The organism is Cellvibrio zantedeschiae (assembly GCF_014652535.1).
Classification (GTDB): Bacteria; Pseudomonadota; Gammaproteobacteria; order Pseudomonadales; family Cellvibrionaceae; genus Cellvibrio; species Cellvibrio zantedeschiae.
This window is the reverse complement of record NZ_BMYZ01000002.1, coordinates 57,672-115,342: the sequence shown is the minus strand read 5'-3', so window position 1 is coordinate 115,342 and position 57,671 is coordinate 57,672. Positions and strand designations below refer to the sequence as shown.

The following is a 57,671-nucleotide window of genomic DNA, read 5'->3' as shown; positions in this document are numbered from 1 at the left end:
GTTTTGCTTTTTATAGATTTCACTTAGTAGGCTCGCCAGCACAACATTTTTTGCGTTTTTAATACCTAAGCCTGAATTGATTTCCAGGGATATTTGGCCCTTATCCTCGCGATAAAATTCAGCATGCTGCAAAAATGCTTCTATTCCAGCAGAACTAACGACCTCGTGCGGCCTAAGATATTTGCTTTCTACAATAGGCGCAGGCTTGTCAGTAAACAAATTATTTAATGGTGGCAAATTAAACGTGTATTTTTTAGCGAGTACAGCCAGCTGGGCATATTTTTCCGGCGGTATATTTTGAATATCATAATTGCCATCAAAATAACTGATAGGCTTGCTCACTTTTTCTTGCTGGCTTACATGCCAGATGCGCACTTTTTGCGTATCCAACTGATCCAACACATCTTTAATTGCTTTTTCATCGTAGCGCTCATAAACAAAACCTGCGTTGAGCAAATTTTCAACCGGAATATCAAATTGCAAAGTGGTTAATTGAACAGCTTGCTGCAACGGATTTGGCTTTCCTGCATTCAAAAAATCTTTTGAACGCATAGCTTGTAGCTCACGGAAATAGTTTTCGTTTAAGCCTTCACGCTTTACCAAGTCGATATAAGAGAAAATAGCCGCTATAACTTCGTCCTGATGTTTAAGACCAAGATCACTCAGCTCAACCTGAACACGCATGTATCCATCTGCGCCATAGGCCTCAGATGCAAAGTAAGCAGTAGTATTTACAGCTAAACCTTTTTTACGCAGTTGCTCACACAGGGTGCCTGCTTCTTCCGTCGTCAACAAATTGCGTACATATTCGTTGGGCTTTAATCGCCATTGATCTTTATTGGACTTAACCGGAAAATCAACATAAAGCGCTTTAAAATCTTTATTGGGTTTGTAATAAATATTTTTCGATTTTTCCGCATCCGTTAACCCGGGAATGGTGACTTCTGGTCTCACCACGTTTTTATTGGGGATATCCGCAAAGTATTTTTCGGCGAGCATTTTTAACTCTGGAATTGATTGTTTACCTACCAAAGTCAAGCGCATAATATTGGATGAATAGTACTGTTGATAAAAATTCTTCATAGCCTCATTCAATTTTGAATTTGGCGCATCTACCAAAGTTTCTAAATTACCTATATTGAATTTAGCGCGCGGGCTTTGCGGGTTACCGGTTATTGCATCCACACGATTCATAATCCAGCCATCTTGCTGCTTTTGCATAGACCACTCATTGTTCACCGCTGCACGTTCCTTATCAGAGTAGTGCGGATCAAAAGTCGGCGATTTGAAATAATCGCTGAATCTATCTAAAGCCTCATCAAATTTATTGGAATTTACCTGGAATAAGAAATTTGTTTTATCAAATGCTGTAAACGCATTAGTCATACCACCATTAGCTTGCGTAAATTTCATAAAGCCATCAGGCTCAGGGAATTTTTTGGTGCCTAAAAAAAGCATATGCTCCAAGTAGTGCGCTAAACCCTGATGTTCTTGCGGATCTTGGGCGCTGCCCACGCCAACAGCCAAAGAAGCGGCAGAATTGACCAACCCGGGGTCAGATACCAATACCACTTGCAAATTGTTAGCTAAGACTACTGCGGCGTAGGTGCGGTCATCATTTGGGCTCTTCTGGATAACCGCATTGTTAATAGCCGCGGCAGCGGGACTCACTGTTGGAACAGCTTTCTTGGCAGGCTCATGCTGGCACGCTGTTAATAAGGCTCCGGAAAGAGCTAGGGCACTTAACCAATGCAATTTACTTATTTTCATTAAAGATTCCTTTTGGATAGTTTTAGCAGCGCAGAGAATTTATCGCTTGTGCTACAGACATGCAAATATTCTTTTGTGCACAGCAACAAAATAAAAAGCCCCGCGGTTTCCCTTGGGGCTTTGGTATAGCGACCTCATCTACTGCGGGTTAATGACACGCTCCTGGCGCGGAGGTGTATGTGCCGAGGGCATACATATCCATAAAATAATATAGGTAATTAACCCTAAGCCGCCAATAAAAAGCGATACAAGGAAAATCACTCGCCACATCCACGAAGGTAGTGGCGTATATTCACCAAAGCCGCCGCAAACACCTGCTACTTTTACATCAACAGACGATTTTTTCAGATCGCGAAATTTACGTTCGTCACTCATCATATTCACCTGCAAGTTGTTAATACTAATCTTTGGTGTTTATTCCTACTACCACTTCGTCACGCATCACCAGCCGCGTCACCTTACGATCAACTGTTTGGTCAGAATCTATATCAAACAAGAAAATGAAAGATTTATTGGATGATTTTGTATGCTCGTTAACATATTCAAAAACTTCCAAGCCATCTTTTTCAACCTGCGTGCGCTCAGGAATTCCAAAATTTGTAAGCACCCACTGCTTGCTTGTTTTTCCTACCTCAACAGACGCGAGTTGTTGAGAGCTAATTTCCGTGCCTTTGCGATGATCTTTGGTGTGTTGGTGATACACACAGGCCGACAACAAAAAGCATGGAAGCAATATTAATAAACGTTTCATTGGTTTCCCTATATAGATTCAATTAAATTTCGTAACGATTATTGCGCAACCATATAGCTCCAGCGATAAACAAAGCACCTATAGTTACGCAGATAAACAAGGGCAAGATCATGGCTTGCGTAAATGTAAAACTATGTTGAAGCAAAAATGCATCTCTCGTGAGAGCAATTGCCTGGCCGTATTCCAAGAAAAGTTTCACAACACCCAAGTTAATACCAAACAAGGAGTTCATAATTTTGTCCGCCAAGCAGAGGAGCAAAGGGCTTACAAAAATAAAAATGGGGGTTTTCTTTGCAAAGGCTGACGAAAATAATGCAAAGCCGATAACAGGTAACAGCATGAGCAAACTAAAAATAAGTTCATAAAAGATCTGCAAAGGAATGTAGTAAGCACCGCCTTCAATAACGGACGAGACCAATCCACCCATTGCAACGCCGTGCAAGCCCAAATAAATTACTCCGCAAATAAAAACAATCACGGTAACAATGTAATTCAACGCCAGCATGGTTACAGGTGCAATTAAAAATATCATGATCAATTTAGCCAGTACGTTAGTCGTCTCGCTAACCGGCATGGAACGCCAAAATAAAATATCTTTATTTTTCCTGTCATCAAACAAACACCGCAAGGCGTAAGCAGCAAGTACCACAGCAAAAACCAGATACAACATGGCGCAATTTGAATACATGATTCCCGTCACCATTCCGTTAAATACGGAGGTATCCTTCATAATCGCAGCCATTGAGACATGTTGTTGATGCTCTTTTTTGAGATCATCAGCTCCTTGGTTATCTGAAGATTTAATAACAGCTGTATCCTGATTTGGAACATGGATACCAAAATCGTCCGATGAGTTGCTGGATGAGTAATGGAACCCGACTCCGTTGTTATCGATCTTGCCGCCTGAATAAAACGCAGCACAAGCTACCAATAACACAATTAACAATGAAACAATTGCAGGGGTATAAACAAAGCTGACTTTGTTTTCCCAAAGCTCTCTTTTGATTTGTGTTTTATATAAACTCATATCAATCCCCATTACAAAGTTTTTACAGGTTGCATTTTTGCAACGAATAAATCAGCTACGCTTGGCGTGGTCAGCTTCCCTAAGGGCTCTAACAGCGTCGCATCTACATTTTCAAATACCATAACAAAACCACCCAGAGTTGCCCTGGAATGTATCGGCTTTAATGCCAAGGCAGCATCTTTGTTGTTAGCATCCACATGTAACTCGAAAAATTTTTCTGGCAATGTTTCCATGGATGTTTCCAGCAAAATCTTTCCATCGTTAATGAATAGTAAATCAGTGAGAATGCCTTCAATTTCTTCCACCTGATGGGTAGTGATGATGACAGTCTTCTCCGCATCGTAATAATCGTTAAGCAACGCCTCGTAAAATTGCTTGCGATAAATAATATCCAACCCCAGGGTCGGCTCATCCAACACGAGCAATTTGCTATCTATCGCCATAATTAACGCAAGGTGCAGCTGGGTAACCATTCCTTTGGAAAGGTCTTTCACTTTATTTGTTAGAGCTATATTCGTTTTGCTGAGAAAACCCATAGCTTTTTCACGGCTAAATTTAGGGTGTACGCCTTCAATATAATCAAGCGCTTCACTTACCCTTAACCAGCGCGGCAAAATTGCTGTATCGGCAATGAAAGAAACCTCTTCCAGAAGCTTTACGCGTTCAGTAAAAGGGTTTAGATCCAACACACGTAAATCGCCCTCGACTGTAGCCAATCCCAAAATGCCTTTAAGCAGCGTTGTTTTACCAGCACCATTAGGGCCGATTAAACCTACAATTCGACCCGCAGGAATTTGCAAATCAACATTGTTTAACGCAATTTTTTTTCCGTATGCTTTGTGAATTCCTTTAGCATGAATAATCGCGCTCATTTATTTTTCCCCGTCAGACTTAAGGATTGCGGCACAAAGTTCCTCTGTGCTAATACCCAAACTTTTTATACGCGCAAGTAGTGCCGGTAATTCAGTGGTGAGAAACTTTTCTTTTTCCACTCCATGTAATTTTTCTTGAGCACCAGGCATCACATACATTCCCATACCGCGCCGAGCTTCAACTAATTGCATATCCACCAGCTCCTGATAAGCCTTGCTTACCGTTAAATGATTAATTTGATAATCGCTTGCTACCTGCCTGACTGAGGGCAATGGGTCACCCTCCTTGAATACGCCAGTCAACATCAAGCTGACTATGCGCTCGCGCAGCTGGCGATAAATGGGTTGATCGTCATTCCACGAGTGGGTCATAAATTACCTTCTGGAAAATAAATGAACGATAAAAGTACACTTGATGAGTTCACTTACGCGACCTCGCCCCAGTGCACTAATAACTGTTGTAATTGCGCGCGACCGCGCGACACATGGGACTTTACCGTTCCCAATGGCAAATTCATGGCTTCGGCTGCATCAGCGTGGGTATAGCCTTCTTCCAAACATAAACGCACCGCAATTTTTTGCTGCTCGCTAATTTTATCCAACGCCTTCACCAAGTCACCACGCAAATCACTTTGACTTAAGAGCTTGCAGTTATCAGCAATACCCTGAATGGAATCGAGATCGCAATAATCAAGCGATTTACGTCTAAATTTATCGGCAACCAAATTGAACGCTATGCGATACAGCCAGGTTGAAAATTTTGCCTCACTCCTAAAGCTGGACAAGGATAAATAAGCGCGTAAAAAAGTTTCCTGAACCAGGTCATCAACCGCGTGTCGATCATTGCGGCAGCAGCGCGCTAACAGGCTACGCACCACTAACTGATGACGCAACATTAATCGCGCAAAAGCTTGCTGATCATTTAACTTCAAGGTACGTTCAACCAAAACAGCATCCGAATCTAACATTTCCATTACCTATTGCGTAAGTTTTCTACAGAGTTGTACAGAATTAAATCGACTTTGATGGAACACTTTTTAACTTGATTAAATTGAAAGAATCGATTTCTTTAATGGACTTTCTCATCTCTTCTTCTTTGCGATCCAGAGCTATAACCGATACGCAAATCTTATCGCTACGCTGGCTCAGCTTTTCAGATCTGCCTTTCATTTCGCGATCCATACGCTCGCCAAACTTTTTCATACGCGTTTCAAAATCACCTTTTGGGTTGTCATCTGAAAATAGCGATGACAGAAAATTTTTCACTGCACTCCAACTCAAATCCTTTGTTGATGTTTCTACAATCTTGCTAATGCGAGACTCAAAATCCATTCCCAAAAAATCCCTGTCTTTAAAACCTTTCTGATTAATATTTATTGCCCTGCCGTCAGAAAAGCCCTTTTCAACATCCCGTTTTAGCAACGCAAATTCTGCATTCACTTGCTGACGGGTTTGATCTCCCGGTTCCAATAGCTCTTGAAAGGCCAAATCCATAGCCTGCGCCGCGAGATCGACGCCCTCCAGGGTCAACACACGCACCTCAGGCACTAGCGCGCGAATGTCGTTGGCGTATTGCTTCACTAACAACTGTTGCTTTTCATCGAGCGCCACGGCTCGACCATTAACCAGCAATTGCTGATTGTTCAAAATGGTGAAGCGGGTTTTGTCGCCTTCAGTGAACGAAAGTGCGTCTTTAGTGATGTGTAAACCGCCCTCAAACTCGAGACTGCATCCGTCCTTGGCATAAGCCACAACAGAAAATAACCAAGCTAAGGCAACAACTAAGGCTTTCATCTGAATTCTCCCACCTGGGCAACAATGCCACTGAAATGCTGTTATACATAACTATAACACCAAAACAATAAAGTACAATAGTTGAACAATAATTTTTTGTTGCAGGGGCAAATGCAGATAATTTGGCCGTCTGGCCACCCTATGCGGGTATTACCGGGGTTATCTGAGATAGGATTTTGAGCTTGTTGAAGGTCTGATCCGGTACAGGAGATTCAAAGGCATTCAGCGATATCGATCAGACTCAACTTCTACCCGGTTAAAGGGATATTTGACTAGCTGCCGATGAATTCCTGGATTTTTATATTCTCACCCAGACTTTTCTCGTTTTGGCGAAACTCCGAGGGTGAAACACCTGTACTTTTTTTGAAAACACGGTTGAAGAAACTTGGCCAATTGTAGCCGCACGCATAGGCGATCTCATTGACTAACAAGCGAGTCGAAACCAGCAAGTATTTTGATTTCTCAAGACGTGCCGTCTGGATGTATTGAGCTGCTGAAACTCCGAAGCATTCTTTGAATTGTTCACAAAACCTGGAGCGTGAAAGCCCCGCACGCCGGTACAGTTCAGGCAGATCTATATCAGACGATAAATTCGCATGAATATAATCCAGGGTTTTGGAAAACTTTTTAATTAAGGTGTTCTTTTTTTGATTTAAGTGAGGGTATTGCAACCTAAGCTCTAATGCAAAATGCGACATTAATTGTAAAAAAATTCCCTGACACAATATATCCCTTCCCTCCTCTGCAGATTGGAGTAAACGCTCCAATTTTAATATCAGCCGAGCAGCGTCCAGATTCCCCTCAAGTTTTATCGCAGCTCCACGCGATGCTAATACGGCTTTCAAATCAAACCATGCAGGGGGAATTTGATCAATAAACCCTGAGGAAAAATATACGACTACCAACCCCTTGTTGCCTGAAGTATTGAAGACAGGGTGATGGTAAGTATTACCAGGAATTAAAAACATATCGCCTGGGCAAAACGATTGCTCCATTCCGTCCATCAACATAATTCCCGAATCCCAAGGCATAAAACACACTTCGGCCTCTGGATGCTGATGAATACACTCTGCAATATGCGTCCCTTTATCATACTTGCGAGCAACAAAAGGAGTGGGCTCATTACCTTTAAGAATGTTGACATCAACATGAGGCAACTTTCGATTAACAAATAATATTTCGCTGTTAGTCATGGCAGTAAATCAATTTGTGCAAACCCTAACATCCGATTGGGATGCCAGTGCAAGCCTTTGGGAAAAAGGTGAAAGTTTAAGGGGTCGGCTTTGAGTAAGATACTACTCATCTTTAGCAAGGGAGAAGAACGATGACGTTAAGAAATATTAAGTTAGTGTTTTTGTGTCTGGTTACACTAACTGCTCAGGCTGGAACTTCATTGGATGAAAATTTCATTCCATTTACCAAAGATTCCTGGAATCTTGAAAAAGCGAAAATAGTAAACATTGATGGACGTCAGGCTATCAGCGGTGTTGCTGTATTAACCGGGCAAACCTTTGAGAATGGCATTATTGAAATGGAGCTAAAGACTGATGGCTCACGCGGCTTTCCAGGTATAATTTTTCGCGAAGACGGCGCAGGCAACGGAGAAAACATTTATCTGCGCCCACATAACTCAGGCCGCCACGATGCTGCTCAATATGCCCCGGATTTTAATGATCAAACAGGCTGGCAGCTATATTATGGTGAGGGATTTACGGCTAGCCCGACTATAGCCTCCAATCAATGGCTGACACTACGTATTGAAGTCAAGGATTCTAAAGCGCGCGCGTTTCTCAACGACATGAGCTCCCCCATACTGGTAACTCCCACATTAAAAGGTAAGCCAGGGCCCGGAAGAATCTTAATTAGCGATGGAGGAAAAGGAACTTATCTGGCAAATTTTCGTATGAAGAAAACATCTGATTTAAATTTCCCGGAAATACCTCCTGCCCCAACAATCATTAGCGGATTGCCAAGCTGGAAAATATCCAAAGCCTTTCCTGCCGATGACCCGGGCATAAAAAACTTGTCATTCCTTGATGCAAAAAATATCGAATGGACCCAAATCGAGCTTGAACCATCGGGACTCGCGAACATATCGCGCTACCTACCGCTTGTAAAAGATAAACCCAGTGTAGTTTATGCAAAAACGGTTTTGAAATCCGACAAGCAAAAGCGCATTAAACTGGAGTTTGGTTACAGTGATGACGTGATCATTTTCCATAACAGACGTGCGGTTTATTCAGGGCAAGCCAGCTTCCGCTCACGCGAGCCTTCGTTTTACGGTTTAGTCGGCTACAACGATGCTATCTACCTTGATTTAAATAAAGGCGAAAATGAAATTCTTTTGCAACTGACTGAAAATTTTGGCGGTTGGGGATTCATGATGCGCAGCGTGCCCGCAGAGTGAATGATTGACGAAGTGTTACTGCGACACGAGGATAAAAAAATTTAATTTTTCTCGGCAATTGTTGCGATCATTATGCTCATCAATGCATAAGCATTGTTACGCGCTTTTTTCAAATCCTGTTCATAGGCCGCTGCGGAATCTTGGAGATTGGAGAAACTTTCTTGATTTGCATCCGCATAAAAGTAGGTTGTGCGCTTGCCAAATTCTTTATATGTTTCAGCAAATGCCAAGCTGTTTAAGATGCTGAATAGCGCAATACCTGCCAATACTTTTCCCAAAATACCTTTCATATAAATCTCCACTGTAATTTTTTACTGACGCGAAAAACAAATGGTAGGCTCTAATTTGATTTTTTAGCCATTGACTAACTCAGCCCCCATTGCTCCTCTCAACATAATAGTTTTGCGGGCAAGGCGTTTGCGAGCCCAAATAATAATTCCGGTCACCGATAAAGTGGTGACCATCAACCCCAGGAGAGTCACTAACACGCGGCCACCAACGCCCAGAATGCGGCCTGAATGCAAAGGAAATTGCAGCTGTACGAATATGTCGCCAGCGCTGCCTTCACCCGGTATTTCTGTGCCCAACAATTTGCCGGATGCGCCATCAAAATACAGGCTGGGGTTGCCCAAGCCCCAATCGCCGTGGGCATAGCCTGGCTGATAAAACATGACCTGGTAAATATTTTGTTGGGAACCGTAAAACAGCCCACCCAAGGGCTTATTGATACCTAACTTAAGAGCTTCTGCTTCAGCTAGTCGTGTAACGGCCTCTCGATTCAAGGTGGGACTTTTGGCTTCGCTCAGGGCTTGAGTTTCAAAAGGCGTGGGGGTTATGGGCGATAGAGCGTTTACCAAGGGGCGCATCACCTGATGCCCCAAATTCATGGAGATAGATGTTATCGCCATGACTAACAATAAGCCCCACACCCACACACCCCCAGACCTGTGTAAGTCGAAGGTGAGTTTGTGATTGCTGGCGCGCCAGCGAAAGGCAAAGGATTTACGCCATTGTGCTAGCGAAGGAAAGGAAATGCTCAGTGCGATAAAACAATCCAGAAACCAGACTATTCCGATGATCCCCATCAGCAGCATGCCCAGATCCGTGCCACCAACCGAAGGTATGTGTAACGAATAATGCAGCTTGTAGATAAACGGCATCAGGTGGTCTGCAGCGAGAACCGGCTCGCCCCATTGCCGTTTCGCCTGGATTTCACCGGTGTAAGGATTCATCGCCACTTGGTTGTAACCCAAGGAACCTTCAACACCATTGGTGGGCACTACAAACAAGTTGTGAGCTTCGCCGGGTTCTATAGCTGTGCCCATAAAGCTGACTTTCAGCTCCGGGTGCTCGGACTCCAGTTTATCGGCCAATTGCAGGCTGGTCATGGGTTGAACCTTGCCTTGGCTCACATCAACCGCGTGATAAAACTTGGGGCTGAGCATCGCATCCAGCTCGTGATCCCAAGCGATAAGAGCCCCGGTTGCGCCAGCAATCGCCAAAAACACCGCGATAAACAGGCCAAACCAACGGTGCAGCAAGGTCAAAAGTGCGCGCATGAGCTTTGCTCCAAGGGACAATTGACAGCAGTTTACCGGATTCATTCTCTAATGCAAATGAGAATTATTATTGACAATGAGCTTTTTGGGTTTATATTTGCGCAACCTAGCCTCTACCCAACCCGGAGTTCTCATGTCTCGTCCAGCCGCAAAATCTATCCTCGCTCTTGCCGTAGCTATGGCCACCCAATGGTCTTATGGTACTGAGGAAATCCTTAATGATCAGGGGTCTGGTGCAGGAAGTGAGATTGAGGAAGTTTATATTGTCGGCCTGCGGGATAACCGCGTCAGCAAGGGTGCTACCGGGTTGGCCATGTCGCTTTACGAGACGCCGCAATCAGTAACGGTAATGGATCAGGCGTTCATCGAAGGGTTTGGATTGGACGACGTAAACCACGCGCTCAAGTTCATTACGGGTGTAAACGTCGATGAAACGGAAACCGACCGTACGTACTACAACTCGCGCGGGTTCGATATTAAAAGCATGCAAGTGGATGGTATTGGTATGCCATTTAACTGGAACGTGGTGGGTGCGCTGGATACGGCTGTTTATGAAAAGATAGAAGTGATTCGCGGTGCTAACGGCTTGTTGACTGGTACAGGCAATCCTTCCGGCACTATTAACTATATTCGCAAACGCCCGACCAACGAGTTTAAGGCTAGTACCGAATTTACGTTAGGAGCTTGGGGCAAGCAGCGTGGGGAGCTTGATGTCTCAGCTCCCTTCACCGATTCAGGTACCTGGGCCGGTCGTATTGTAATTGCAAGTCAGGATGCAGATTCTTATCTGAAGCTATACAGCACCAACAGGGATATTTTTTACGGAGTCGTGGACGGCCAACTAGGTGAAAGTAGCACCATCACCTTTGGCTACACCGATCAAACCAACAAAGCACAATCGCCCCTTTGGGGAGCTTTACCACTGTTGTATACCAATGGTGAACAAACCAATTACCCGACTTCAACTACTACCAGCATGCCTTGGGCTTTTTACGATACATCTAACAAAACCGGTTTTGTGGAGTACACCCATAAACTGGGCGGTGGATGGGAATTTAAAACCGTTTATACCCACAGCGAATACGAAGAACCCTCTGAACTATTTTATGTATACGGAGAACCTGACAAAGACACAGGCTTGGGACTTTTTGGTTGGCCAGGTAAATATTTCAACGAATCCAAACGCGACCTGCTGGATGTAACCCTGTCTGGCAGTTTTGAATTCGGCGGACGCAGTCAGGATATTTTAATTGGCTTCAGCGGTTCAAAAGCTGACAGTGGATACCTGGAATACCATGCACCAAGCGACGATCCGGCTTGGGGTGCACTGCCAGCTTTCCCGGGTTGGAGCGGTCGCGAAATTGCCCGCCCTGATTTTGGTCCGGCGCAAGTTGCAGGTGATTGGAATGATGATCTGCGTCGCCTTTATATCATCACTCACCTCCGTGCCACTGACCGTCTTGACTTCGTTTTGGGTGCAAACAGCATTGATAACAGCACCCGCGGTTTCAACTTTGGCGACTCCATGGCTAAAGATGAGCAACAAACCAGCCCATACTTCGGTGTGAACTATCAGCTTGCCAGCAACATTAAGCTTTACGGCAGCTATAGCGATATTTTTGAACCTCAAGCCGACATAAATGAACAGCTCAAACCTTTGGGCGCTGCCCAAGGTAAAAGTTATGAGCTGGGCGTGAAGTCACAATGGTTTGACGAGCAGCTGCTCACATCCTTTGCCGTATTCAAGGCAGACCAAAGTAATTACGCCGAGTTTGCGGGTCATAACGACGAGCACAATGTGGATTACTCAAAAGGAATTGACGTTGTGTCTGAAGGCTACGAATTAGAGGCCTCAGGAAAAATAACTGATCACTGGCATCTGCTTGCGGGTTTCACCAAGGTAGATCTGGACGATGGTCATGGTAATCAGGTGCGTACGTTTGTGCCGGGTAAAACGTTTAATTTCGGTGCTCGATACACACCCACTGCTGCGTTGGAAATTGGCGCAAGCTGGCGCTGGCAAGATGACATTCACACCGGTGCCATCAAACAAGAGGCTTACGGAGTAGGTTCCGCCTACATCACTTATGCGGTGAGCAATCACATTAAACTGGCGCTCAACCTCAATAACGTCACCGACGAAAAATACCTTACCAGTTTGTACTGGTCACAATCCTTTTACGGCGCACCGCGAAATGCCAGCGCCAGTGTGAAAGTTTCCTTTTAACTTCTCCGTTATAGCCGCCTTTAGGCGGCTTGGTCACTCGCAAGGGATTATCAGATTGGCGATTCGCTAAATGTAGATACAGCCATCAATTATATGGATGAACGTACGGATGATACCGCAGCTTCATTCAAACGGCCGGATTATTGGAGAGTAGATGCTTTTGCCAACTACAGCATTAACACCCATGTTCAACTTCGCTTTTCGGTTGAGAATTTATTTAACGAAACTTACTACGAGCACACGTTTAGTCGGTTTGAAGTTTGGCCCGGTGCACCACGTATTTTCAGCGCTGCTGTAAAGGCAACATTTTGATATTGGTGGCAATGCATAACAAAAATTTGTTTGATCAATGAGTCATTGGATAAATCAGTTTTGGTTTGACTTATCCGACCATGGGGCGAGCACATTATGACTTAGGTGTGTCGCCATGATGCAATTGCGTCAGGCCGATCAAGCGGGCAACTACGCCAGCCAGATAGAGCAAGCCAACAAACATTTCGACGCTGGCCACCGCACGCGCGTGTGGGGTCAGCGGTATAACATCTCCAATCCCGGTACTCGATAGCAGCGCAAAGCTAAGATAGTTAAGCTCGGTCCAGGTGCGCATGTCCTGCGGATTAACGGCGGCGGCATAAGTGCCCGGCTCAAGTATTTGAATCAGCATGAACAAGTGGGTAAAGCCCCAGGCCAGCAAGGTAAAGGTCGCGCCGGCGGCAAACAGTTCGTCGGTTGTAGCACGCAGGTCTTCCATCATGTAGGCAATCAAACTGCCTGCAGCATAGAAATAAAAAATCGCTTCCAGACCAGAGCTCCAGGGCAGCAACTCAGTCATCGAAAAAAAAGTTTGCAGCACTAACAACACGATAATGGCCATTGCAAGGCTGCCGCTAATCCAGGTTAGTCCCGGGGTGCGCCGCACCATTCGCGTGGTGAGCGTTAGCACCGTCACTCCAAAGGCGTTGAAGGCAACAAGCCCCGCCTGAGTTCCTTCAAGGAAAGGATACAGCAGCATTCCCGTCAGCTGGACCAGTAAGAGAATTGCCGATGGATGGCGCGAAGTAAGGTGCAGAAAAGAAAGGTGTTTCATCGATAGCGCCATAAAAATTGGGGGGAATATTATGTCATTCTATTCGCAGAATCTGACCCGGTTAAATGACAAGATCCAGAGAACTCATTTTTAAGGCCAAGTTCAGTTGCTCAATCCAATCATAGGTTAGGTCCAATAAGACAATGACTCAAATTGCTATTCAGGCCGTTCCACCACATATCCTTTAGCGGCAAGGGCAGCCAGATAGCCATCTGACTTATAGAGTTCGGCCATAGGCAAGATGGCGAAGGTGGATTCATTAGTCGCAAGCGCAACTTCTGCTGCAGCAAGCCATTCATCTTTTAACAGCTGCTTAATATTTTGCACGCCTTGGTCTTGGGCAATTTCTGAATTGAGCACAGCTGATTCACAATCCTCACGTTCATTGTGATAAGGCAAATTACGCAAGGCATCCAAGTCACCTTTTGCCCAGGCATTGGCGCGTGTGCGCATTGCCCCTAAATCGGTTTCGAGGCGCTCAATCGTTCTCGCAAAACATGCAGTATCATCTAACGAAGATTTTTTAAATTTCTTAACCGTTGCACGTGCATTTTTCAGCTCGTGACCAACAATGGGTTTTGTCGTTTTGATTTTGTTATTGCGAACAATATTTTCAATCGCCCATCGCACACTGTCGTTCGGAGCCATGTCGGACTTATCAATTGATTTTTTAAATAATTCTGTCGCCGCAAAAATCGGGCGATTCTTTTCAATATCATTATCTTTGCCGATATATTTTTCTTTTAATATCGACCAGCGCGCATAGAGATCTGCAGGTAAAACATCGACGAGTTTTTTGCCATCGGGGTTGTGTTTAATACCAACCAGTGAAGGCAATAAACTGAGTTTACTCCAAAAACCAACCTCTACCTTTACACCTGGTTGGGTTAAAAACTCCTGCGAGCTCGCCACTACATTTTCAACTTGTTTTGAATGCCACTGCATATTTTTGGGTACGGGTGAAATTGTACCCATCACCCAAAGCACATGCTGATCTTTATAGACTTTCCACAAGCTTGGACCGGGCTGTTCACCCACCACCAGGACTTCTACCACATCATCCGCAGATGATTCCTGGATTGCGTGCTCTTCCGAAAGCTCTTGTGCTAACCCCCAACCGCTTGTGCAGAGGATTGTAGAAATAAAAATTAATTGTTTAACAAGTGACATTATTCAATCTTCGCAACAGGAGTTTTTTACGAGCTATAACATATAAAGATGACACTTAAAAAAAAAGCCGCTAATTATCTAACTAGCGGCTGTAGTAAATCATATCACTTAAGAAAAATCTAAATGAGCATTAATCAACTGGCAATAAATCGCGCGCTGGCATTGGCTCAAACGACATTTTTTGCATACTGCCTTCGCGGCTTGCAGCCGTCAAATTATTACACCAATCTACACCAAGCCGCATGCTGCGAGGAGCGGGCAAGGCTGCAAAATAAACAGCGGTGTCATTTACACCAAGCAATTTGTTCACAACTATTTGCGCGCGGGATTTCACTAAAGGCTCACCAATTCGATTTCTCACTCCCCAACGCACTACATAGTTGGCACAGCTAGCGCCTGTTGCGGGTGGTGCATCCGTAAATGCCAATTCCCGATCAACGTTGTAGTGGTATTTCATCATGACTTCTTCAAACAACATGGCGGCGTCTTCATATTGGCTTGAATAATTGTAAGAGTCGCTTGCGCCATCAATTGCGAAATCAAGCCCCACTTGTTCAGCAGACAATCTCTTTTGCGCATCGGTCGCGGTCACACCCCGATACATTACTCGCGCCAAGCTAAATTGCATCTCCGAATTGAGTGGGCTCTGTGCTGTCAATCCAGTGGAAATTCGCGCATTTCCCAACGCCTCAATTGCGCTGAGTGGCGTTACCTGGGGATTAACCTGCGCAACATAAGCCGGCGGCATAAAATCATTGGCGTGGGCTAATTCGTGAAACAACAGTGCTGCCATAGGGCGCACAATATCGCCAATGGTGCGCGAACTGATTGGGCCATCCAAGTCGTAGTATTCATAGGCATATTTGTTGCCCTGAACGTAGCGCCACAAACTGCGGAAGGCCAAACCATTAGAGAAGCCACTGCGAAAATCTTCTACTTTCGAAATAGTGGCACGCTCGCTAGCGTTGAGCCACAAATCTGCTGGATCTAAATAAATGGCACCGGAATCTGAACGATAATGCGATGGGCGAATGTCTGCACCTATGACCACCGCCGTAACGCCGCGAAACAGCAAGAAAATATCTTTTGGCATTTGGTCGAGCAGTTGCTCAAAACGCGTGGCCATCCAGGGATGTGAAACAACGGTTTGCGCCAATATATCGGCTTTGGTTGGTGAGCTGGTTTTTTGGCCAATAAATGGCAATGTACTTAATTTGCACTCGTTAACCGGATTGTCATTAACGATTTTTACACAATTAACAATCTGTGAGCTGTATGGCGAATTTGCAACCGCAGGGCGAAAGGTACCATCGGGAACATTGTTGCCCGTGTTATTAACAGAGATATTGCTGCCAAACGGACCTGAAGAGCTTCCATCGCTCCCGCCACCGCCGCCACAGGCAGCTAGCAGAACAACAACGGCAAATGATTGGCATGTTCGAATGATTGGAAATTGCATCCTGTATTCCCTAAATAGTTGAGGTGGTATTTCTTCGCAAGCCGAAAAAAATAAAGCGCGGCTAAACCGCGCTAAAACTATAGCAGCCGTGGCGAACCACGAACAAGCTAGTACCTCACATTAACATCCGATTTATTTAATCAACTAGATTCGACCTGGGTAGCGCCACGCGTTAATTTATTGAACTTACATGGCTCGCACCACTGGAATCGCTTTGCAGTTTTGGCTGCCCCAAATAGCGCACGTTGGACGCACCGCTTGCATTAGCTTTTAAAAATTCTGTCACGTTTAATTCGATGTTTGATGCGCCGCTCGCGCCTACATCGGCTTGGGTGACAGTTAACAATTTGCCGCGAAAGTTACTCGCACCACTCGCACCAACTTGCAGGAATTTAGTTTGGCTTTGCGCCTTAATATTTGCGTTGGCTGCGCCGGAGAGTTCGAATTTAATTTTATTTGCAGTAAGAGATTGTGTGTGGGCATTGCTTGCGCCGGTTAGTTCAACAAACAAATCATCCACGCTGAGATTGGCAAAATTAATTTCACCCGCACCGCTAACATTAACAGCCATATTCTTGCCCACCCAGTCACTCAAGGTCGCACGCGATGCACCAGATAACCCGAGATAGCTGAGGTTTTTCAGTTGCAATATATACAGCACCTCATCATTTTGGTGAGAGAAAAAATCAAACAAGCTAAAGCCTTTTCCTGAGCTTCTTTTCACATTCAGGCTAAGTTTATTTCCACTTAAATCCACACTGACGCGATTAATCACATCTGCCTCCGCTTCCACTCGCAAGGTCTCGGTATCGCCCTGGGTAATGCGAATACGTCCACCACCCCCAACCACAACCTCTGAGACATTTTTTATATCGTAAGAGCGAGCAAGGGTTTCATCGGCAACAGCAGCTTCAACGGAAAACAACAGCACGGCGAAAGCTAAAATCGAAAAAGGTGAAAATCGTAATATCTTCATAGGGGTACCCTTACACACAGTGATGGAATTGAATGAGTTACTACTAAGACACAGCTCCGGCTAATTTGGATTCACTTTTTATAAAAAACTCAACCTCAGAAAAAATGCAAAAGCAAGACTGGCAGCCCACAGCAATTTAGGGATAATGGCTCCCCTCAATATCCCTACCGCAATACGAGTTCGCTTTATGACCAGCATCGCTAGCCTACCTAGTATTTTCAAACGCATCGCCGACGAATTAACCGTTCAGGAACAACAAGTTAGCGCTGCCGTCGCGCTTTTGGATGAAGGTGCAACCGTACCCTTTATTTCCCGCTACCGTAAAGAAGTTACCGGTGGATTGGACGATGGGCAAATGCGTACATTAGAGGAACGCCTGCGTTATCTGCGCGAGCTGGAAGAGCGCCGTGCGAGCATTTTAAAATCTATTATCGAGCAGGAAAAACTTACTCCTGAGCTGGAGCGCGATATTAATTTGGCAGACACCAAAAATCGCCTGGAAGATTTATACCTGCCCTACAAACCCAAACGCCGCACCAAAGGCCAAATTGCCAAAGAAGCAGGCTTGGAGCCTTTGGCAGAAGCACTCATGGCAGATCCAACACTTAACCCAGAAGTTGAAGCTGCAAAATACTTGAATGCCGAGCACAAAATCGACGATACCAAAGCGGCACTCGATGGTGCTAAATATATTCTTATGGAAAAGTTCAGCGAAGACGCAGAGCTGCTTGGGCGATTACGTAATTTCCTAACCCAGGAAGGTACCTTGAGTGCGCGCGTTGTGGCTGGCAAAGAAACTGACAACTCCCAGGAAGTACAAAAATTCCGCGATTATTTTGAGCACGATGAACCGCTCAAATCCGTTCCGTCACATCGCGCTTTAGCTATGTTCCGTGGCCGCAATGAAGGCGCACTTACCTTAGCTATTAAAGTGGGTGATGAAACAGTACGAATCGGCCACCCCTGCGAAACCATGATTGCCGAACATTGGCAAGTTCAGGATAAAGGCCGAGCAGCTGATGCATGGTTAGCAGAAGTTGTACGCTGGACATGGCGCGTTAAATTATTAACCCATCTCGAAACAGATTTGTTAAGCGAATTGCGCGAAAAAGCCGAAGACGGCGCCATTAAAGTATTTGCATCCAACTTAAAAGATTTATTGCTCGCTGCGCCCGCCGGGCAAAAAGCGACTATCGGGTTGGACCCTGGTATGCGTACCGGCGTAAAAGTCGCGGTGGTAGATGCAACCGGCAAAGTGCTCGATCACACCGTAATGTACCCAACACCACCGCTTAACAAAATTGCAGAATCCGAAGCTATTTTGGTTCATCTCTGCAAAAAATATAACGTTGGTTTGATTGCCATTGGTAACGGCACCGCCTCACGCGAGACCGAAAAATTTGCGAAGGATGTTTTGAAAGCTCACAAAGATATTACGGCGAGTACAGTGATTGTGAGTGAGGCCGGCGCATCGGTTTATTCGGCATCAGAATTTGCAGCAAAAGAATTTCCGGATTTGGATGTGACCATTAGAGGTGCAATTTCGATTGCGCGTCGCTTGCAAGATCCGCTCGCAGAATTGGTAAAAATTGATCCTAAATCAATTGGTGTGGGTCAATACCAACATGACGTATCACAATCGCAATTAGCTCGCTCGCTGGATGCCGTGGTTGAGGATTGCGTAAACGCCGTTGGGGTAGAAGTAAATACCGCCTCGGCAGCATTGCTTGCACGCGTATCGGGTTTGAACACTACGCTCGCCAATAATATTGTTGAATTCCGCAATCAAAACGGTGCATTTGCATCACGTGCGGCATTAAAGAAAGTCCCACGCTTTGGCGAAAAAACTTTTGAACAGGCGGCGGGCTTTCTACGCGTTGCCGGTGGCAGTAATCCATTGGATGCGTCAGGCGTACACCCCGAAGCTTATTCGATTGTTGAAAAAATCGCCGAGAAACACACCCGTGAAATAAAAGGATTAATTGGCGACTCCGCTTTCTTGCGTGGTTTAAAAGCGGCTGATTACACCGATGAAAAATTTGGTGTGCCTACAGTGACCGACATCATTAAAGAATTGGATAAACCTGGCCGCGACCCGCGCCCTGAATTTAAAACCGCAACCTTCCAGGATGGTGTTAACGAAATTACCGATTTGGTTCCCGGTATGGTACTTGAAGGTACTGTAACCAACGTCACCAACTTTGGTGCCTTCGTGGATATTGGTGTGCATCAGGATGGTTTGGTACACATCTCTGCACTATCCCATACCTTTATTAAAGACCCGCGCGAAGCAGTGAAAGCTGGCGATATAGTGAAGGCAAAAGTGATGGAAGTTGATGTGCCTCGCAAGCGTATCGCACTTTCGTTACGCCTGGATGACACCCCCGGCGAAAAGGTTGAGGGGAAGAAGGGCGGCGAGCGTCCACAGTCGCAAAATCAACAGCGCAATGCACAACGCAACAACCCCGCTCCAGCAGCAATGGGCAGTATGGGTGCGTTATTGCAACAAGCCATGAAGAAGAAGTAAGCTTAGGCCGTATTATTTAACGATGACCAACTATGAGGTGTTTATGAAAAAGCTATTATTTGTTTTTATCTCAACCCTGTGTGCAATTACTTTTCAAGCTGAAGCGCGTGAATTGAAAAATATTTCAATTGCAGACGCTTTAGCATCAGACGATGCTAAATTGGGCTTACCTGACGATATTAAATTTTATTTTGGCGATGCAGTTCCCACTGGCAACATTACCAAAACCATCGGTCAGTACACCTTTGATCGTGAAATCAATGCCTCATTAAAATCACAAATTACTGCTTGCCATTCTGCCTTGGTTGTTGCCCTGAAAGAATTGCGTGAAGCGGCAAAAAAAGAAGGCGCAACGGCGGTGATTAACATTAAATCCAACGCAAAAGGCAAAGCCGTTTCCAGTAAAGAAATTTATGCTTGCGATTCTGGTATGCTGAAATCCGGCGTTTCTATTTCAGGTGATTTGGTCGTTACCGAATAAGCTACGCTTTTAGCATTTCTGGCGAGCCCCGAGCTTGCCAGAAATGATTCCACATAAATAAGAAAGTTTTTAAAACGTTTCAGTCTTCGTTCACCCCTCCCGCTTTACAAAAATTATCCTCACGATGAGCGCGACTGCTATAGTCTATTCACGGTTTTGATTTTCCATAAATATCAATAACGAGGTCGATTATGTTGAAACGAGTTCTATCCAAATTCTCGCTATGCGCCTGCTTACTCATGGTGAGCCTAAGCAGTTATGCCGAACAATTTAACGTTCTGCTCTTTACCATGACACAAGGTTTCCACCACCAATCCCAATTGGAAGGTGTGGCTGCAATGCGCCAACTGGCCGATAAACATTTTTTCAAAGTGGATTGGCAAGAAGACCCTGCGGTATTTAATGACAAAAATTTGGAAAAATTCCAAGTCATCGTATTCCTATCTACCACTGGCGATATTCTCAACCCTGAGCAAAAGGCAGCTATGGAACGCTTTATTAAATCCGGCAAGGGTTTTGTAGGTGTTCACAGCGCATCAGATACTGAATACCAATGGGAGTGGTACACCAAATTAGTGGGTCGCAGTTTCCATATTCATCCAACCATCCAAACAGCAGAACTGCAAGTTACTGATCGCAAATTTCCCGGGCTTGAACGCATGCCTGATCGTTTGTTGTGGACCGAAGAATGGTATGAGTTTGGCCCAGAACACACTAAAGGTTTGAATTACATTTTGGCCGTCAATGAAAAAACTTACGATCCAGTTACCGATTGGAAAGTTAAGAAAGGATCTGGCATGGGCAAGTTCCATCCCATCGCCTGGTATCACCAATACGATGGTGGCCGGTCTTTCTACACCGCACTCGGCCACACCGCTGCGGATTATTCAGATCCATTATTTTTGGAACACGTTTACGGTGGTATTTATTGGGCAGCCACTGGCAAAGGCTTGAAAGAGAAATAATTTTCTGTTGCCTACAAAACAAAAAGCCCGCAATTGCGGGCTTTTTGTTTTCAACCTTGTGAAACTTAAATTAATTTGGATTGCTTGGCAAACCACAAAGAAGCGCCAGAAACAGCAGTCACAGACATCATCAAACTAATAGTTAACAAACTCGTTACGTCTGCAGAAACCAACAGCGTCCAAACCTTTACTAATACCGCCACCACTGAAAACTGGCTGATCACCAATAAACTGATAATCAGGAAGGGCACCAAAATAATCAACCGCTCTTGCCAGGGCGATAGTTTTTTTGCTGCAGGCAATTTAGCCATGACTTGCGCAGTGAAATCTTCATCCGATAAATAAGGTTGCGCCTGCTTTAATTGCGCGCTTAAAAAATTATCGAAGCCGTCATCATCGAGCAACAGTGTGGGTTCTTGTTTGATCATGCTACCTGACTCCAGGACGCTAAAAGAGTTTGCAATTTTTGTTTACCGCGAGCGACATGGGTTTTTAAAGTGCCAAGAGGGACACCCATGATACTAGCCGCTTCATCGTGTGAAAACCCGTCTTCAAAGCATAGCCTGATTGCGAGCTGTTGCGCAGCAGAAAGTTGCTGCATAGCCGCCTCCACATCCCGCTTGGCGTCGAATTGTTTCAACTCACAATGTTCAGACTCCACGTCTTCGTTATCGTCTAACTCGCACCATTGAATTTTTTTACCGCGCCAACGATTGGCGGCGATATTAAAAGCAATACGGTACAGCCAAGTCGAAAACTTGGCTTCTGCACGGAATGCACCCAGCGCGGCGTAGGCCTTGATAAAGGTCTCTTGCGCGAGATCGTCTGCCAGGTGAGCATCGCCATCACAGAGACGGCGCGCCCAAACCCGCAGTTGCGACTGATAGCGCAAAACCAGCTGCGAGAACGCATGCTGGTCTTTTTTTGCGACTACGCGCGCAATCAATTCCTGATCGGGAACTGACATGCTACTTATTCCTGAACTCGTGCGATGTCAGTGCTTGGCGTAGGGCTCACGCTAGTGCCAGATAACTTCCAGATAATCACCTGGGAAAGCCCCAAGCCGATAAAGACGAACCCGAAGGCTCCGATTTTGATTCCAAACATGATGGTGAGGAAGATTAACCAGCCGATGCCCAAGCCAACATTGCGCACCCCTTTTTGCATGTTTTCGTCCGAATTGTGATAGACGGTGACCTCGCCGTTCACATTACGTTTTACCGCAGCAGGTTCTTCACCTAACAAGAGTTCAACAGGAATATCACGACCTGCGGCCAATAATTTGTCGATATTGGCGTTAATATTGTGTTGGCGACGCGATTTTGCCCGGTAGTGTAGAAAGGCCAAAATAATTAACAGGAGCACAGGTCCGCCAAACAAAAGCGACATGGCAACAATAGGAATGAGAAGATCAGGGCTCATATTAAATCCATCCATTTCATGTCCAAAATCCTGGTGAAAATCACGGCGCATATCTTCCATGGCTTGGCGCATATCGTCGTGAGCTGACTCTACGTCATCCGGTACTGGCGGTATAGGATCTACCGGTGCTGGCGGCACAACAGCCTCTACGGGCGGTACCGGTGCGGCGGCAGCAGAATGTGCAGCCGTGCTAGCGCCGGAGGCTCCTACAGGTACAGGTTTGCCTACCAATTCGGCGGCGTGGCTCAGGGAGAAAGGTGTTAACAAGAGGCCTATGAGCGCCAATTTGCGTAAAGCTTGATGGGCCAATGGGATGATTCGCATAATGATTACTCGTCAGGGTAAGGTGTTAATTCTGGTTTCTGCAAACTGTTGCAACAGTGATTACTGATATAGACACAGCTTGGGATATTTTGGATTCAGATCTGGTTTATTTTTATTCATTCGCCACGGAAGCCGCTTAGCGGTGCCCTGTCATGCCCGCAAATACAAAGTACGCAAGATGCTTCGTTGATGCGTAAGATGCTTCATTGACGCGATAGTACTGTGAAAACCCGCCATTAAATAGAGTGGTCAAGGCTAGGGAGTCTGGGCATACTGATCACCATTTTACTTGTCCAAAGTCGTTACATCAGTCAAGGAACCCTATGATCCTCTTGCGTCTACCGCTTCTACTAGCCTGTTTGTCGCTACCCGTCTTTGCTGCGTCCAGCTCCTCAGCACCCTCTAACGCAGAGAAAGAAGCAGAAGCTGCATCTACCCCACCATCTTCCACCGCCCAGGAACTTTACGCTGCCGCCCAAAGCGATTTGCTTCAAATACGTGTGCTACTTAAAAACGGCCACAGCCAATCAGCAGTGGGTTCAGGTTTTTTAATTGGTACCAGCAATCTGGTTATCACCAACTTTCACGTGGTCTCGCAAATTGCACTGGAACCTGAAACCTATTTAGGCGAGTTCAAAGATACCCAAGGCAAAAGCGGCGATATAGAACTGCTGGCCGTTGATGTACAACACGATTTAGCAGTAGTGCGGGTGAATCGCCAGGGGACAGGATTTTTTAACTTAATCGATCCACCTGCCCCGCTGGCCCAGGGTGAACATCTTTATTCCCTGGGCAACCCCCTGGATTTGGGATTCTTTATTTCCGAAGGCACTTACAACGGCCTGAGCCATCGCGGTTTTAGCGATCAAATTATGTTTACCGGCCCGGTTAACCCCGGCATGAGCGGCGGCCCCAACGTAAAAGCCAATGGACAAGTTGCGGGTGTGAACGTAGCCCATCGTCGCGACGGTGAATTGGTGAGTTTTTTAGTGCCCGCGATATTTGCGCAAAAATTGATTGCCAGCATCACCGAGGCAAGCAAACCACCGACAGATTTTAAACCGATCATTGGTGAACAATTGTTGGCTCACCAAACCATTATGATGAATACCTTGCTTGCCACACCGCTCACCGCAAAAAACCTTGGCCCCTACTCGGTTCCTGTGCGCGAATCGGAACAAGTGCGCTGCTGGGGTAACTCCGATTCAAAACGCGAGAAGACTTACAAAACCGATCAAATTAACTGCCGTATGGAATCTGAAATTTTTGTTTCCAACGATTTGCAAACGGGACAACTTTCTATCAACCACAAATTTGTACAAACCGACCAATTGAATTCGTTGCGGTTCGCCAGGCTAATTGGCAACTCCTTCAACAACCGGGTGAACAGCAATATCAAAGATGATGATGTCACCACACCCAAATGTACGGAGGAATTTATCGCAAACAATAATGTCAGCCATCGCGCAGTAGTATGTGTGCAGGCTTACAAAAAATTTGCAGGACTTTATGATTTCGTGCTCTTTACATCCAGCACCGATGAGCCGCTAATGAATTTACAAAGCCGTTTAGATATAGACGGGGTTTCTTTTGAGAACGGACAAAAGTTTGTGTCGCAATTTCTGGCAGGCTTTAACAAAACTGTAAATTCGGCAAATAAAAAAAATGCGTTGCCTAATACAAAGGAGGCCAAGTAATTATGAGCTTCTTTTATTTTGTTGAAATTCTTAACCACAATGGCGATGTACAAACCCGCTATAAATTTACCGAGTTACCGATCAGCTTGGGCCGTAGCTATCGCAACGATATTATTTTGGATGACCACCACGTTGCAGCGGAACACGCCCTGATCGAGATGGGTGAAAGCGGTATGCTTACCCTGCGTGATTTGGGCAGCCAAAATGGGATAAAAATTAAAGGCAAGCGTCATTCGCAGTTACACATTAACGGCGACACTGTTGTACATCTCGGCCAAACACAAATTCGTGTACGCGATAGTGATTATGCAGTCAGCGCAGAAGTTAGTGTTTCAACCCACCAACATTGGCAAGGTTGGCCGCTGCTCGCTGTTTCAATTCTTATTTTGTGCGCCTTGTCTTTATCAGAAGCCTGGATTAATGACATTAACGAAAATAAGGCCAGTGATTACATTATGGGAATTTTCCCATGGCTTATTTCGGGTGCCGTATGGGCGGGCATTTGGGCCTTGGCAAATCGCGTATTTGGTGGCACCGCCAATTTTAACCGGCATTTATTTACCTTATGTTGCGGCTTGTTAGCGGCGCAAATTTCAGAAATTATTTACACCATATTGGGCTTCTCTTTTTCATGGGAAGCACCGCTGCTTTACAAGGTTCACATAGCCATAGCTATAGCAACCACCACTATTTATTATCATTTGCGTCTGATTAATACCCGCAGGCGCAAACTGATCAAAATCTTATGCATAAGTGCCGCACTCACCATTTCCGGATTGAGATTGCTAAACAATTATCAAACCACTAATAAAGTAGCCGACGAACTTTATATGAGCGAGATATTACCTCCCGCTATGCGGGTTAGCCCTAATCATAGCCTTGCAGAGTTTGATCAATCTATTCAGGATCTGAAAACTGAAATAGATGCGGAGCGCGATAAGGCACTGAAAGAAAAAGCTGAGAAAAAGTCATCCCAGAAACCATGACATCTAATGAGCAAAAACTTGCATTGACAGTAAGCCGAGTGCGCGACTTAACACCGCGCATTCGCGCTTATGAATTGCGCTCAACAACTGGCGAAGAATTACCACTGGTGACTGCGGGTTCGCATATTGCAATACCGGTTCAGTTGGCTGATGGCAAAACCGATGTTCGCCATTACTCTATCTGTAGCAATCCTAACCAGCGCGAATTTTATGAAATTGCTGTTTTGCTTGAAGACAACAGCCGCGGCGGTTCGCAATTTATTTATAATCATTTTCAAACCGGTACGCAAATAGAGTGTGCTCTACCGACTAATAATTTTCATCTCCACGCAGATGCCAGCCCCGCAGTTTTAATTGCCGGCGGAATTGGTATCACCCCCATAATGGCAATAGCTCATACACTCGCATTGCGGGGCCGTCGATTTACACTTCATTATGCTGGTCGCCATAAAAAGGATATGGCTTTTGTGCCAGAGCTGGAAAATAATTTTCCACGCAGTTTATTTTTTTATGATGCCGACGAAGGTAAACGCCTGGACCTTATGAACCTGCTTGGCGATGCAACTAGCAATACATTGTTTTATGCGTGCGGCCCGCAAAAAATGCTGGATGATATTGAAACCAGCGCACGCTTACTGTGTATTGCAAAAGATAGAATCCAGATTGAACACTTTTCTGCACCGGGATCCGAGCAAGATACACCTCTCTTACTGGAATTAGCCTATTCCAACAAATTAATTAAGGTAAATGCTAACCAGCCTTTGCTAAATGCCGTGCGCGATGCAGGTGTTGAGGTCAAATTCGATTGTTGCGTTGGCGATTGCGGAAGTTGCGCAGTAAAAGTTCTTGAAGGTGAAGCAGAGCATCGCGATCATGTGTTAAGTGATTCACAAAAAAGCCAAGGCTACATGTGCTTGTGTGTCTCACGTGCAAAGGGCGAGAAACTTGTAATTGCACTCTAGGTCGCGACATCTAGCGGTAAATCCAGCTATTGATTACCGCTCCGGTTTGCTTGCTAAACACCGCCTATTGCTTATATTCTCATGCCACAACGAATCTGGTTTTATCGTTTTTTCGTTCCATTAAAATTTTATAAAGGATGCACGCTATGGACTCACTTTTTTCGTTTCTATCCAATCCGTCTTTTTGGATTGCGGCCGTTTTACTATTTGCGCTTAAAAAAGGGATTCATTTTGTTCCGCAAAACCGCGGCTATGTGATTTATCGTATGGGTAAATACACTAAAACCTTGGGTTCAGGCTTTAACTGGATTGTTCCTTTTCTAGACTCAGTTGCCGCTGACCGCAACCTCAAAGAACAAACCTTGGTTGTGCCACACCAATCAGCCATTACCAAAGACAACGTCGCACTTATGATTGACGGCGTGCTCTTTATTAAAGTGATTGATGCGGCAGCGGCGACCAACAATATTACCGATTACAAATTGGCAACCACGCAGTTGGCCATGACCTCTATGCGTAACGCAATCGGTACCATGGAGTTGGACGAGTGTTTCCAAAACCGCGCAGCCATTAACGCAGAAATTCAAAAAGCCATGCTGGAAGCCACGCAACCCTGGGGCATTTTGGTATTACGTTTCGAGTTGTTGGAAATTACAATTCCTGCTTCTATTAAAGAAGATATGGAAAGACAAATGTCTGCCGAGCGTCAAAAGCGTTCTGCAATTTTAACGGCTGAAGGTGAAAAAGCCGCAGCTATCGCCAAAGCTGAAGGCCAAAAAGCGGCGATTGTATTGGAAGCAGAAGCTGCAAAAGAACAACAAGTACTTGCTGCAATGGCGAGTAAGGAATCGCAAATTCTGGAAGCAGAAGGTAAATCTGCTGCGATCAAATTAGTTGCCTTTGCAGATGCAGAAGCTTTACAAACCGTGGGTGATGCCGCCGCAACACCTAATGGGCGCGTTGCTGTGAATTTTAAACTTGCGCAGAGCACAATTGACGCGCACAAAGCCATCGCGAAAGAAGGCACTATTGTTTTGAGCGATGGCAGAACAGGTGATAACGTTGCAAGTACAGTAGCGCAAGCTTTAGCTGTATCTTCAACAATTAATCATGCATAAATCAGCAATCCATAATCAGGAGCAGCGCCGTGATTGAATATTTTTCACAGCACCAGGATTATTTTTTCTACGCATTAGCGGGAATTTGTTTGTTGGTAGAACTGGCACTGCTTGGCATGAGCGGCCCCTTGCTATTCGTTGCATTGGGCAGCTTACTAACGGGCGCTTTTATTTCGCTCGGTTTGGTGCATGCATTCAGCGTTGCCATAGTGTTGCTTGCTGGCTTATCCGTTTCCAGCGCGGCATTGTTATGGGGGCCGCTTAAAAAACTGCAAAACAAAGAAGTCGGCCCCGAAACCAGCAGTGACATGGTTGGAAAAGTATTGCTCGTAACATCACGTATTACATCAATTGATGGCCGCGTAAGTTACTCAGGAGTGGATTGGTTGGCACGCCTGGATAATTCAAGCAGCGAACCTGTAGAAGCTGGAAGCCAGGTGCAGGTGACCAGCGTTGAGGGTACTCTTTTAATCGTAAAACTCGTTTGATATTTCACCCCACCTGAGCCCTCGCAGGTTCAGGTGCGGCCATCACTTTTTCTTTTTGGATTTTTTCCAAAGCCACCAACCATAAACGCCAAGCGCAGCGCCTAATAAGGCTTGGAAAAGGCTGAATGCAGTTCGCTGGTCAGGGCTCATACCATCCATAAAAGACGTGTAGGTGTAGACAATTTTGGGCAGCAGATAAATAGTCAGGAGCGTCAGGAGGATCGCGACAATCGCCGCAAGGATTCGAACTTTTAACATGATAAGAAGACTTCGATTTTTCAGAGGCAGCCAGCTTAGTGGGTGCCGCACACTTAGGCAACCAGTAAAAAGATGGCGTAGGCAATCCAGTGAACGCCACAATCTTGCTATGCCATCCTCCAATAAAATTACATCCACCTTTACAAAAATTGAACACTTTGTATGCAGCATAGATGATTGATGCACCCTATACTCAAGCCTTAGATTTATACGCGAATCACTGATTCCCTATTTTGGCAGGCCACCTATGCATAATAACAACGTGGTACAAGCACCAATCTCATCAAATACCATAACTGAAGATCTTCCCGTAAAGCTTACTTCTGCAGCCTATTCGTCAGCTGGAGTAGCCAGCTTGGTAGCCTTGGCCACCAATAGTTGCGGCGGTGGAGGAAGCGGGGCAAGTAGCGGTGGCGGCATTCAAACCAGTTCGACTGCAAGCTCGGTCGCACCTCAACTGCTTTACACCAAAGCAGAAGCTGCCCGGTTTTTATTGCAAACACAATTCACGGCGACCGATGAAGAAATCCTCGCCGTAAGAACCTCAGGCTACGACGCTTGGCTCACCACGCAATTCAATTCAGCCATCGACCAAACCGGCGCGCAGTGGTTAACCGCTAGCGGTCACGCCACCCCCAAAAAAGATGGCAACTATTTTAATCCTGTGTTTGGCGATTGGATGGCATGGAATCAATTGCTCACGGGCACAGGCCAAGTGCGCAAACGTTTGTCGCTCGCGCTTTCCGAATTTTTTGTGGTGTCATTAAATCCTATCGATGGCTTTTGGCCGCCTATGCTCATTGCTGGCTACTGGGATTTACTCAATGCAAAAGTTTTCGATAATTTCAGAAACTTGTTGGAAGACATTAGCCTTAACCCTGCGATGGGTTTTTACCTCAACACCAAAGGCAACTTAAAAGAAGATGCCGAAAGTGGTAGGCAACCCGACGAAAACTATGCGCGTGAAATCATGCAATTGTTTTCAATTGGGCTTTACGAATTAAATTTGGATGGCTCCTTAAAAACCAACGCACAGGGCAATCCAATTGAAACCTATGTGCAATCCGATATCACCAATCTTGCGCGTGTTTTTACCGGTTACGATTGGGATTATTCCAAAGTCACACAACAACATGGTTTTGAATCCTATCCGGTTCCCACACCCGAGTTCACCAGCGGGCGCATGGCATTTGATGCGAAAAAACACTCCAATTTAGCAGTGAGTTTTTTAGGAACTAATATTCCCGCAAACACATCAGGCGCTGATGCGCTGCGCATCGCGTTAGATACCTTATTTAATCACGCCAACACCGGGCCATTTTTTGCGAAGCAAATGATCCAACGCTTGATCACATCCAATCCAAGCCCTGCGTATATTCAACGTGTTGCAACCGTGTTTAATAATAACGGTGCAAATGTGCGTGGTGATCTAAAAGCGGTGTGGCGAGCAATCCTGACGGATACCGAAGCGCGCACATTGCCGAGCAACAACACCGCCGGGAAATTGCGTGAACCTATAGTGCGACTTACACAAATTGCACGCACTTTTAACGTGAGCAGCACTAACGGCAAATGGGAAATTTACGATCTTTCCAATGCGGATACTGGTTTAGGCCAGGCACCTTTACGTTCACCATCGGTATTTAATTTTTTTCGCCCCGGATACGTGCCCCCCAATACAGCGTTGGCATCTCAAGGATTACTCGCGCCGGAATTTCAACTGCACAATGAAACTTCCACAGCGGGTTACATCAACATGGTGGCTTATTTTATTAAGTCCGGTTACGCCGATGTAAAAGTCAGCCTCAGTGCAATTGAATCACTTGCGACCGATGCAAAAGCCTTGGTGGAATGGTTGAATTTACATTTAACGGCCAATCAACTTTCTGCAGCGACGCTTGATATTATTCAGCAAGCTCTTGAAGCAAATCCGGTGACAGCATCAAGCTCCAGCAATGCAAAAAATGATCGCCTTTACGCAGCCATTTTATTAGTAGCTGCCTGCCCTGAATACTTAATCCAGAAGTAGCGAACTATGCATATTAATAAAATAAATGACATGACTCGCCGCGCTTTTTTAAAACGTGCGGGCGCACTTTCTATTATGGGCGCAGGCGCACCACTTGCGCTAAATCTTGCAGGTATTAGCGAAGCAGCTGCATTTGAAGCGAGTGATTACAAAGCATTAGTATGCGTATTTTTATTTGGCGGCAACGATTACGCCAATACAGTCGTGCCTTTTGATACCGCCAATTACGATCTCTACAGCAGTATTCGCGGCGGTGGTGTAAACCGTACAGCAGGCGGCATAGCTTTGGCGCACGATGCACTCACCGCGACAAAACTGCAAACACTCAAACCCCAAACACTCACCAACAACATTCAATATGCTTTATCGCCCGAATTGAAATCCATGGCGGGATTATTTAATTCCGGCAAAGCGGCAGTGCAATTAAATATCGGACCACTACTGACACCACTCACACTCGCACAATACAAAGGTTCAGACCGCGTAAAATATCCGCTGCCACCAAAATTATTTTCACACAACGATCAGCAATCCATTTGGCAAGCATTGAACAGCGAAGGTGCAACGCGCGGTTGGGGCGGCTATATGGGTGACCTTGCGCTGTCGAGTAACAGCATCAGCACTCTGACTTGCATTTCTGCCTCAGGCAACGCGGTATTTTTAGCGGGCAATAATGCGCTGCAATATCAAATCAGCCCCTCGGGAGCGATTCCTATTTGGCCCGCAAAAGGTTCAGCATTTAACTCTACTGCTGCGTCCACCGCGTTAAAAAAATTAATTACCCAAAGCAGCAATCACATTTTGGAAAATGAATTAGCCATAGTGACCAAGCGTTCAATGGAACTGGAAGAAGTAGTTAACGCGGCCTTGAATCCCGTGAACTTATCCACGTCATTTGATCGCGATAACAAAAAGAATTCACTCGCGGATCAATTAAAAGTCGTCGCGCGTTTGATAGGTGCACGCACCACCCTGGGCGCGAAACGTCAGGTGTTTTTTGTTTCATTAGGTGGGTTTGATACACACGATGGCCTTACCGAAAACCACCCGAAATTACTGGCGCAAGTCGACGAAGCCATGAGCGCGTTTTACCAGGCAACGGTCGAATTAGGTGTTGCCGATAAAGTCACCAGTTTTACAGCATCCGATTTTGGCCGAACACTCGCATCCAATGGCGACGGTTCAGATCACGGTTGGGGTGGCCATCATTTCGTGGTGGGCGGCGCTGTCAACGGCGGACAGTTTTATGGTACAGCTCCGCAAATCTCCCTCACCAGCGATGATCAGGTCGGACAAGGGCGCTTGTTGCCGTCAACCTCGGTAGATCAACTCGCTGCGACCTTGGCGCGCTGGTTTGGGGTTAGTAGTACGGAAATCAATTCGATTTTGCCGAATGTGAGTCGGTTTGCGAGTAGTAATTTGGGGTTTATGCGTTAACAAAACTGCATATTTGCACCACAAAAACGCATTTTTCATTCTCATCGTTGGGGCACAGTATTGGATCACCTCAAAAAATCGCCCCACAAGACTACCAACTCGTGCCCACAGGCCATTTTTGTGCACCATAGATGATCAAAAAATTCTTGAAATCACGCCTTTAACCCAGCCATTCACCACCAACCAGATAGCTTTCCTAGTCTAATTGCTAATTTTGGCGACTCAATTCAAGAAGTTAACTGCATTTAAAACCTCAATCGCTTAAATCGACACCTATGGCATAGCGCTTGCAAAACTCCCAGCAATCCGGAGTTTTGTATTATGTCTTCTAGCGTTATGAATCCTGCTGTCACCAAAACTGTTTCATCGGTCTGCCCTTACTGCGGCGTCGGCTGTGGCATGTTGCTGGAAACCGATGGCAAGAAAATCCTGAAAGTCAGCGGCGATAAAAATCACCCCACCAACTTTGGCCGCCTATGCACCAAAGGCCAAACCAGCGCCCAAGCGCTGCGCGAATCTGGCCGTATGGAAGCAGCTTTTGTGCGCAATGATCGCACCGCACAATCTGTGCAAACGCCAATGGATGAGGCGATCAAAACCACCGCCAAACGCTTGAAGGCGATTTTGGATGAGCACGGCCCAGACGCTCTCTCCTTCTACGTTTCCGGGCAAATGTCCATCGAGTCGCAATATCTGGTCAACAAGCTCGCCAAGGGTTTTGTGCGCACCAACAATATCGAATCCAACTCGCGCTTGTGTATGGCGAGTGCGGGCGCGGGTTACAAGCTGTCGCTCGGCTCCGATGCTCCACCCGGCTCCTATCAAGACTTCGAACACACCGATCTTTTTTTCGTGATCGGTGCCAACATGGCTGACTGCCATCCCATCCTTTATTTGCGCATGATGGATCGCATCAAAGCCGGTGCGAAATTGATTGTGGTTGACCCGCGCCGCACGCTCACCGCTGAAAAATCTGAACTGTTTATGCAGATCAAATCCGGTACGGATTTGGCGCTGCTCAACGGCTTGTTGCATCTGCTGGTCGAAAACGGCCATACCGACCCGGAGTTTATCGCGCAATTCACCCAAGGCTGGGAGGCTATGCCGGAGTTTCTGGCGGATTACACGCCCGCCAAAGTCGCCACCATTACCGGCATTCCCGAGGACGATATCCGCAAAACCGCGAAGATGATCGGCGAAGCCAAGAATTTTATGACCTGCTGGACCATGGGCTTGAACCAGTCCACGCACGGTACCTGGAACACCAACGCCATCTGCAACCTGCATTTGGCCACGGGCAAAATTTGCTCACAAGGCAGCGGCCCCTTCTCGCTCACTGGCCAACCCAACGCCATGGGCGGCAGAGAAATGGGTTATATGGGGCCTGGCCTACCCGGCCAGCGCACCTTACTCGCTGAACCCGACCGCAACTTTATTGAGGATATGTGGGGCATCCCACGCGGCAACATTAGCACCAAGCTCGGCAAGGGCACGGTGGATATGTTTGAACGCATGGCCGCCGGTGAGATTAAAGCCTGTTGGGTGATTTGCACCAACCCGGTCGCCAGTATTCCCAACCGCAAAATCGTAATCGATGGCCTGCAACGCGCCGAACTGGTGATCGCGCAAGACGCCTTCCTCGATACCGAAACCAATCGCTACGCCGATATTCTTTTGCCCGGCGCGCTTTGGGCAGAAGCCGAAGGGGTGATGATCAACTCCGAACGCAATCTCACACTTATGCAAGAAGCCTTGCCACCACCGGGCGAAGCCATGGCGGATTGGGAAATTGTCGCCAAAGTGGCCTGCGAGATGGGCTTTGCCGATGGTTTTAGCTTTAACTCCGCCGAAGAAGTCTTCGAAGAAATCAAACGCAGTTACAACCCCAAAACCGGCTACGATTTGCGCGGCGTAAGCTACAGCCGCTTGCGCGAAACCCCGATCCAATGGCCTTGCGCGAGCAAAGACAGCAGCGACCGCAATCCCATTCGCTACCTGAATACCGGCATCAACCAAACGCTTAAAGTGCTTGAAGATGGCAGCACACCTGCGCTTTTGTTCGCGACCGACTCCGGCAAAGCCAACTTCTTCGCCCGCCCCCATGTGGACGCGGTGGAAATGCCCGACGGCGATTATCCGTTTATCCTCAACACCGGCCGCCTGCAGCACCAATGGCACACCATGACCAAGACCGGCAAGGTGCCCACGCTTAACAAATTAAACCCCGCGCCTTTTGTGGAAATCCACCCCGAAGACGCCGCCGAGCTCGGCATTAAATCCAAAGATAAAGTTGAGGTGCGCTCGCGCCGCGGCTACGCCATACTGCCGGCGATCGTGACTGATCGCGTGCTGCCCGGCGCCTGCTTCGCGCCCTTTCACTGGAACGATATTTACGGCGAAAATTTAACGATCAACGCGGTTACCAGCGATGCGATTGATGCGATTTCGCAACAACCCGAATTAAAAGTGTGTGCCGTTGCACTCAAGCGCGTTGAAGTTTTTGCCGACGATTCGCAAGCGCAACATGCAAGCGCGGCACAAACGAGTTTAGCTCAAACCAGTATGGCTTTTGCCGCTTTGAGCGAGGAAACCAGCATGACCTTGATCGACACTTTCGCCACCACGCTCGGTTTGAAAGCTGTGGTTGCTCCCGAATTATCGGTAGAAGAGAAAACCTTCTTAAGCGGATTTATCGGCGGTTTAACCGCCAGCGCAAAACTTATCAATGCAGTGCCAACCTTGCCGCAAGATTGTCCTGTAAGCCCTGCGAATCGCGTTTACGTTAACGGATTACTCGCCGGATTATTTAGCAGAACACTTCCGATTGGCGTAAGCGCAAATGCAGTAAATGCAAAGCCTGCACTCAATATTTTGTGGGCATCGCAAACCGGCAACGCCGAAGCCCTCGCGGAAAAATTCGCTGAACAATTGAGCGGCAGCTGGAACGTAAATTTGTTGGCGATGAATGACTACAGCGTGGAAAAACTCGCGCAAGATAAACATGCGATTTTCGTCACCAGCACCTTTGGCGATGGTGATGCGCCCGACAGCGGCGGCGATTTCTGGGGACAACTCAGTGGCGATTCAGCACCCAATCTCGCCAACTTAGAATTCGCATTGCTCGCACTCGGCGATTCCAACTACGATCAATTCTGCGGCCACGGCAAAAAATTATTTGCCCGCCTGCAAGCCCTCGGCGCCAAGCCTTTGGTTGAGCGCGTGGATTGCGATACCGATTTTGAAACTCCAGCGAACGAATGGTTTACTAAACTGAATGAATCACTCAAGGCACATTTGCCTAAAGAGACTTCATCCAACATGACCGACATCACAAGCTCTAGCACGAAAAAAGCCGAAGGTGGTTTCACCAAAACCAATCCCTATTTATCGCGCCTTGTGATTAATAAACGTTTGAACAGCGGCAGCAACACCAAAGACACGCGCCAATTCGGTTTTGATTTGGGCGCACTCGGCAACAAAGAGGGCGGCTTAAGTTACGAAGCGGGCGATGCGTTGGGTGTATGGCCACAAAACTGCCCTGATTTAGTTAATGAGTTGGCGATTGCACTTAACGTAAACCGTGAAGCACCCGTGATTGTGGACGCCAACGAAAAACCGCTACGCGAAGCTCTGCAACACAACTTTGAAATTTGCCGCCCGAGCAACGAAGCACTGCAATTTATTGCGCAACGTTCCGGCAGTAAAGAATTGGCGGGACTTTTACATGCCGATAAAAAAGCCGATTTGCAAAACTGGCTTTACGGTCGTCAATTGGTAGACATCATTCACGAATTCCCCGTGCGCTGCAGCGTGGACGAATTTATGCCGTTACTAAAACGCATTCAACCGCGTTTATATTCCATTGCATCCAGCTCGAAAGAATTACCACAGCAAGTTCATCTCACCGTTTCAGCGGTGCGCTATGAAAGATTTTTTCACGGCAAAAAAATTCGCAAAGGCGTGAGTTCAACGTTCCTGGCAGATCGTGCAGACGGCGTGGATATTCCACTCTTTATCCAAGCCAATAAAAATTTCCGCGTACCAGGAGATGGCAACTTGCCAATTATGATGGTCGGCCCCGGAACCGGTGTTGCACCCTTCCGTGGATTCCTACAAGAACGCCGCGCGCGCGGCGATAGCGGTAAAAACTGGCTATTCTTCGGCGAGCAACACGCGGCTACGGATTTCTACTACCAAGACGAATTAGAAGAATTCCAAAAGCAAGGCGTACTCACAGAATTAAGCCTCGCCTTCTCACGCGATCAACAACAAAAAATTTACGTGCAAGACCGCATGCGCGAAAACGGCGAAAAAATCTGGAACTGGATTGATGCCGAAGGCGGGTATTTCTACGTGTGCGGCGATGCAAGCCGTATGGCAAAAGATGTAGACAACGCACTGCGCGATATCATCCAAAAATACGGAAAATTCGACGAAGCCGAAACAGCCAACTACATGCGTAAATTAAATATGGATAAACGTTATGTGCGGGATGTGTATTAATTAACACCACATCCCTTTATTTGTTAGACAAATACATTTCCTTTATGATGGCACCATGGATACACCAACAAGCCCATCTAGCCAACAAAAGGAATCTGTGTGAAGATCATATCTCCCTCCCGCGTTAACAAAGGTTTTGGTGTAGCAGCCTTAACCTTATTCAATTTTCTTTTTATCATTAGCACTCCGCTCGCCCACGCCGATTTTGACAGCGCAATGGCACTCTACGAGGCCAAGGATTTTACCAGCGCCATGACCGAGTTTAAGCGCTTGTCATCACTAGGCCATAAGCACTCTCAGATGAATCTTGGCGTAATGTACTTTAGAGGAGAAGGCATAGACAAAAATCCAATTGAAGCTTATGCGTGGACAGCACTTGCGGCATCCGATGGTGATGCCAATAAAGCACACGTGCGCGACCTGATAAACAAACGCCTAACACCAGACGAAAAGTCACAAGCGTTAGCCAGAGCCACTGAATTGCTCGCACAAATGAGTGATCAAGCGCTACAAGAAAAACTCACACCTGTGATGCTCTCGGATATGGAGTGTCAATTTCAGCTTGCACCCTTAAAAATGCCTGCGCCGTTATACCCTAACGAACTCATTAACCAAAACAAGGGCGGATCGGTTGATGTTGAATATACAATCGACAAACTCGGTTTTGCGCGCGACTATTCAATCATCGTAGCCACCGATAAAGGTTTTGAGAAAGCTGTACTCACGGCGCTCAAAAAATGGCAGTACCAACCCGTATTGGTCGACGGTAAAGCCACTGAAGTAGCCGTTACTCAATTGCGCGCAAAGTTTAGTATTGCGGGTTCAACCCTCAATAAAGATGCCGTTAAAAAATATATTGACGAGTTAAGAGGCAAAGCAGAATCTGGCAAAGTGGTGGATATGTATTCTTTCGCCTATATCGCAAATTTATTGCCAGAACTTCAGGTGCAAAAGCAAGAATCCAACAGTTGGTATTTCAAAGCCGCACAAGCGGGTTTGCCACATGCGCAATATGAAATTGGCAAAGCTTTAATGCGCGGCGAAGGCTGCAAAACAGATCAAACCAAGGGGGTCTATTGGCTGACCTTGGCCGCCAAAAGTAACAACCCAAACGCGCAGTATTTTCTGGGAGTTTCGCTTTTAAATTCAAATAAGTTTGCGCAAAACAAACAGCAAGCGATTGAGTGGTTGAATCACGCCGTTGCCGGTGGCCACGAAAAAGCAGCCATGCGCCTTGCATGGATTTTAGCAACCGATACAAATGACAGTGTCCGCGACCCCAAACGCGCCATGGAGTTAGTCACAAACATTTATGAGAAGTACCCGGATCAACTCCGCGCAAATGAAAATCTAGCCGCAGCGCAGGCAGCCAATGGTATATTTGATGAAGCGATTAAAACCCAAAAAACAGCCATAAATTTAGCAAAGAAAATTGATTATCCACTAACAGAATTGGAAGCGCGTTTAGTAGCCTACCAACAGCACCAAGCATGGCGAGAGTAACAGTCTATTTCTAGCATCCAAAAAATACGGAAAATTTGACGAAGCCGAAACCGCAAACCATATGCGTAAATTAAATATGGATAAACGTTATGTGCGGGATGTGTATTAATCCCGCAGCTGCATTTTCATAATATCGCCAGATGAAGGCTTGGTATCCATCACTAAGAGTTTTTCACCATCTTCCGCAATATCAAACACCTTCCAAAAAGGAATATCACTTACAAAAACCGGTGACCCATTGGCTACTGACAAAGAATAGAAGCAGGTTTTATGAGCCCACTCTATTTGGCAACTTGTGTAAAACCCATCGTTCGTTTTATTCAGGGTGATTTTTCGCGGCGCCAAGGCTGTTAAATCAGAAATTTTGTCGTGCAATATTTTTTCTTGTTTCGTTTCCAAATCCCGCTCTACCAAGGCGTGACGGGCATAGTCAACATACACCACTCTTCTTCCATCCAGATCCTTTACGTACAAGCCGGATTTTTCAGCGAACAGGGATTGCTTTAAGGTAATGGCATCATAATTAAACAGATTGATCTCTGCTTCGTGTTCGCTGGCATATATGACCCTGTCGTCGTTACTCCACCCCAGCGGATGACGGCGAGAAGGCGTTTTAACGTGGTTTAATAATTTACCGGTTTCAACATCAACTACACCTAAAGACAAACCTTCCGTACGATATCCAACCACAAGCTTTTTATTATCATGTGATAACGAAAACCAGGTCATAGATAAAGCATTCAACTTTGTAATCTGTTTAACAGATTTTAATTCTGTATCGTAGCGCCACACATCGTAGTAACCCGTGCGGTTAGAGATGAAATAGATAAACTTATTATTACCGACAAACATCCCCTGTATATCGATGCCACTCGAATTTAATTCAGGCAAGGGTAATATTTCTGATTTTTTAGCAGAAACCATTTGGATATCTGCATTTTTCTGTAGATTGGTATAAAAGATAATGTTACGACTAACATCAAATTGCGCATCAACAATCTTTTCCGAACCTGAAGAACGAAGCACTAATTGTGGTCGTTTTTGTTCATCAACAAACCAAATTCCCTCAGCCGCCCCCATAACACCAACGACTAAAACAGACTGATCATTAATAGCAACAAGCTTATTAATTTCACTAAAATGACTACTATTGTTAATTGTCGTAATTTTCTTCGTATTTAAATCTAACGAAATAATAGCAGGGCTATCATATTCGTTCTGTACCATCAACAAAGTATTGGATTTCGTCGAATGTTGTAATTGACCAATTTTATGGGGGAGCCCTGAAATCGAATCACGCCAAGTTTGTTGTTTACCATTACGCAAATTGAGTGATTTCAATTCAATGAGATCATTATTCTGAAACTCTAGAAAGAATAAATTTTCGGTATCGCCACTAGCCATGGCCAACTTCATAATTCGCTTGGCAGACGTATAAAGAATCTGCGGCGGTTGCCCTTGATAATTACGCACCAGCTGACTCTCGCCACCTGCTTGGCGAATATAAGCAACGGTATTGGCATCAATCCAAATAGGTGATGTTTTGAAAAAATCATCACGCACCCAAAGAATATCTTTTGCGTTAGCCAAATCGCGACTGTAAAGATCATTTCTCTGATCAAACTCATGAATAAACAAAAGCTTGGTGCCATCAGCACTCAGGCTGATATCCCTTTCAACTCCTTCCATTTTATTTAAGGGCAGGATGCTTTCGATTTCAACATTCGGAATCGTGTATTTTTGCCAGATCCCAAACAGAACAATGATCAACAGAATTGCGGCCGCACTGTAGACGGTCCATGATATTTTTTTGGCGACCAGAACCTTGGTAGTCAGGGGTTCAAGTGGAGGGGAATCCTTGACGACTTCTGCATCCACTAAAAAGCGGTAGCCTTTTTTCGGGATGGTCTCAATATATTTAGGCTGTTTTGCATCATCCCCCAAGGCATTGCGCAGCGCGAAAATAGCGCGAGTAATTGACTCTTCGCCGACCACAACATCCGACCAAATAGCTTGGGTTATGTCCTGACGAGAAATAACATCCCGCCCTTGCGCAGCCAATAGGCAGAGCAAGCTAATAAGTTTTGGCTCAAGGCGCTTTTCGACACCATTTAAATAGATCGTATTAGATTTTGGATCAACAACAATCTTATCGAAAGAAAATTTATCCATTAATAAAGCTTTCACACCAGCATCTATCCATTTGATTTATATAGAGATAATAAATAAATATTTTCATTATTTTATCGTAATGGCAATAGCCATCCGTTTTTCGCTTAATGCGCCCGCATGCTTCGACTGGCGCACATTACCAGCAATTCAATTTGATTGCGCGAAACGAATAGCTGAAATATTCGTGTTACGGCTGGCTAGCTTTAAAAAGCGGCCTCTCGTTTAGACCTTCTCACTCGAAAAAGGAAATTAAAATGAAAATACACTCGCTTATACTATCGACGCTGCTCATTAGCTTAAGCAGCTGCGGCGGCAGTAGTGATTCAAAAGAACCGGCTAAGGACGCTATTCCGTCATCCAGTAGCTCGCTGAGTAGTGCCAGCTCAACAACATCCAGCGCAGCGGCAAGTTCTATCGCAACCAGCAGCTCAGTCAGTAGCAGCTCAAGCTCAGCTGCCCCCTGCATGACGCAGGATTGTGAATCTAAAAACAAGGACTTAGTACAAAAAATTTACACTGACATTATGAACGGAGGAAAGACCGACCTAGTTAACACTTATTTTGATGCTAACGTAATACTGCATATTTCTGGTGCCAATAACGGGGCCACTGGCGAAACATCGCACTTACAATCACTGAAAAATAACAATCCCAATTACATTGCCACCCTAAAACATCTTGCGGCCGATGGCGATTATGTCGCCGCACACTGGCACCTCTCCGCTAAACCTGACAATGAATTTAATGGTAAAGCGGTTGTAGATCTCTACAGGGTAGCGGGCAATAAAATTATCGAGCATTGGCACTTGTCTGCAAACCTGAGCGATACCACTGTTAGCGGAAACTCGCTCTTTAGTGATCTCTATAAATATACGGGCACCAAGCCCGTAGCTACACAAGATTCAGAGGCCGCTAATAATCAACTCGTTACTTCGACATACCTGGGCCTATTCAACGATAAAAACCTGAGTTTGATTGACCAGAACATCGCGCCAAGTTACCTCCAACATAATCCCTATGTCCCCAACGGCAGCGAAGCGCTTAGGAACTTTGTTAACGCACGAACACCGGGAGGATTAAGTTTTTTCGCCACTATATCTGACGATGACCTGGTATGGACCTTTAAAGGCGACGGCAATTTAACCTTGGTAGATATGTTCCGTGTAGATAATAAAAAAATCGTGGAGCACTACGATCTTTTTTAAATAACGATCTTCAACCTCGTCACTCTTGAAGAAATCAACAAAGGAATCAAGGAATAGAATCCTTCTGTTGCAAGACTTGTTAAATCGAAATGGATTGCAAAACCTAAACCTTAATCATTGTTTTCACTGAGGTACTATATGAATAAATTACTTTCTACACCACTTGCCGTTGCGGTAAGTGCTGCATTTATAATGACTGTCGGCCTATCTTCTTGCGCCGCGACTCCAACCAAAGAAACTGCTACCACCCAACAAAGTCAAACTCCAGAGGATGCTGCTCGTGCGGCTGCAGAAAAAAAGAAAGCAGATGAAAAGAAACGTGCGCGCAGCATGCGCGCGCTTCCATCAGGAGGATGCGGCCATTAATGATGGTAGATAAGAATTTTTCTGCTTCTGTTAGCGGTGCGGGCCTTGGCCTGCACCGCAGCTTGCTCGATAAATTGAATCATCTGAGCGCTGAAGATATTAATTTTTTGGAAGTTGCCCCGGAAAACTGGATTAATGTTGGCGGCCGTCTAGGCAAACAACTAAGGTCGTATACTGAAAAATTTCCTTTTGTTTGCCATGGGCTCTCGCTCTCACTGGGAGCACCTGCTCCTTTAAATATCGATTTACTAAAAGCAGTTAAAGTATTTTTACGTCAACACAAGATCCACTACTACAGCGAACACCTCAGCTATTCCGGCGATGCTGGCAATCTCTTCGAATTACTTCCAATACCCTTTACCGAAGATGCTGTGCATTATGTTGCATCGCGTATTCGCCAGGCACAGGATATTCTTGGCCAACGCATTGCGATAGAAAACGCAACCTATTACTACGCCCCCCAACAAGAAATGGCTGAATGGGAATTTATTAACGCCGTAATGTACGAAGCAGATTGCGCTCTATTGTTGGATGTAAACAATCTGTACGTAAACAGTGTTAACCATCAATATGATGCTCTTGAATTTCTGCAAAATTTGCACGGTGAGCGGACTGCTTATATTCATATTGCGGGGCACGACACCGAAAGAGAAAGCTTCTACACAGATACTCATGGCGCCCCTGTAGTGAAAGACGTATGGAGCCTGCTGCAGCTCGCCTATTCATTATTTGGTGTAAGGCCAACCTTACTAGAACGTGAAAATAATATCCCACCAATTAATGCACTCCTACAGGAAATTAATCAAATAATGGAATACCAAACGCTATCAAGCAGTCAAAAAACATGAAATCTTTTCAGCACACTCAACTGGCTTTTACCGAATATCTACGTGGAAACACAAGTGGAGATTCAGCAAACGATAAAAAATCCAGACAAGAAGAAATTTATCGCGATCTGATTTATAAAAATATAAGTCAATGTATTTCAGACGTGTTCCAAACAACGAAAAGCATTATTCCTGAAAGCGAATGGGAGGCAATGATACGTGAATTCATTAAAATCCATCCTTCGCACACGCCTTATTTTTTGGAGATTTGCCAAGAGTTTCTAGCATATTTCGTCAACACTCGAAAATTGCAGCCAACAGATTACCCATTCATTATTGAACTTATGCATTTTGAATGGATTCAATTAGCCATAGATATTGCTGATTTAAGTTTGCCGGAAACAACATGCATCCCAGAGCCTGCAGAAAGCTCGCTTTGGAATGCGTCACCGTTTGTTGTTGGATTGACTTATTCCTACCCCGTGCACATTATTGACAAAGATTATTTGCCCATAGAGCAAACCGCGCAACCAACTTATTTATTGGTACATAGAAAACGAAATGATGATTTGGAAATTTTAGAGACGGACGGTTTAAGCCTACGCATTATTCAATTGCTACAAGCGCATGAAAAAATCAACTATTCGCAAATATTCCAGCTCCTGGCGGAAGAGCTTGATAATCACACTAAAGAAATACTGCTACCAAGAGTCTTGTCCGTATTGCGCACACTTGCGCAAGACGAGCTTATATTCTGCAACCAAACATAAAACAAAAAAAACAGGTACGCATGAGCGATTGATTTAAAAGCTCTTCACTTACAAAGAGCTTTTAGCAGATAGATGAAGACCGGATCAAGAAGCAGAAACTGCTTCTGTTTTTTGCGGAACGTTTAATGCTAGGATTCGTTCCAGGAATTGCGATAAAGCACTAGGCTCTTCATTTTTTAAAGCTGCCTGATCAGCCATTTTTCTGGTTAAATCCAACAACAATTGATGCGGATTAGCAAACTCGCCCGCTACATTTAAAGTAGACAATACATCTTTAATAAAGTCCCCCACTGGCGCCAATTGGTTTGCCAAACTCGGAACTTGTTCGCCTTCCGGTGAAAACGCGCTATAGCTCTCAGCAACCTGTTGAATTTGTACTTGCGATAAATTCAACGCGTAGCTTGCAATTTGTTGATCGTCGTAGCCAAGATTTACCGCTTTATCAAAAACATCATCCAAATTACCTGAGTAAAATTGCCCGGCCAACTTATCCACGCGCCCGAGCAAATCGTTAATCGCATTCAATTCGCTTTCATTCAAATCACCTTCAATTGAAAGCTCAAAATTACTTGCAGAACTTTTACTGGCATTAACCTCGACACCATTTTTATCTTGTGCAGTTGCAACACTCACTCCCAGGCTGGATGATGCGCGAATGCTCACTCTATCACCCTCTTTGGTGATTAATTCGAATTTGAAATCGCGCGCCTCCGCATACTCATAAAGACCTTGTTGTATCGCAATATTATTAATAGAAGCTGGCGTAGCTACATTTGGAAGTGATTCTTTTGGTACTGAAGCATCAGTTTTAACGCCCGAAACAAGTTTTTCTTTTAACGCGTCTATACCGGATAAAACTTGCGAATAGGTATCTTTAAGGTCTGCCTCCACTTCTGGATAAAACATGCTCAAGGCTTTTAACTTTTCTTCCGCTTCGGCAAAGCCTTTCTTAAAGCCCTCTAGCCCCGCCTCTAAACGCGATTGTAATTGTTCCTGAGTTGCGCCTTCAGCAACATCCATTGCTAGACGGCGCTCTATAAAACCCAAAATAGTACCGGCTGCTTTCGTGGCCGTCATCGGCTCTTGATCGCTGTAGGCTGTCGTGGCGACAGCGTCTTTACCAGCAATTTTTTCATAGGCCTGACTGAGCGTGCGGGTTACTAACTTGAGGGCAGATTGACGTTTTTCCTCAATTGGCGGAGCTTCCTTGATTACTGAGGATTTGGATTGAGCGCGAGCTTGATCCTGCCTGCTTAATAATGAAGACGAAGGAAATGCGCCGGAGTTGATTGAAGATAGAGTCATAAAGCACCTGGCCAATGAGAAGTATTAAAGTGAAGCCCCGCTATCTTCGACATCGGCCAGAACACTGAAAACTAAAAGACTTTTTAGTGTCACTTTTAACGTTTATTTATAACCAAAACACCAATCATGCTAGCGCCCAAAGTTAACGCCCCTTTTGTATCCCAAAAAATATTGGCAATACCGGCAGGCGTTTAATGATCTCAAACATCAATATACAACCGCTGATGACCATCAAGATAATAAGCATTGGCTCCCAAAAACCTCCGAGAGTTTTCGGCACCAGAAAATAGGCAATCGCAATAATTAAGGTTTGATGGACGATATAAAAGCAGTAAACGCCGCGATTCAAATAACGCAGTATCGGATTGCTGTTATGAAAACAATGCTGCGCCCACGCGATAAGCGTAAGCATCCAAAACCACCCGTTGGCGGTCCAGAACAATCGGTTGATGCTCTTGGCAATACCACCATCACCCAAAGAGCCTCCATTAAAGGAAAACAGGATATAGCTGAAGGTGATTGCTGCTGTAACAAGGAAATGCCAGCGCAAACCAGCAAAGCGATTCCAAACCAGAGGCATTCTCACCAACACAAAACCAATCAAAAACACCAGCAATGAACGTGCGTGATTAAACCAATCCTGTACAAAGTTATGCGTAACAGGATTTTTTTCGTCTAGCCACAACCCTAGAAAATAGGAAATCATTATTGGAAGAACAATCACTACAGACATTGGCGTTTGTTTCGCAAACGCATTCCTTAGAGGCATTAGCCGAGACGACATCAGCAAAGGGTAAGCTGCCCACACAATCAGACTGTAAGCTAATAAATAAAGCAAAAACCAAAGATGATTCCAGGTTAAATGCATAGAACCCAGGGTTTTATGGTCAGCAAACTCGGGGCTGTTTTGATCGAGGTATGCATACCAAAAATGCCAGTAGTTGGGGCAATTGATGATGCCTTTGCTGTTCGCCTCCACGTACACTTGCGGAACCACAACTACCAGCATCCCGAATAACAAGGGCAAGAGCAGAATCGGCACACGCTTAACAATAAACTGCCACCACGACTGGCTTGCCAATAGAAATGACACAGCCGCGCCACTAATCATAAATAGCAAAGACATCCGCCACTGGTTCGACCACAACATAATATTGGTAAGGAATTTACTGGTGTAAGTACTTTTGTAATGCCAACCCCAACCTTCGACATAAAGCATACCGACGTGGTAAAAAATCAATAGCCCAAAAACCATCACACGCAACCAATCCAACTCGATCAAACGTTTCCGGGTAATTTCGTGCAAGGGAAGATTAACTGCCTGGGTCATATGCGCCTCTTAAGTTTGCGTTGTATAAACGCCATCCTAAGGGACGCCCGACTTGTGTATTGATGCTAAGTGATTGTTCTACGTGAAGATGTGACGAACGGAAGCCAGGTGTGACCAACTCTATTGCGGTTTATACTGCAACGCACACACTCACGCCCTTTCCACCCGAGCACCGAATGAGCAAGATGTCCAACCAGCAGATTCAACATTTTTTAAAGCATCAACGACTCTGGGCAAGCGCGCTTTTGGTTGGGTGGTTCAGCATCAACGTTGCTGTGTTAGCCACTACCAAACTCATGGAATACCAACGAGCCGGACATGTGGTCCCAACGTGGAAACCCTTCTGCTGGGAAATATCCAGCGCGCTTATGATTTTGCTACTCATTCCACTGGGAATATTCGTGAATGATCGCTGGCTGGAGAAGCTGGGTTTAAAAACTCGGCTGGCATGCCACCTATTGGCGACCATTCCTTTTTCGGCCATCCACGTAGCGGGCATGGTGGCGATTCGTAATCTCACCTATTCCGCGATGAATCAAGATTATGAATTTGGAAATCTATTGATTGAGTCTTTATATGAATACCGAAAGGACGCGCAAACCTATTTGACGGTGGCATTAGTCGTGTTTGGATACAGACTTATTGTGCGACGCCTACAAGGTGAAGCCAGTTATTTAGCCAAGGATGAAGAAAATGAAGACGCAACGTCTGAATCACCACCAGAACGCTTGTTAATAAAAAAACTCGGGCGCGAGTTTTTAATTCAAACAGCAGACATAGAATGGATTGAGGCATCGGGCAATTATGCTAATTTGCATATTAAAAATAGTGTCTACCCTATGCGCATTACTATGGATAAATTAGAAAAATTATTGCCATCTAATTTCACACGCATACATCGCTCCACCATCGTCAATCTCGAACAAATTCAGGAAATACAACCGCTGGATACTGGCGACTATCAAGTAACTTTACGCAACAAAGAAATTCTTACACTCTCTCGCCGCTATAGGGAGGAATTCAAAACACTGTTAAGTCTCACTTGATATTTATAGCCGAATCAAATGCACTCAAAAAATAAACACAAAGCTTTTTTCTTCTCGTGGAAACGCAAATAATTTTTCGGAAAGTTCCTAGCTACCTACGTTCACGATATGAACATTAAAAATTCACTTATGGCTAACTACTCGCAGCTCAATTTTTTTATTTTAAAAAAAACAATTAAATATAAAAAATAATTCCCAAGATGACGCAAAGTTTTCACCACTCTCCGAAAACTAAAAAACCACAATCTGCCGCACATCTATTTATATGATAAAACTTACTTACCACCACAAGTAAAAGTATTTTTATTATTTTGTTATAGTCATATTGACAATAAAAATTTTCAATTTTAGTATGCAAGTGCATCAGGTGTTCTGATACCTCATTTTTGTATTCAGGCAACTGTTATGTAATGGAGAGCCTCCGGGCATTTAGAGCACCCAATTTGGGTGCTCTTTTTTCATTGATTCCACCCAATACTGCCCATATGGCGCCTAAATTCAAATTGATTATTTTGCTGGCAAAAAAATAATTACATTTGAAATTGAATATTTTACGTAAGATATTTTGGTCGCTATTTTTAAAAAACCAGCTAGAATTGCAGTGTTCTACCGTTGACACCCACCCGCGGTTATAGTATCAATGACCATATCGGAGAGGTGTTTTTATTACCAAGGTGTTATAAATATAACCATGTTAATAAAGCTGGTCGCGCCGCCAGGCGTTGAGAGAATTTCTATTAGAAATATAGAAGGGAAAGTGAGATGAGCAGCCGTTCAATTACAAAAAATGCTCATAAAGAACTTTGAATACTAACTCGCAGAAGGAAGTATTCAGGTAGTAAGGTTCCAATCCACCTGCACAACCCAATTGGAATCTTGCTTCTTGCTTAGCCACTAACCACGGCTGACAGGAACAGTTTAAAGCCACGAGGTCAGTGGCTTTTAATCTAATAACAATCACTGGAGGCATAGTCTTATGCTTAAAACTTTACAAAAAAACTTCAGAGTACGACCACTAACAGCAGCGGTAGCATCGATCATTTCTTTAACAGCAGGTTCAATGGCTTACGCCCAAGACGACGCTGAAGAAATCGTAGTTACAGGTATCAAGGCGAGCTTGCAAGCTGCCATGGATATCAAACGCGATTCAGCCGGTGTTGTTGATGCGATTTCTGCTGAAGACATGGGTAAGTTCCCTGATACAAACCTTGCAGAATCTTTGCAACGTATTACCGGTGTTTCTATCAGCCGTAGTAACGGTGAAGGTTCGCAAATTACTGTGCGTGGTTTCGGCGCAGAAAACAACATGATTACCTTGAACGGCCGTTCTATGCCAGCTGCATCTACCTTTAACGGTGACGGCGGCGGTTCAAGAGCTTTCGACTTCGCTAACATCGCTTCTGAAGGTGTTGCGGGCGTAGAAGTATACAAAACCGGTAAAGCAAACATCACCACTGGTGGTATTGGCGCAACCGTTAACATCAAAACTGCTAAACCATTGGATCGCGATGGGTTCAACGGAAGCGTTGGTGTTAAAGCAGTAATGGATTCTACCAACCGTGTTGGTGATGACGTTACCCCAGAATTGGCAGGTCTTGTAAGCTGGGCTAATAGCGACGCTACTTTCGGCGTTGGCTTGAGCGTTAGCCACCAAGAGCGTGACTCAGGTACCGTAGGTGCTACAGTTAACGACTGGAACATCCGTACTTGGGACTCAGTCAATGCTCCAGCTAGAATGTGGAACAACGCCAACACCAAGGTGAATAATGCACCTAAAGAAGGTCAGTTGTATGCACGTCCTAACGATTTGCGTTATGAATTCACTGATACCCAGCGTACTCGTGATAACGCGCAGTTAACTCTTCAATTCGCACCTACTGAAGACTTCAAAGGTACTGTGGACTATACGTTTGCAGAAAACCAAATTGAGGAAGCCTTGGGTCAAACCGGTAACTGGATGCAAACAGGTGCCAGATTGCAAGAAGTTACCTTTGATAGCCAAACTATTGCCACTCCTATCTATGCCAGAGAAAGCTACCCAGATGGTATCGATGAAGGTTTTGAGCAACAGTGGAGAGAGCAAACCAACACCTTGGGTTCATTTGGTATCAACTTGGCATACCAAGTTAACGATGCACTTGAGTTGAGATTAGATGGTCACAACTCTGAAATGCACAGCCGTGGTACTGGCCCATTTGGTGCAGGTTCAATCCGTATGGGTCTCGGTGCTCCAACTGTTGTTGCACGTGAGTGGTGGTTCGGTTCAGAGTTCCCAACTTACCTTAACAAGTATGATGACAGTAAAGGTGGTAACGCAGGCTACGTGAAGCCTGGTGTAAATGGTAAAACTGACAACCTTGACGTTAGTTCGTCTATGTTCAACTTGCGTCAAGCGGATCAAAAAGCGACTGTTGACCAATACAGATTGGATGGTACCTATAAATTTGATGATAAGAGCCAATTTGATTTCGGCATTGAATCAAAAGAAATGGAATCTCACTCACTTAACTATGCTGCAGAAAACGTAGCATTGGGTAACTGGAACGCGGGCTACCCAGGTGAATTTGGCAATTTGGTTCAGCCTTTCGACATCCAAGGCGAGTTTGACGATTGGACTCCAAAAGCCGGTGGTTATGGCTTTAAAGCTAATGCAGCAGACTTGTACGTAGCAGCGCAGAAGATTCCTCGTTACGCAAACATTTTGCCAGCGAAGATGAAGCAAACTGCTGACAACTTGGTAAATGAGAAGACTCAAGCTGCTTACTTCCAATTTAAGTTGGGCGGTGATTTTGGCAGCATGCCTTTCGACATTTTGACTGGCTTGCGTTACGAAACTACCGACGTTGAATCAAGCTCTCTAGCATCTGCTTATAAAACTGTTTGGGAAGATAACAACGACGTTGCTATTCGTGTAGATAGCTCTAAGCCTGCTTCTCTGGCTGAAGCTGAAGCAAGCTATGACAACCTGCTTCCAAGCTTGGACTTCACCCTGCACATCTCTGACGATTTGATTGGCCGTTTCTCAGTAGGCAAAACTATCGCTAGAGCGGGCTTGGGTAGCTTGGGTGTATCAGCATCTGGCTTCGGCGCAGGTGGTGGTTCAACCTACTTAGGTTCAGTACCTGTAGCAAGCGCATCAAACCCAGGTCTATTACCGTTAGAATCAAGCAACCTTGATATGTCGTTAGAATGGTATTACGACGACACTAGTTATGTATCTGCTGGTATATTCCAGAAGAACGTTAAGAACTTTATTGGTTCTGAGCGTGTAAACCGTACCTTGTTGAATATTCGTAACTCAACCAATGGCCCAAGAGTACAAGCTGCGGCTGCTGCATTGAAAGCGAAAGGCATTGCGATTAACGATGATACCCTGTTCAACCAAACAGTTTACACCCAGTTCGGTAAAGGCTCTGCAGATTGGATCGCTCAATTTGGCAATTCTGACTACACCGGTACTGACGCACAAAACTTCTTCTTGGCAAACCATGCTGGTTGGGATATTGAGAGCAATGATACTGACCCATTAACAGTATTCAGCACCAACACCCCAAATAACGGTAAAGAAGCTAAGATCTACGGTGCTGAATTTGCTGTGCAGCACTTCTTCGGCGAGACCGGTTTTGGTGTTCAAGCGAACTACACGCTTGTTCGCGGTGATGTTGGCTTCAATAACGAAGGCTCTTTCACCCAGTCTCAATTTGCTCTCGTTGGTTTGAGCGATACAGCAAACTTGGTTGCCATGTATGAGAAAGATGGCCTTCAAGCTCGTATCGCTTACAACTGGCGTGGTGAATACCTGAATGAAACAAACCGTGGTGGTTCTGCTAACCCACGTTATATCGAGGCTTACTCTCAAATCGATCTTAACGTAAGTTACGCAATCACTGACGCTTTGACCGTTTCTCTTGAAGGTCTTAACGTAACTGGTGAAAACAGTCGCTCTCATGGCCGTAACTACGCCATGATGTGGGATATGTATGACTTGGGTGCTCGTTACCAATTGGGTGCTCGTTATACCTTCTAATTAAATAGTTTTTATATTTAATTAGAACACCTTATCTCTGATAAGAAAAAAAGCCGCTGAAAAGCGGCTTTTTTTACTCTAGTAGGTAAATAATGCTGTAAATATTTACCCATCCGTTGAAGTCAGGCAATTTATTGAAGGTCTAGTAAAAGACATGGCAAATAACGTATTACTCAATAACGTAGCACACCAAAACTTGAAAGTGATTGGGCGTTTCGGTCCCGAATTTGGAAATAATGTAAGTAGCGTTTTAGTTTTTCCAGCAGAGTTTATTGAATTACAAAAAGAATACACGATTTTATTCAGACGGAATTTAGAAACCCAGAAGTACCACACTACTGTGCTTTTAGGGCTAAGCCAAAATGAAAATCTTTTTTTAAATCCAAATCTTGGATCTGGATGGGCTGCGAATTACATTCCCGCAAGTGTTGTTAAAGGTCCATTTTTAATCGGTTTTCAATCGCAGAACTCAGGCAATAGCAAAACTCCTGTAATTCATATCGATTTAGACCACCCCAAAGTGAGTCAAGAAGACGGTTACCCCTTATTTTTAGAACATGGAGGTAATAGTCCATACCTAGAACATATTGCGAAAAACTTAAACGTGATTCATGAAGGCATGGCACAACAAGATGCAATGTTTGATATGTTTTCGGAATTCGATTTACTTGAGCCTATCGATATCGATGTAGATTTAAATAATAATGAAAGGATCAAGTTAGTTGGAAACTATACTATTAATGAAGACAAGCTCACTGCACTCAGTGGTGAACAATTAGAAAAGCTAAACAAAAAGGGTTTTTTACCTTTGGCTTATGCAGTAATTACCTCTCTGACAAATATTCGAAAGTTGACGGAAATCAAAAATAACAAAAAATAATAGTGTCAGAATAAGCTACAAACCCAGCGCAAAAACTTAAATTATGTCAACGATTACGGCTACCACTACAGTTATTACCGACTACGTGAATGAAACTTTAGATGAGCGTATTTTATCGTCTAAAACGCCGGTAATTATTAAAGGTTTGGTCAACCGCTGGAAGCTCGTAGAAGAAGGACGCAAGTCAGATGCTAATGCGATTAATTATTTAAAATCACATTATAACGGCCGCCCTTCCGTTGCCTGCATTGGCCCACCGGAGATACAAGGGCGTTTTTTCTACGATACTTTGGGCACCCAGCTCAATTTCGATACTCAGCAAATGAAAATTGATGAGGTTCTCGATCTCATACAAAAAGGTTTTCCAGAGAATAATCCTACCTCTTACTACATTGCATCTAATGTTATTGATACACACTTTCCTGATTTCAGGAAAGAGAACGATGTTGTTATCCCCCGGCCGGTTATGGATTACCCGCTTGAAGATATGCGTATAGGTATTTGGATTGGAAACCGTACAACCGCTTGCTGCCACTACGATGCTTCCGATAATTTGGCATGCTGTGTCGTAGGCAAGCGTAGGTTTACACTTTTTCCGCCCGATCAAATCGCCAATCTCTACCCTGGGCCACTGACCCCTACTCCAGGTGGGCAAGCATTAAGCATGGTTGACTTTAACAACCCTGATTTCACAAAATATCCCAAATTTGCTGAAGCAATAAAACACGGCCAAATTGCTGAATTGGAAGCAGGTGATGCCTTATATTTGCCAAGTATGTGGTGGCATCAGGTGGAGGCCCAACGCCCATTTAATGTGTTAGTTAATTATTGGTGGAGTAATTCTGCAAAACACATGGGTCCTGCAATGAATGTTTTATATCACGCATTGCTAAGCTTGCGTGATAAACCTGAACATGAAAAATTGGCGTGGAAACATATTTTCGATTATTACATCTTCGGTGAGTCTGAGCAGGCAGGCGCGCACATACCTGAACAAGCGCGCGGATATCTTGGCGAAATTGACACAACAAAAAGTAAAATGTTACGCGCTATGCTTATGAATAAGCTAAACCGCTAAATGGAATTATCTACAACAACCTAATAAAGAGTGACTAGCGTTGAAAAATAATATGGTAAAAAAAGTCGTAATTGCAGGCGGCGGTACCGCTGGTTGGGTTGCAGCAGCAGCCTTGTCAAAGCAACTTGGAAAATTAATTGAAGTTGTTCTGGTTGAGTCGGAACAAATTGGTACTGTGGGTGTTGGTGAAGCGACTATTCCGCCAATGCGAGTATTTCACTCGTTATTAGGTATAGACGAACAAGAATTCATGCGCGCTACCAAAGCTGTATTCAAGCTAGGGATTTCGTTTAAAAATTGGGGACAAATCGGCGACGAATATATTCACCCCTTTGGTACCACGGGACAAGGCAGCTTCCTCGCCGATTTTCAGCACTTTTGGTTACATGGTAAAAGCAAAGGTATAAATGCAGAGTTCGGAGAATATAGCTTCGAAATACAAGCCGCTAAAGCTAATAAATTTGCCACATCAAAAAAAAGCAGCATTAACTTTGCCTATCATTTGGATGCAACTCGGTACGCACAATTCTTGCGGAAATTTAGCGAAAATTTAGGCGCTAAACGTATTGAAGGTAAGATTCAACAAGTACAGCAACACCCTGACGGCGATATCAAAGCGCTGGTATTGGAATCCGGTGAAGTTGTTGATGGAGATTTATTTATCGATTGCACAGGCTTTGTTGGCCTCTTGATCGATAAAACTTTAAAAACACCTTATGAGGATTGGTCACACTGGCTGCCATGTAACAGTGCCGTTCCCGTACAAACCGAATCGGTTGAACCTGCTAAACCTTATGTGACTTGCACTGCGCATCATGCGGGATGGCAATGGCATATACCCTTGCAACACCGAGTTGGCAATGGCAATGTTTTTTGCAGTGACTTCATGACAGATGACCAAGCAATACAGCATCTTTTAAATAATGTTCAGGGAAAAGTATTAACCGAGCCCAGGGTAATTAAATACACAACAGGTCGACGCAAACTTTTTTGGAACCGAAATTGCGTTGCATTAGGTCTTTCCGGCGGATTTGTTGAGCCACTGGAATCAACCAGCATCTATATGTTTATGAATGGCATCGTCAGGTTAATGAAGATGTTTCCATTCAGTGGCGTTACTCAATCTCTCGCTGATGAATACAATCGACAATCTATCGCAGAGCTGGAAAACATCCGTGATTTTATTATATTGCACTATCACGCTACGTCACGCGAAGATAGCGAGTTTTGGCGTTACTGCAAGAACATGAGTGTTCCCGATTCATTAACCCATCGCATGGAATTATTCAGAGAGACCGGGTTAGCTTTCCAGGGGGAGCGCGAGCTTTTCAGGTTGGAATCCTGGACACATGTGATGCTGGGGCAAGGCATTATGCCTAAGCATTATCACTCCGTATTTAAAACCATGTCGGATGAAGAAATGGTTGGTCACCTAACCAATACTCGTAATACGATTAAAAACGCGGTAGATAAACTTCCGAACCATCAGGATTTTGTAAATCAATATTGCAAGGCGCCACTCTGAAATCAGATATGCATTTATCATTAAATCCCTATATTAGCTCCAAAGTTTATGAGCTAGGCGAAGAACGATCACCGCTTTTGGTGGTTGATAATTTTTTGCAAGACGCTGAGCCCTTGGTGGAAGATGCCTGCCAACATCGCTTTGTGCAAAATTCGCCTTTATATCCTGGAGTGCGCGCACCTGCTCCGATTAGTTTCCAATCGCTGCTATTAAGCTCTTTGGGGCGGCAAATGAAGCAGGTATTTGACTTAAAAGGTTCAAAGCTGAGTTTGTCGTTGTGTCAGTATTCGTTAGTAACAATGAATGCCAATCAATTAACCTTGTTACAACGCATACCACATTTTGATTCAACGCAGCGCGATGAATTAGCGGCCGTTTTTTATTTATTCAAAGACGATTTAGGCGGTACTTCTTTTTATCGTCATAACAAAACAGGCTATGAATACATCGATGACGAGCGACGAATTCCTTATTTCAGGTCGCTGGAAAGTGAAAATGGTAGCGATACGATACCGGAGCATGGATATATCAATGGTGATACAGCCTTATTTACGCGGATTGGAGAACAAAAAGGAATCTTCAACCGATTGATTGTCTATCGTCGACAAAACTTGCACAGTGGTTCAATTAGCCCAAATTTTGTACCCAATGCAGATCCACGTAAAGGACGTCTGACAATTAATATTTTTATTGATTGTTTGTAAAAGTCCTCATTCAATTTTCCTATCCAATATTTCCGCTTACCTGGTTTTTCTTCTGAAGCTATAATCCCGACCGCAAAAAAGCTGTGGGGATTACATGTGAATAAACTTTTTATCGGCAGTATTTTATTGTCAGCTGCATTACCTGCCTGGGCAATTTCCAACATTGAAAACGAACGCCCTAATTTGCCCGAAGAAGGGCTTTCTGGTGCCATTAAAATAGGTTTGAATGGTAAAACTGGAAATCAGGAGGAACAATCCCATGCGGGCGGTGCAAAAATTATTTACCGTTGGGATGACGAAATTTTTATGGCCTTGGTGGATCGGGAATACGGTACCAAACACGACATTAAAACGACGGACAATAGTTTTTTACATGCGCGTTGGATACACCTGTTGAACGAGAAGTGGGCAGCCGAAGGATTTGGACAATGGGAAGAAGATGAATTTGATAATTTAACATCGCGCGTGTTAGCAGGCGGTGGTGCACGTTATTTGGTTGCGCAGCAAAAAGATGTTTACTCTTTCGCTCTAGGCTTGGGAGCATTCCACGAAGTGGAAAAACAAAATTTGATTTCTTATGAAGAAACCAATCGCCTGTGGCGAATAAATTCTTACTACACCTACAAATACCAATTAAACAATCAAGTAACACTTGTTAATACAACTTACGCTCAGCCCAGCACAGATGATTTTAGTGATTTCCGTGTTCTGTTTGATTTGGGTTTGAATGTAAAACTCACGAACAGCTTGCAACTGAAATTAAATTATCAGCTGACTTACGATAGCGACCCTGCAAAAAATTTGTTGGTTTCACCGCCTATTGATAATTACAAAACCAACACACAATACCAAACTGCACTGTCTTACAATTTTTAAGACAACACTAAAGGGGCACTCACCGGCGAAGCTGATTGCAAATATTGCATTGGCGACACGCCGGTGATTTGTTTAAACACAGAAATAAATGCACTTAAACTGTCGTAGCCCACACTCAATGCTGTATCTGTAACAGTACTGCCAGCATTTAACAATCTAATGGCCTGAATAACACGTGCACGCTGCCGCCAGGCCACCAAAGACATTCCCGTCTCAGCACGAAATTTACGAATTAAAGTGCGCTCCGCTAAATTTACTTTCGCGGCCCATTGCTCCAGGCTGCGCGAATCTGCAGGGTTTTCAACAATGAGCTGAGTCAGTGCGCGCAAGCGCTCGTCTTGTGGCACAGGTAAGTGAAGATCATCGTATTCTGCCTGCAAAATTTCGTCTTTTAACACAGCCCATAAATGCTGCACACACAAAGAATCGTCTTCCGAGCGCGACATTTTTTCGAGCAAGGCATGAATCAACTGATTGGTTTTTATAATCGACATTTCGCGCGGAAGGCCATCGCAATATTCCTCACCCGCTATGACAGCTATGCCTTCAATTTCACCGCGTGAACGTACACCATGCGCAGTCTTTGGGGGAACCCAGCAGGGATGCATAGGCGTCATCAGCCATTCGCCCTGCTCCGTGATATAGACAGCCGTCCCTCGAAGCAACATGAAGAACTGCCCTTCTGCGTGGCTATGCAAACCCATGGTGTAATCATTTTTATGTGTGAATCGTCGACTACCTAACATTATATTGCCCTCAAATATTGGCCGAATATAGCATTAAATTCGGCCAAGTTGCGATAGCAGGCCAATATACGCCTTCGTATACTGACTTCTATAGCAACTGAGGCTCAATAACAGACATGACCCATCCAGATTCACATCCCAATGCCTTCAAATTATCTCTCTTTATCGGCCAATGGTCTGGTGGAGGTGAGGTCTTGCCAAATCCCTGGGGGCCCGCTGGAGCTTGCGAGGGCGTGTGGCAATTTGGCTTTGATAAAAGCGGAATGAATTTACTTCACGATTATCGCGAAACACGTGGCGATGGATTTCAATTTGAAGCCCACGGTGTGTTCAATATTGATCCGCAGACAAAAGAGGTTATCTGGTTTTGGTTTGATAGCCTTGGCTTTCCACCACTGAATCCTGCACGCGGAGATTGGGACACAGATACTTTGATCCTCACCAAAAAAACACCGCGAGGAATCGGGAGATCTACTTTTATTTTTAAACACAAATATTTTGAATACACGATTGAAGCACAAGTGAATGGAGAGAAAAATTTCTCAACGATTATGCGCGGGGAATTTAATAAAACTCCGGTTCGATAAATAAGAAAGATTTTTAAAGCGAATTTATGTCTCGCCAAAATCGGCAGCAAAACGGGTAATCCATTCGTGCGCGGCCTCTTCGGCGGTGAGTCTTCTGCCGACCTCCGCCAGCTGCTGGCGATATTCTTCGATCTGGCACACCTGCTCTACCATTCGCACGCGAAAATATTCGTCATCGCTAGCAAAGCGGACGCCAACTTCAAATCCTTCAGGTTGTTGACTGCGCCGCCACACAATAACTCCCTCGCCTTGATAATCAGGATTTACGCAGGGGATCATCAAATCCACAACTGAACCGACTTTAATCGGCAAGTGAGTTACAAAGCTCAAACCGCCTGCGCTTAAATTATTCACAATAACATCTGCTCCGTCCTGTGTGCCGGCAGAAACGTGAATGGGAATGGATGTCGGATGACGAATATAGTTGC

The 57,671-nt window shown here is 45.0% G+C and carries 51 protein-coding genes (2 of these 51 cut by a window edge); 27 read left to right on the top strand and 24 right to left on the bottom strand.

All coding sequences use genetic code 11. The features are described 5' to 3' along the window. The 9 genes from IE104_RS11315 to IE104_RS11275 all read right to left on the bottom strand — a co-directional run. Nucleotides 1-1,770 carry the 5' portion of an insulinase family protein gene (locus tag IE104_RS11315; protein ID WP_189418626.1) on the bottom strand. It extends 1,092 nt beyond the left edge of the window, so only the first 1,770 of its 2,862 coding nucleotides appear in the window; it begins with the start codon at nucleotides 1,768-1,770; its stop codon lies off the left edge, out of view. 138 nt (nucleotides 1,771-1,908) lie between these two features. Continuing rightward, nucleotides 1,909-2,145: a PspC domain-containing protein gene (locus tag IE104_RS11310; protein WP_189418624.1), complete on the bottom strand. Its 237-nt coding sequence runs from the start codon at nucleotides 2,143-2,145 to the stop codon at nucleotides 1,909-1,911. A 25-nt stretch (nucleotides 2,146-2,170) separates the two neighbouring features. After that, nucleotides 2,171-2,521, bottom strand: coding sequence for a hypothetical protein (locus IE104_RS11305; protein WP_189418623.1), 351 nt, complete (start codon nucleotides 2,519-2,521; stop codon nucleotides 2,171-2,173). Between the two features lie 22 nt (nucleotides 2,522-2,543). Further along, on the bottom strand, nucleotides 2,544-3,548 hold the full coding sequence (locus IE104_RS11300) for a hypothetical protein (RefSeq protein WP_189418621.1): 1,005 nt from the start codon (nucleotides 3,546-3,548) through the stop codon (nucleotides 2,544-2,546). 11 nt (nucleotides 3,549-3,559) lie between these two features. Further along, complete coding sequence (locus tag IE104_RS11295) at nucleotides 3,560-4,420, bottom strand: ABC transporter ATP-binding protein (RefSeq protein ID WP_189418619.1); 861 nt, start codon at nucleotides 4,418-4,420, stop codon at nucleotides 3,560-3,562. Then, nucleotides 4,421-4,792 carry a GntR family transcriptional regulator gene (locus IE104_RS11290; protein ID WP_189418617.1) on the bottom strand — a complete coding sequence of 124 codons (372 nt, stop codon included), beginning with the start codon at nucleotides 4,790-4,792 and terminating at the stop codon, nucleotides 4,421-4,423. It abuts the gene before it with no gap. A 53-nt stretch (nucleotides 4,793-4,845) separates the two neighbouring features. Beyond that, nucleotides 4,846-5,388, bottom strand: a complete 543-nt coding sequence (locus IE104_RS11285; protein ID WP_189418615.1) for an RNA polymerase sigma factor — start codon at nucleotides 5,386-5,388, stop codon at nucleotides 4,846-4,848. 43 nt (nucleotides 5,389-5,431) lie between these two features. After that, the gene (locus IE104_RS11280) at nucleotides 5,432-6,214 is read right to left on the bottom strand and encodes a DUF2884 family protein (RefSeq protein WP_189418613.1); all 783 of its coding nucleotides are present in this window, start codon (nucleotides 6,212-6,214) and stop codon (nucleotides 5,432-5,434) included. Between the two features lie 272 nt (nucleotides 6,215-6,486). Then, nucleotides 6,487-7,407 (bottom strand): AraC family transcriptional regulator, encoded by a 921-nt coding sequence (locus tag IE104_RS11275; RefSeq protein WP_189418612.1) that lies wholly within the window; start codon nucleotides 7,405-7,407, stop codon nucleotides 6,487-6,489. A 131-nt stretch (nucleotides 7,408-7,538) separates the two neighbouring features. Here IE104_RS11275 and IE104_RS11270 point away from each other — a divergent pair, with 131 nt between their 5' ends. Beyond that, entirely contained in the window at nucleotides 7,539-8,621 is a 1,083-nt protein-coding gene (locus IE104_RS11270) for a LamG domain-containing protein (protein ID WP_189418610.1), read from the top strand. Nucleotides 8,622-8,662: 41 nt separating this feature from the next. Here IE104_RS11270 and IE104_RS11265 read toward each other — a convergent pair whose 3' ends face one another. Beyond that, a complete protein-coding gene (locus IE104_RS11265; RefSeq protein ID WP_189418608.1) occupies nucleotides 8,663-8,911 on the bottom strand; it encodes a hypothetical protein in 249 nt (82 codons plus the stop codon). Nucleotides 8,912-8,974: 63 nt separating this feature from the next. Next, nucleotides 8,975-10,180, bottom strand: a complete 1,206-nt coding sequence (locus tag IE104_RS11260) for a PepSY-associated TM helix domain-containing protein (RefSeq protein WP_189418606.1) — start codon at nucleotides 10,178-10,180, stop codon at nucleotides 8,975-8,977. A gap of 133 nt (nucleotides 10,181-10,313) precedes the next feature. Here IE104_RS11260 and IE104_RS11255 point away from each other — a divergent pair, with 133 nt between their 5' ends. Then, complete coding sequence (locus tag IE104_RS11255; protein ID WP_189418604.1) at nucleotides 10,314-12,407, top strand: TonB-dependent siderophore receptor; 2,094 nt, start codon at nucleotides 10,314-10,316, stop codon at nucleotides 12,405-12,407. Between the two features lie 54 nt (nucleotides 12,408-12,461). Further along, on the top strand, nucleotides 12,462-12,719 hold the full coding sequence (locus IE104_RS11250; protein WP_268247524.1) for a TonB-dependent receptor domain-containing protein: 258 nt from the start codon (nucleotides 12,462-12,464) through the stop codon (nucleotides 12,717-12,719). A 94-nt stretch (nucleotides 12,720-12,813) separates the two neighbouring features. Here the strand turns inward: IE104_RS11250 and IE104_RS11245 are convergent, their stop codons facing one another. The 4 genes from IE104_RS11245 to IE104_RS11230 all read right to left on the bottom strand — a co-directional run bounded on the left by IE104_RS11245 (nucleotide 12,814) and on the right by IE104_RS11230 (nucleotide 17,099). Continuing rightward, nucleotides 12,814-13,494 carry an ion channel gene (locus tag IE104_RS11245; protein ID WP_189418600.1) on the bottom strand — a complete coding sequence of 227 codons (681 nt, stop codon included), beginning with the start codon at nucleotides 13,492-13,494 and terminating at the stop codon, nucleotides 12,814-12,816. A gap of 156 nt (nucleotides 13,495-13,650) precedes the next feature. Continuing rightward, a complete protein-coding gene (locus IE104_RS11240; protein WP_189418598.1) occupies nucleotides 13,651-14,664 on the bottom strand; it encodes a TraB/GumN family protein in 1,014 nt (337 codons plus the stop codon). 130 nt (nucleotides 14,665-14,794) lie between these two features. After that, nucleotides 14,795-16,123 carry a hypothetical protein gene (locus IE104_RS11235; RefSeq protein ID WP_189418597.1) on the bottom strand — a complete coding sequence of 443 codons (1,329 nt, stop codon included), beginning with the start codon at nucleotides 16,121-16,123 and terminating at the stop codon, nucleotides 14,795-14,797. Nucleotides 16,124-16,295: 172 nt separating this feature from the next. Next, nucleotides 16,296-17,099 (bottom strand): GIN domain-containing protein, encoded by an 804-nt coding sequence (locus IE104_RS11230; RefSeq protein ID WP_189418596.1) that lies wholly within the window; start codon nucleotides 17,097-17,099, stop codon nucleotides 16,296-16,298. A gap of 187 nt (nucleotides 17,100-17,286) precedes the next feature. Between IE104_RS11230 and IE104_RS11225 the strand changes: the two genes are divergently transcribed. From IE104_RS11225 to IE104_RS11215, 3 genes are all read left to right on the top strand, one after another. Beyond that, the gene (locus IE104_RS11225) at nucleotides 17,287-19,626 is read left to right on the top strand and encodes a Tex family protein (RefSeq protein ID WP_229837852.1); all 2,340 of its coding nucleotides are present in this window, start codon (nucleotides 17,287-17,289) and stop codon (nucleotides 19,624-19,626) included. Between the two features lie 43 nt (nucleotides 19,627-19,669). Continuing rightward, complete coding sequence (locus IE104_RS11220) at nucleotides 19,670-20,107, top strand: hypothetical protein (RefSeq protein WP_189418595.1); 438 nt, start codon at nucleotides 19,670-19,672, stop codon at nucleotides 20,105-20,107. Between the two features lie 191 nt (nucleotides 20,108-20,298). Next, nucleotides 20,299-21,072, top strand: coding sequence for a ThuA domain-containing protein (locus IE104_RS11215; protein ID WP_189418594.1), 774 nt, complete (start codon nucleotides 20,299-20,301; stop codon nucleotides 21,070-21,072). Between the two features lie 65 nt (nucleotides 21,073-21,137). Here IE104_RS11215 and IE104_RS11210 read toward each other — a convergent pair whose 3' ends face one another. Genes IE104_RS11210 through IE104_RS11200 form a run of 3 tightly spaced genes read right to left on the bottom strand, consistent with a single transcriptional unit; the run spans nucleotide 21,138 to nucleotide 22,818 of the window. After that, nucleotides 21,138-21,500 carry a hypothetical protein gene (locus IE104_RS11210; protein ID WP_189418593.1) on the bottom strand — a complete coding sequence of 121 codons (363 nt, stop codon included), beginning with the start codon at nucleotides 21,498-21,500 and terminating at the stop codon, nucleotides 21,138-21,140. Then, on the bottom strand, nucleotides 21,497-22,039 hold the full coding sequence (locus tag IE104_RS11205) for an RNA polymerase sigma factor (RefSeq protein ID WP_189418592.1): 543 nt from the start codon (nucleotides 22,037-22,039) through the stop codon (nucleotides 21,497-21,499). The genes IE104_RS11210 and IE104_RS11205 overlap by 4 nt, the downstream gene beginning before the upstream one ends. Nucleotides 22,040-22,044: 5 nt before the next feature. Further along, nucleotides 22,045-22,818 carry a DUF6249 domain-containing protein gene (locus IE104_RS11200; RefSeq protein ID WP_189418591.1) on the bottom strand — a complete coding sequence of 258 codons (774 nt, stop codon included), beginning with the start codon at nucleotides 22,816-22,818 and terminating at the stop codon, nucleotides 22,045-22,047. A gap of 323 nt (nucleotides 22,819-23,141) precedes the next feature. Between IE104_RS11200 and IE104_RS11195 the strand changes: the two genes are divergently transcribed. The 5 genes from IE104_RS11195 (at nucleotide 23,142) to IE104_RS11175 (ending at nucleotide 28,069) form a co-directional block, all read left to right on the top strand. Then, nucleotides 23,142-24,515: a S1 family peptidase gene (locus IE104_RS11195; protein WP_189418590.1), complete on the top strand. Its 1,374-nt coding sequence runs from the start codon at nucleotides 23,142-23,144 to the stop codon at nucleotides 24,513-24,515. A 2-nt stretch (nucleotides 24,516-24,517) separates the two neighbouring features. Next, nucleotides 24,518-25,501, top strand: coding sequence for an FHA domain-containing protein (locus tag IE104_RS11190; RefSeq protein WP_189418589.1), 984 nt, complete (start codon nucleotides 24,518-24,520; stop codon nucleotides 25,499-25,501). Continuing rightward, the gene (locus IE104_RS11185; RefSeq protein ID WP_189418588.1) at nucleotides 25,498-26,463 is read left to right on the top strand and encodes a PDR/VanB family oxidoreductase; all 966 of its coding nucleotides are present in this window, start codon (nucleotides 25,498-25,500) and stop codon (nucleotides 26,461-26,463) included. Before IE104_RS11190 ends, IE104_RS11185 begins: the two co-directional genes overlap by 4 nt. A 146-nt stretch (nucleotides 26,464-26,609) precedes the next feature. Beyond that, nucleotides 26,610-27,581, top strand: coding sequence for an SPFH domain-containing protein (locus tag IE104_RS11180; protein WP_189418587.1), 972 nt, complete (start codon nucleotides 26,610-26,612; stop codon nucleotides 27,579-27,581). A 29-nt stretch (nucleotides 27,582-27,610) separates the two neighbouring features. Then, the gene (locus tag IE104_RS11175) at nucleotides 27,611-28,069 is read left to right on the top strand and encodes an NfeD family protein (RefSeq protein ID WP_229837850.1); all 459 of its coding nucleotides are present in this window, start codon (nucleotides 27,611-27,613) and stop codon (nucleotides 28,067-28,069) included. Between the two features lie 42 nt (nucleotides 28,070-28,111). Here the strand turns inward: IE104_RS11175 and IE104_RS11170 are convergent, their stop codons facing one another. Beyond that, complete coding sequence (locus IE104_RS11170) at nucleotides 28,112-28,327, bottom strand: hypothetical protein (RefSeq protein ID WP_189418586.1); 216 nt, start codon at nucleotides 28,325-28,327, stop codon at nucleotides 28,112-28,114. 247 nt (nucleotides 28,328-28,574) lie between these two features. On the opposite strand from IE104_RS11170, the gene IE104_RS11165 reads away from it, so the two are divergent. The 4 genes from IE104_RS11165 to IE104_RS11150 all read left to right on the top strand — a co-directional run bounded on the left by IE104_RS11165 (nucleotide 28,575) and on the right by IE104_RS11150 (nucleotide 37,799). Continuing rightward, entirely contained in the window at nucleotides 28,575-30,356 is a 1,782-nt protein-coding gene (locus IE104_RS11165; RefSeq protein WP_189418585.1) for a DUF1800 domain-containing protein, read from the top strand. A gap of 6 nt (nucleotides 30,357-30,362) precedes the next feature. After that, nucleotides 30,363-31,793 (top strand): DUF1501 domain-containing protein, encoded by a 1,431-nt coding sequence (locus tag IE104_RS11160; RefSeq protein WP_189418584.1) that lies wholly within the window; start codon nucleotides 30,363-30,365, stop codon nucleotides 31,791-31,793. A 321-nt stretch (nucleotides 31,794-32,114) separates the two neighbouring features. After that, entirely contained in the window at nucleotides 32,115-36,296 is a 4,182-nt protein-coding gene (locus IE104_RS11155; protein ID WP_189418583.1) for a bifunctional nitrate reductase/sulfite reductase flavoprotein subunit alpha, read from the top strand. A gap of 99 nt (nucleotides 36,297-36,395) precedes the next feature. Continuing rightward, complete coding sequence (locus IE104_RS11150; RefSeq protein WP_189418582.1) at nucleotides 36,396-37,799, top strand: TonB family protein; 1,404 nt, start codon at nucleotides 36,396-36,398, stop codon at nucleotides 37,797-37,799. Nucleotides 37,800-37,904: 105 nt separating this feature from the next. On the opposite strand, the gene IE104_RS11145 is transcribed toward IE104_RS11150, so the two are convergent. Further along, entirely contained in the window at nucleotides 37,905-39,986 is a 2,082-nt protein-coding gene (locus IE104_RS11145) for a winged helix-turn-helix domain-containing protein (protein ID WP_189418581.1), read from the bottom strand. 239 nt (nucleotides 39,987-40,225) lie between these two features. Between IE104_RS11145 and IE104_RS11140 the strand changes: the two genes are divergently transcribed. The 4 genes from IE104_RS11140 to IE104_RS11125 all read left to right on the top strand — a co-directional run bounded on the left by IE104_RS11140 (nucleotide 40,226) and on the right by IE104_RS11125 (nucleotide 43,139). After that, complete coding sequence (locus IE104_RS11140; RefSeq protein ID WP_189418580.1) at nucleotides 40,226-41,176, top strand: nuclear transport factor 2 family protein; 951 nt, start codon at nucleotides 40,226-40,228, stop codon at nucleotides 41,174-41,176. A gap of 138 nt (nucleotides 41,177-41,314) precedes the next feature. Next, nucleotides 41,315-41,542, top strand: a complete 228-nt coding sequence (locus IE104_RS11135) for a hypothetical protein (RefSeq protein ID WP_189418579.1) — start codon at nucleotides 41,315-41,317, stop codon at nucleotides 41,540-41,542. Continuing rightward, nucleotides 41,542-42,390 carry an HvfB family MNIO-type RiPP peptide maturase gene (locus IE104_RS11130; RefSeq protein ID WP_308429288.1) on the top strand — a complete coding sequence of 283 codons (849 nt, stop codon included), beginning with the start codon at nucleotides 41,542-41,544 and terminating at the stop codon, nucleotides 42,388-42,390. Before IE104_RS11135 ends, IE104_RS11130 begins: the two co-directional genes overlap by 1 nt. Further along, entirely contained in the window at nucleotides 42,387-43,139 is a 753-nt protein-coding gene (locus IE104_RS11125) for an HvfC family RiPP maturation protein (protein ID WP_189418577.1), read from the top strand. Before IE104_RS11130 ends, IE104_RS11125 begins: the two co-directional genes overlap by 4 nt. An 84-nt stretch (nucleotides 43,140-43,223) precedes the next feature. Here IE104_RS11125 and IE104_RS11120 read toward each other — a convergent pair whose 3' ends face one another. Together IE104_RS11120 and IE104_RS11115 are read right to left on the bottom strand one after the other, a co-directional pair. Next, entirely contained in the window at nucleotides 43,224-44,444 is a 1,221-nt protein-coding gene (locus tag IE104_RS11120) for a DUF5610 domain-containing protein (protein WP_189418572.1), read from the bottom strand. A 142-nt stretch (nucleotides 44,445-44,586) separates the two neighbouring features. After that, nucleotides 44,587-45,774 (bottom strand): acyltransferase family protein, encoded by a 1,188-nt coding sequence (locus IE104_RS11115; protein WP_189418570.1) that lies wholly within the window; start codon nucleotides 45,772-45,774, stop codon nucleotides 44,587-44,589. Between the two features lie 176 nt (nucleotides 45,775-45,950). On the opposite strand from IE104_RS11115, the gene IE104_RS11110 reads away from it, so the two are divergent. The 7 genes from IE104_RS11110 (at nucleotide 45,951) to IE104_RS11080 (ending at nucleotide 55,910) form a co-directional block, all read left to right on the top strand. After that, on the top strand, nucleotides 45,951-46,820 hold the full coding sequence (locus IE104_RS11110) for a LytR/AlgR family response regulator transcription factor (RefSeq protein WP_189418568.1): 870 nt from the start codon (nucleotides 45,951-45,953) through the stop codon (nucleotides 46,818-46,820). A gap of 976 nt (nucleotides 46,821-47,796) precedes the next feature. Then, complete coding sequence (locus IE104_RS11105) at nucleotides 47,797-50,847, top strand: TonB-dependent receptor (RefSeq protein WP_189418566.1); 3,051 nt, start codon at nucleotides 47,797-47,799, stop codon at nucleotides 50,845-50,847. A gap of 154 nt (nucleotides 50,848-51,001) precedes the next feature. Then, nucleotides 51,002-51,727: a SapC family protein gene (locus IE104_RS11100; protein WP_189418564.1), complete on the top strand. Its 726-nt coding sequence runs from the start codon at nucleotides 51,002-51,004 to the stop codon at nucleotides 51,725-51,727. A 43-nt stretch (nucleotides 51,728-51,770) separates the two neighbouring features. Then, a complete protein-coding gene (locus IE104_RS11095; protein WP_189418562.1) occupies nucleotides 51,771-52,805 on the top strand; it encodes a cupin-like domain-containing protein in 1,035 nt (344 codons plus the stop codon). Between the two features lie 52 nt (nucleotides 52,806-52,857). Continuing rightward, on the top strand, nucleotides 52,858-54,330 hold the full coding sequence (locus IE104_RS11090) for a tryptophan halogenase family protein (protein WP_189419609.1): 1,473 nt from the start codon (nucleotides 52,858-52,860) through the stop codon (nucleotides 54,328-54,330). Nucleotides 54,331-54,338: 8 nt separating this feature from the next. Beyond that, on the top strand, nucleotides 54,339-55,034 hold the full coding sequence (locus IE104_RS11085) for a DUF6445 family protein (RefSeq protein WP_189418560.1): 696 nt from the start codon (nucleotides 54,339-54,341) through the stop codon (nucleotides 55,032-55,034). A 96-nt stretch (nucleotides 55,035-55,130) separates the two neighbouring features. Continuing rightward, the gene (locus tag IE104_RS11080) at nucleotides 55,131-55,910 is read left to right on the top strand and encodes a DUF481 domain-containing protein (RefSeq protein ID WP_189418558.1); all 780 of its coding nucleotides are present in this window, start codon (nucleotides 55,131-55,133) and stop codon (nucleotides 55,908-55,910) included. On the opposite strand, the gene IE104_RS11075 is transcribed toward IE104_RS11080, so the two are convergent. Beyond that, the gene (locus tag IE104_RS11075) at nucleotides 55,907-56,656 is read right to left on the bottom strand and encodes an AraC family transcriptional regulator (protein ID WP_189418556.1); all 750 of its coding nucleotides are present in this window, start codon (nucleotides 56,654-56,656) and stop codon (nucleotides 55,907-55,909) included. The genes IE104_RS11080 and IE104_RS11075 overlap by 4 nt on opposite strands. A gap of 116 nt (nucleotides 56,657-56,772) precedes the next feature. Here IE104_RS11075 and IE104_RS11070 point away from each other — a divergent pair, with 116 nt between their 5' ends. Continuing rightward, nucleotides 56,773-57,243, top strand: a complete 471-nt coding sequence (locus tag IE104_RS11070) for a DUF1579 family protein (protein ID WP_189418555.1) — start codon at nucleotides 56,773-56,775, stop codon at nucleotides 57,241-57,243. A 24-nt stretch (nucleotides 57,244-57,267) separates the two neighbouring features. Here the strand turns inward: IE104_RS11070 and IE104_RS11065 are convergent, their stop codons facing one another. Beyond that, on the bottom strand, nucleotides 57,268-57,671 hold the 3' portion of the coding sequence (locus tag IE104_RS11065; protein WP_189418553.1) for a PilZ domain-containing protein. The gene runs 4 nt beyond the window's last position; 404 of the gene's 408 nt are visible here — the last part of the coding sequence; its start codon lies off the right edge, out of view; the stop codon is at nucleotides 57,268-57,270.

Coding starts and splice junctions, on each gene's coding strand:
- IE104_RS11310 (WP_189418624.1), bottom strand. CDS start 2,145: ATGAGTGACGAACGTAAATTTCGCGATCTGAAAAAATCGTCTGTTGAT.
- IE104_RS11305 (WP_189418623.1), bottom strand. CDS start 2,521: ATGAAACGTTTATTAATATTGCTTCCATGCTTTTTGTTGTCGGCCTGT.
- IE104_RS11300 (WP_189418621.1), bottom strand. CDS start 3,548: ATGAGTTTATATAAAACACAAATCAAAAGAGAGCTTTGGGAAAACAAA.
- IE104_RS11295 (WP_189418619.1), bottom strand. CDS start 4,420: ATGAGCGCGATTATTCATGCTAAAGGAATTCACAAAGCATACGGAAAA.
- IE104_RS11290 (WP_189418617.1), bottom strand. CDS start 4,792: ATGACCCACTCGTGGAATGACGATCAACCCATTTATCGCCAGCTGCGC.
- IE104_RS11285 (WP_189418615.1), bottom strand. CDS start 5,388: ATGTTAGATTCGGATGCTGTTTTGGTTGAACGTACCTTGAAGTTAAAT.
- IE104_RS11280 (WP_189418613.1), bottom strand. CDS start 6,214: ATGAAAGCCTTAGTTGTTGCCTTAGCTTGGTTATTTTCTGTTGTGGCT.
- IE104_RS11275 (WP_189418612.1), bottom strand. CDS start 7,407: ATGACTAACAGCGAAATATTATTTGTTAATCGAAAGTTGCCTCATGTT.
- IE104_RS11270 (WP_189418610.1), top strand. CDS start 7,539: ATGACGTTAAGAAATATTAAGTTAGTGTTTTTGTGTCTGGTTACACTA.
- IE104_RS11265 (WP_189418608.1), bottom strand. CDS start 8,911: ATGAAAGGTATTTTGGGAAAAGTATTGGCAGGTATTGCGCTATTCAGC.
- IE104_RS11260 (WP_189418606.1), bottom strand. CDS start 10,180: ATGCGCGCACTTTTGACCTTGCTGCACCGTTGGTTTGGCCTGTTTATC.
- IE104_RS11255 (WP_189418604.1), top strand. CDS start 10,314: ATGTCTCGTCCAGCCGCAAAATCTATCCTCGCTCTTGCCGTAGCTATG.
- IE104_RS11245 (WP_189418600.1), bottom strand. CDS start 13,494: ATGAAACACCTTTCTTTTCTGCACCTTACTTCGCGCCATCCATCGGCA.
- IE104_RS11240 (WP_189418598.1), bottom strand. CDS start 14,664: ATGTCACTTGTTAAACAATTAATTTTTATTTCTACAATCCTCTGCACA.
- IE104_RS11235 (WP_189418597.1), bottom strand. CDS start 16,123: ATGCAATTTCCAATCATTCGAACATGCCAATCATTTGCCGTTGTTGTT.
- IE104_RS11230 (WP_189418596.1), bottom strand. CDS start 17,099: ATGAAGATATTACGATTTTCACCTTTTTCGATTTTAGCTTTCGCCGTG.
- IE104_RS11225 (WP_229837852.1), top strand. CDS start 17,287: ATGACCAGCATCGCTAGCCTACCTAGTATTTTCAAACGCATCGCCGAC.
- IE104_RS11220 (WP_189418595.1), top strand. CDS start 19,670: ATGAAAAAGCTATTATTTGTTTTTATCTCAACCCTGTGTGCAATTACT.
- IE104_RS11215 (WP_189418594.1), top strand. CDS start 20,299: ATGTTGAAACGAGTTCTATCCAAATTCTCGCTATGCGCCTGCTTACTC.
- IE104_RS11210 (WP_189418593.1), bottom strand. CDS start 21,500: ATGATCAAACAAGAACCCACACTGTTGCTCGATGATGACGGCTTCGAT.
- IE104_RS11205 (WP_189418592.1), bottom strand. CDS start 22,039: ATGTCAGTTCCCGATCAGGAATTGATTGCGCGCGTAGTCGCAAAAAAA.
- IE104_RS11200 (WP_189418591.1), bottom strand. CDS start 22,818: ATGCGAATCATCCCATTGGCCCATCAAGCTTTACGCAAATTGGCGCTC.
- IE104_RS11195 (WP_189418590.1), top strand. CDS start 23,142: ATGATCCTCTTGCGTCTACCGCTTCTACTAGCCTGTTTGTCGCTACCC.
- IE104_RS11190 (WP_189418589.1), top strand. CDS start 24,518: ATGAGCTTCTTTTATTTTGTTGAAATTCTTAACCACAATGGCGATGTA.
- IE104_RS11185 (WP_189418588.1), top strand. CDS start 25,498: ATGACATCTAATGAGCAAAAACTTGCATTGACAGTAAGCCGAGTGCGC.
- IE104_RS11180 (WP_189418587.1), top strand. CDS start 26,610: ATGGACTCACTTTTTTCGTTTCTATCCAATCCGTCTTTTTGGATTGCG.
- IE104_RS11170 (WP_189418586.1), bottom strand. CDS start 28,327: ATGTTAAAAGTTCGAATCCTTGCGGCGATTGTCGCGATCCTCCTGACG.
- IE104_RS11165 (WP_189418585.1), top strand. CDS start 28,575: ATGCATAATAACAACGTGGTACAAGCACCAATCTCATCAAATACCATA.
- IE104_RS11160 (WP_189418584.1), top strand. CDS start 30,363: ATGCATATTAATAAAATAAATGACATGACTCGCCGCGCTTTTTTAAAA.
- IE104_RS11155 (WP_189418583.1), top strand. CDS start 32,115: ATGTCTTCTAGCGTTATGAATCCTGCTGTCACCAAAACTGTTTCATCG.
- IE104_RS11140 (WP_189418580.1), top strand. CDS start 40,226: ATGAAAATACACTCGCTTATACTATCGACGCTGCTCATTAGCTTAAGC.
- IE104_RS11135 (WP_189418579.1), top strand. CDS start 41,315: ATGAATAAATTACTTTCTACACCACTTGCCGTTGCGGTAAGTGCTGCA.
- IE104_RS11130 (WP_308429288.1), top strand. CDS start 41,542: ATGATGGTAGATAAGAATTTTTCTGCTTCTGTTAGCGGTGCGGGCCTT.
- IE104_RS11125 (WP_189418577.1), top strand. CDS start 42,387: ATGAAATCTTTTCAGCACACTCAACTGGCTTTTACCGAATATCTACGT.
- IE104_RS11120 (WP_189418572.1), bottom strand. CDS start 44,444: ATGACTCTATCTTCAATCAACTCCGGCGCATTTCCTTCGTCTTCATTA.
- IE104_RS11115 (WP_189418570.1), bottom strand. CDS start 45,774: ATGACCCAGGCAGTTAATCTTCCCTTGCACGAAATTACCCGGAAACGT.
- IE104_RS11110 (WP_189418568.1), top strand. CDS start 45,951: ATGAGCAAGATGTCCAACCAGCAGATTCAACATTTTTTAAAGCATCAA.
- IE104_RS11105 (WP_189418566.1), top strand. CDS start 47,797: ATGCTTAAAACTTTACAAAAAAACTTCAGAGTACGACCACTAACAGCA.
- IE104_RS11100 (WP_189418564.1), top strand. CDS start 51,002: ATGGCAAATAACGTATTACTCAATAACGTAGCACACCAAAACTTGAAA.
- IE104_RS11095 (WP_189418562.1), top strand. CDS start 51,771: ATGTCAACGATTACGGCTACCACTACAGTTATTACCGACTACGTGAAT.
- IE104_RS11090 (WP_189419609.1), top strand. CDS start 52,858: ATGGTAAAAAAAGTCGTAATTGCAGGCGGCGGTACCGCTGGTTGGGTT.
- IE104_RS11085 (WP_189418560.1), top strand. CDS start 54,339: ATGCATTTATCATTAAATCCCTATATTAGCTCCAAAGTTTATGAGCTA.
- IE104_RS11075 (WP_189418556.1), bottom strand. CDS start 56,656: ATGTTAGGTAGTCGACGATTCACACATAAAAATGATTACACCATGGGT.
- IE104_RS11070 (WP_189418555.1), top strand. CDS start 56,773: ATGACCCATCCAGATTCACATCCCAATGCCTTCAAATTATCTCTCTTT.